The sequence below is a fragment of the Streptomyces sp. NPDC057002 genome, assembly GCF_042673825.1.
Taxonomy (GTDB): Bacteria; Actinomycetota; Actinomycetes; order Streptomycetales; family Streptomycetaceae; genus Streptomyces.
On the sequence record NZ_JBHURZ010000008.1, the window covers coordinates 1 to 57,671 of the forward strand.

The 57,671-nt window shown below is 71.0% G+C and carries 44 protein-coding genes; 14 read left to right on the forward strand and 30 right to left on the reverse strand.

Annotated elements, in window-relative coordinates:
- Positions 1-303 precede the first annotated feature (303 nt).
- From ACFT32_RS33260 to thyX, 3 genes are all read right to left on the reverse strand, one after another.
- Positions 304-1,989, reverse strand: a complete 1,686-nt coding sequence (locus ACFT32_RS33260; protein WP_382496707.1) for a ribonuclease J — start codon at positions 1,987-1,989, stop codon at positions 304-306.
- 156 nt (positions 1,990-2,145) lie between these two features.
- The gene (dapA, locus tag ACFT32_RS33265) at positions 2,146-3,045 is read right to left on the reverse strand and encodes a 4-hydroxy-tetrahydrodipicolinate synthase (RefSeq protein WP_382496709.1); all 900 of its coding nucleotides are present in this window, start codon (positions 3,043-3,045) and stop codon (positions 2,146-2,148) included.
- 211 nt (positions 3,046-3,256) lie between these two features.
- Complete coding sequence (thyX, locus tag ACFT32_RS33270) at positions 3,257-3,997, reverse strand: FAD-dependent thymidylate synthase (protein WP_382496710.1); 741 nt, start codon at positions 3,995-3,997, stop codon at positions 3,257-3,259.
- 176 nt (positions 3,998-4,173) lie between these two features.
- Here thyX and ACFT32_RS33275 point away from each other — a divergent pair, with 176 nt between their 5' ends.
- Both ACFT32_RS33275 and ACFT32_RS33280 read left to right on the forward strand, forming a co-directional pair.
- Positions 4,174-4,413: a hypothetical protein gene (locus tag ACFT32_RS33275; protein WP_382497400.1), complete on the forward strand. Its 240-nt coding sequence runs from the start codon at positions 4,174-4,176 to the stop codon at positions 4,411-4,413.
- A gap of 112 nt (positions 4,414-4,525) precedes the next feature.
- On the forward strand, positions 4,526-5,080 hold the full coding sequence (locus ACFT32_RS33280) for a PH domain-containing protein (RefSeq protein WP_382496712.1): 555 nt from the start codon (positions 4,526-4,528) through the stop codon (positions 5,078-5,080).
- A 69-nt stretch (positions 5,081-5,149) separates the two neighbouring features.
- On the opposite strand, the gene ACFT32_RS33285 is transcribed toward ACFT32_RS33280, so the two are convergent.
- The 5 genes from ACFT32_RS33285 to rpsO all read right to left on the reverse strand — a co-directional run bounded on the left by ACFT32_RS33285 (position 5,150) and on the right by rpsO (position 10,576).
- The gene (locus ACFT32_RS33285) at positions 5,150-5,605 is read right to left on the reverse strand and encodes a hypothetical protein (protein ID WP_382496714.1); all 456 of its coding nucleotides are present in this window, start codon (positions 5,603-5,605) and stop codon (positions 5,150-5,152) included.
- A 13-nt stretch (positions 5,606-5,618) separates the two neighbouring features.
- A complete protein-coding gene (dapB, locus tag ACFT32_RS33290; protein ID WP_382496716.1) occupies positions 5,619-6,371 on the reverse strand; it encodes a 4-hydroxy-tetrahydrodipicolinate reductase in 753 nt (250 codons plus the stop codon).
- A gap of 29 nt (positions 6,372-6,400) precedes the next feature.
- A complete protein-coding gene (locus ACFT32_RS33295; protein WP_382496718.1) occupies positions 6,401-7,780 on the reverse strand; it encodes a M16 family metallopeptidase in 1,380 nt (459 codons plus the stop codon).
- Entirely contained in the window at positions 7,777-9,993 is a 2,217-nt protein-coding gene (locus tag ACFT32_RS33300; RefSeq protein WP_382496720.1) for a polyribonucleotide nucleotidyltransferase, read from the reverse strand. The genes ACFT32_RS33295 and ACFT32_RS33300 overlap by 4 nt, the downstream gene beginning before the upstream one ends.
- 295 nt (positions 9,994-10,288) lie before the next feature.
- The gene (gene rpsO, locus ACFT32_RS33305) at positions 10,289-10,576 is read right to left on the reverse strand and encodes a 30S ribosomal protein S15 (RefSeq protein ID WP_003993372.1); all 288 of its coding nucleotides are present in this window, start codon (positions 10,574-10,576) and stop codon (positions 10,289-10,291) included.
- A 296-nt stretch (positions 10,577-10,872) separates the two neighbouring features.
- Here rpsO and ACFT32_RS33310 point away from each other — a divergent pair, with 296 nt between their 5' ends.
- The 7 genes from ACFT32_RS33310 to ACFT32_RS33340 all read left to right on the forward strand — a co-directional run bounded on the left by ACFT32_RS33310 (position 10,873) and on the right by ACFT32_RS33340 (position 21,480).
- The gene (locus tag ACFT32_RS33310; protein WP_382496722.1) at positions 10,873-11,169 is read left to right on the forward strand and encodes a DUF397 domain-containing protein; all 297 of its coding nucleotides are present in this window, start codon (positions 10,873-10,875) and stop codon (positions 11,167-11,169) included.
- Between the two features lie 367 nt (positions 11,170-11,536).
- Positions 11,537-15,277, forward strand: a complete 3,741-nt coding sequence (locus ACFT32_RS33315; protein WP_382496724.1) for an SCO5717 family growth-regulating ATPase — start codon at positions 11,537-11,539, stop codon at positions 15,275-15,277.
- 298 nt (positions 15,278-15,575) lie between these two features.
- A complete protein-coding gene (locus ACFT32_RS33320; RefSeq protein WP_382496726.1) occupies positions 15,576-17,426 on the forward strand; it encodes an ABC transporter substrate-binding protein in 1,851 nt (616 codons plus the stop codon).
- Positions 17,427-17,445: 19 nt separating this feature from the next.
- On the forward strand, positions 17,446-18,492 hold the full coding sequence (locus ACFT32_RS33325; protein ID WP_382496728.1) for an ABC transporter permease: 1,047 nt from the start codon (positions 17,446-17,448) through the stop codon (positions 18,490-18,492).
- On the forward strand, positions 18,489-19,403 hold the full coding sequence (locus ACFT32_RS33330) for an ABC transporter permease (RefSeq protein ID WP_382496730.1): 915 nt from the start codon (positions 18,489-18,491) through the stop codon (positions 19,401-19,403). Before ACFT32_RS33325 ends, ACFT32_RS33330 begins: the two co-directional genes overlap by 4 nt.
- The gene (locus ACFT32_RS33335) at positions 19,400-20,410 is read left to right on the forward strand and encodes an ABC transporter ATP-binding protein (protein ID WP_382496732.1); all 1,011 of its coding nucleotides are present in this window, start codon (positions 19,400-19,402) and stop codon (positions 20,408-20,410) included. The genes ACFT32_RS33330 and ACFT32_RS33335 overlap by 4 nt, the downstream gene beginning before the upstream one ends.
- Positions 20,407-21,480 (forward strand): oligopeptide/dipeptide ABC transporter ATP-binding protein, encoded by a 1,074-nt coding sequence (locus tag ACFT32_RS33340; protein ID WP_382496734.1) that lies wholly within the window; start codon positions 20,407-20,409, stop codon positions 21,478-21,480. Before ACFT32_RS33335 ends, ACFT32_RS33340 begins: the two co-directional genes overlap by 4 nt.
- On the opposite strand, the gene ACFT32_RS33345 is transcribed toward ACFT32_RS33340, so the two are convergent.
- The 9 genes from ACFT32_RS33345 to rimP all read right to left on the reverse strand — a co-directional run bounded on the left by ACFT32_RS33345 (position 21,477) and on the right by rimP (position 33,410).
- Positions 21,477-22,430, reverse strand: a complete 954-nt coding sequence (locus ACFT32_RS33345; protein ID WP_382496736.1) for a bifunctional riboflavin kinase/FAD synthetase — start codon at positions 22,428-22,430, stop codon at positions 21,477-21,479. The two genes, ACFT32_RS33340 and ACFT32_RS33345, sit on opposite strands and share 4 nt — an antisense overlap.
- A gap of 113 nt (positions 22,431-22,543) precedes the next feature.
- Entirely contained in the window at positions 22,544-26,059 is a 3,516-nt protein-coding gene (locus tag ACFT32_RS33350; protein WP_382496738.1) for a trypsin-like peptidase domain-containing protein, read from the reverse strand.
- Between the two features lie 269 nt (positions 26,060-26,328).
- Entirely contained in the window at positions 26,329-27,234 is a 906-nt protein-coding gene (truB, locus tag ACFT32_RS33355; RefSeq protein ID WP_382496740.1) for a tRNA pseudouridine(55) synthase TruB, read from the reverse strand.
- A complete protein-coding gene (rbfA, locus tag ACFT32_RS33360; protein ID WP_189728170.1) occupies positions 27,231-27,683 on the reverse strand; it encodes a 30S ribosome-binding factor RbfA in 453 nt (150 codons plus the stop codon). The genes truB and rbfA overlap by 4 nt, the downstream gene beginning before the upstream one ends.
- 45 nt (positions 27,684-27,728) lie before the next feature.
- On the reverse strand, positions 27,729-28,022 hold the full coding sequence (locus tag ACFT32_RS33365) for a DUF503 domain-containing protein (RefSeq protein WP_184598380.1): 294 nt from the start codon (positions 28,020-28,022) through the stop codon (positions 27,729-27,731).
- A gap of 232 nt (positions 28,023-28,254) precedes the next feature.
- Positions 28,255-31,350 (reverse strand): translation initiation factor IF-2, encoded by a 3,096-nt coding sequence (gene infB / locus ACFT32_RS33370; protein WP_382496742.1) that lies wholly within the window; start codon positions 31,348-31,350, stop codon positions 28,255-28,257.
- A 146-nt stretch (positions 31,351-31,496) separates the two neighbouring features.
- Positions 31,497-31,793: a YlxR family protein gene (locus tag ACFT32_RS33375; protein ID WP_382496744.1), complete on the reverse strand. Its 297-nt coding sequence runs from the start codon at positions 31,791-31,793 to the stop codon at positions 31,497-31,499.
- 115 nt (positions 31,794-31,908) lie between these two features.
- The gene (gene nusA / locus ACFT32_RS33380) at positions 31,909-32,907 is read right to left on the reverse strand and encodes a transcription termination factor NusA (RefSeq protein WP_382496746.1); all 999 of its coding nucleotides are present in this window, start codon (positions 32,905-32,907) and stop codon (positions 31,909-31,911) included.
- Positions 32,908-32,909: 2 nt separating this feature from the next.
- The gene (gene rimP, locus ACFT32_RS33385; protein WP_382496747.1) at positions 32,910-33,410 is read right to left on the reverse strand and encodes a ribosome maturation factor RimP; all 501 of its coding nucleotides are present in this window, start codon (positions 33,408-33,410) and stop codon (positions 32,910-32,912) included.
- A gap of 206 nt (positions 33,411-33,616) precedes the next feature.
- Here rimP and ACFT32_RS33390 point away from each other — a divergent pair, with 206 nt between their 5' ends.
- Genes ACFT32_RS33390 through ACFT32_RS33400 form a run of 3 tightly spaced genes read left to right on the forward strand, consistent with a single transcriptional unit; the run spans position 33,617 to position 35,552 of the window.
- Complete coding sequence (locus ACFT32_RS33390; RefSeq protein WP_382496749.1) at positions 33,617-34,144, forward strand: hypothetical protein; 528 nt, start codon at positions 33,617-33,619, stop codon at positions 34,142-34,144.
- Positions 34,141-34,605 carry a ferritin-like domain-containing protein gene (locus ACFT32_RS33395; protein ID WP_382496751.1) on the forward strand — a complete coding sequence of 155 codons (465 nt, stop codon included), beginning with the start codon at positions 34,141-34,143 and terminating at the stop codon, positions 34,603-34,605. Before ACFT32_RS33390 ends, ACFT32_RS33395 begins: the two co-directional genes overlap by 4 nt.
- Before the next feature lie 47 nt (positions 34,606-34,652).
- Positions 34,653-35,552, forward strand: a complete 900-nt coding sequence (locus ACFT32_RS33400; RefSeq protein ID WP_382496753.1) for an aminoglycoside phosphotransferase family protein — start codon at positions 34,653-34,655, stop codon at positions 35,550-35,552.
- A gap of 42 nt (positions 35,553-35,594) precedes the next feature.
- On the opposite strand, the gene ACFT32_RS33405 is transcribed toward ACFT32_RS33400, so the two are convergent.
- The 7 genes from ACFT32_RS33405 to ACFT32_RS33435 all read right to left on the reverse strand — a co-directional run bounded on the left by ACFT32_RS33405 (position 35,595) and on the right by ACFT32_RS33435 (position 45,108).
- Positions 35,595-37,295, reverse strand: coding sequence for a proline--tRNA ligase (locus ACFT32_RS33405; protein ID WP_382496755.1), 1,701 nt, complete (start codon positions 37,293-37,295; stop codon positions 35,595-35,597).
- A gap of 69 nt (positions 37,296-37,364) precedes the next feature.
- Positions 37,365-37,895, reverse strand: coding sequence for a GNAT family N-acetyltransferase (locus ACFT32_RS33410; protein ID WP_382496756.1), 531 nt, complete (start codon positions 37,893-37,895; stop codon positions 37,365-37,367).
- Positions 37,896-37,985: 90 nt separating this feature from the next.
- Positions 37,986-38,834, reverse strand: coding sequence for a GNAT family N-acetyltransferase (locus ACFT32_RS33415; RefSeq protein WP_382496758.1), 849 nt, complete (start codon positions 38,832-38,834; stop codon positions 37,986-37,988).
- A gap of 179 nt (positions 38,835-39,013) precedes the next feature.
- Complete coding sequence (gene ispG, locus ACFT32_RS33420) at positions 39,014-40,171, reverse strand: flavodoxin-dependent (E)-4-hydroxy-3-methylbut-2-enyl-diphosphate synthase (RefSeq protein WP_382496760.1); 1,158 nt, start codon at positions 40,169-40,171, stop codon at positions 39,014-39,016.
- A 168-nt stretch (positions 40,172-40,339) separates the two neighbouring features.
- Positions 40,340-41,632, reverse strand: a complete 1,293-nt coding sequence (locus tag ACFT32_RS33425; RefSeq protein ID WP_382497402.1) for a M50 family metallopeptidase — start codon at positions 41,630-41,632, stop codon at positions 40,340-40,342.
- A gap of 8 nt (positions 41,633-41,640) precedes the next feature.
- Entirely contained in the window at positions 41,641-42,822 is a 1,182-nt protein-coding gene (gene dxr / locus ACFT32_RS33430; protein ID WP_382497404.1) for a 1-deoxy-D-xylulose-5-phosphate reductoisomerase, read from the reverse strand.
- Between the two features lie 348 nt (positions 42,823-43,170).
- Entirely contained in the window at positions 43,171-45,108 is a 1,938-nt protein-coding gene (locus ACFT32_RS33435; RefSeq protein WP_382496762.1) for an acyl-CoA dehydrogenase family protein, read from the reverse strand.
- Positions 45,109-45,441: 333 nt separating this feature from the next.
- Between ACFT32_RS33435 and ACFT32_RS33440 the strand changes: the two genes are divergently transcribed.
- Positions 45,442-46,455, forward strand: coding sequence for a LacI family DNA-binding transcriptional regulator (locus ACFT32_RS33440; RefSeq protein WP_382496763.1), 1,014 nt, complete (start codon positions 45,442-45,444; stop codon positions 46,453-46,455).
- A 71-nt stretch (positions 46,456-46,526) separates the two neighbouring features.
- A complete protein-coding gene (locus ACFT32_RS33445; protein ID WP_382496765.1) occupies positions 46,527-48,569 on the forward strand; it encodes a TIM-barrel domain-containing protein in 2,043 nt (680 codons plus the stop codon).
- Positions 48,570-48,640: 71 nt separating this feature from the next.
- Here the strand turns inward: ACFT32_RS33445 and ACFT32_RS33450 are convergent, their stop codons facing one another.
- From ACFT32_RS33450 to ACFT32_RS33475, 6 genes are all read right to left on the reverse strand, one after another.
- Positions 48,641-49,354, reverse strand: a complete 714-nt coding sequence (locus tag ACFT32_RS33450; protein WP_382496766.1) for a hypothetical protein — start codon at positions 49,352-49,354, stop codon at positions 48,641-48,643.
- Positions 49,355-49,489: 135 nt separating this feature from the next.
- Positions 49,490-51,469: a beta-galactosidase gene (locus ACFT32_RS33455; protein WP_382496768.1), complete on the reverse strand. Its 1,980-nt coding sequence runs from the start codon at positions 51,467-51,469 to the stop codon at positions 49,490-49,492.
- Positions 51,469-53,670, reverse strand: a complete 2,202-nt coding sequence (locus ACFT32_RS33460) for a 1,4-beta-glucanase (RefSeq protein ID WP_382496770.1) — start codon at positions 53,668-53,670, stop codon at positions 51,469-51,471. The genes ACFT32_RS33455 and ACFT32_RS33460 overlap by 1 nt, the downstream gene beginning before the upstream one ends.
- 138 nt (positions 53,671-53,808) lie before the next feature.
- Positions 53,809-54,759 carry a carbohydrate ABC transporter permease gene (locus tag ACFT32_RS33465; protein ID WP_382496772.1) on the reverse strand — a complete coding sequence of 317 codons (951 nt, stop codon included), beginning with the start codon at positions 54,757-54,759 and terminating at the stop codon, positions 53,809-53,811.
- Entirely contained in the window at positions 54,756-55,793 is a 1,038-nt protein-coding gene (locus ACFT32_RS33470) for an ABC transporter permease (RefSeq protein WP_382496773.1), read from the reverse strand. The genes ACFT32_RS33465 and ACFT32_RS33470 overlap by 4 nt, the downstream gene beginning before the upstream one ends.
- A 26-nt stretch (positions 55,794-55,819) precedes the next feature.
- On the reverse strand, positions 55,820-57,499 hold the full coding sequence (locus ACFT32_RS33475; protein ID WP_382496775.1) for an extracellular solute-binding protein: 1,680 nt from the start codon (positions 57,497-57,499) through the stop codon (positions 55,820-55,822).
- Positions 57,500-57,671: the final 172 nt, after the last annotated feature.

The following is a 57,671-nucleotide window of genomic DNA, read 5'->3' on the forward strand; positions in this document are numbered from 1 at the left end:
CCTCTCGGGCTTTCCTCCGGGCGCTTCCCTTCGGTCTTGCGTTTCCGACTCTATCAGATCTTTCCGATCCGATTTCCTCGGTGCTTTCCAGGTTCTCGCTTCCGCGTTTCCCTTTCCGGCGGTTCCGACTTTATCAGAAGTTTCTGAGTCGGATTTCCCCTCCCTCGGCCGGAGCATGATCCCCGGCGCTGAGTTGGCCGGGTGCCCCGTCGGGAGGAGTTGTAAACCTACTGGAGCGGGGCTCCTCGATGCAAATCGAGGAGCCCCGCTCCTAGTTGGCGCCTGTTCGGGCCCGACGGTCCGTCAGACCTCCACGACCACAGGCAGGATCATCGGCCGGCGCCGGTAGTTGTCCGAGACCCACTTGCCCAGCGTGCGGCGAACGAGCTGCTGCAGCTGGTGGGGTTCGACCACACCGTCCTGGGCGGATCGTTCGAGCACCTCCGTGATCCGGGGAGCCACGTCGCCGAAGGCGGAGTCCTCGATGCCGGAACCGCGGGCCTGGATGTGCGGGCCGCCGGTGATCTTTCCGGTGGACGAGTCGATGACCACGAAGACCGAGATGATGCCCTCGTCGCCGAGGATCTTGCGGTCCTTGAGGGCCGGCTCGCCCACATCGCCGACCGAGAGGCCGTCGACGTAGACATAGCCCGCCTGGACCTTGCCGGAGATCTTCGCCTTGCCCTCGATGAGGTCGACGACCACTCCGTCCTCGGCGATGACGATGCGGTCGTGCGGGACACCGGTGAGGGCGCCCAGTTCGGCGTTGGCGCGCAGGTGGCGCCATTCGCCGTGCACCGGCATGAGGTTCTTCGGGCGGCAGATGTTGTAGAAGTACAGCAGCTCGCCCGCGGACGCGTGGCCGGAGACGTGGACCTTGGCGTTGCCCTTGTGGACCACGTTGGCGCCCCAGCGGGTGAGGCCGTTGATCACGCGGTAGACCGCGTTCTCGTTGCCGGGGATCAGGGACGACGCCAGGATCACCGTGTCGCCGTTGACGATGCGGATCTGGTGGTCGCGGTTGGCCATCCGGGACAGGGCCGCCATCGGTTCGCCCTGGGAGCCCGTGCAGACCAGGACCACCTCGCGGTCGGGAAGGTCGTCGAGCGTCTTGACGTCGACCACCAGGCCCGGCGGGACCTTCAGATAGCCCAGGTCCCTCGCGATGCCCATGTTGCGGACCATCGAGCGACCCACGAAGGCGACCCTGCGGCCGTACTCGTTGGCCGCGTCCAGGATCTGCTGGATGCGGTGGATGTGGCTGGCGAAGCTCGCCACGATGACCCGCTTGCGGGCGTTCCCGAAGACCTGGTGCAGGACGTTGGAGATGTCCCGCTCGGGCGGGACGAACCCCGGGACCTCGGCGTTCGTCGAGTCGGAGAGGAGCAGGTCGATCCCCTCCTCGCTCAGACGTGCGAACGCGTGCAAGTCCGTCAGGCGGTTGTCCAGCGGGAGCTGGTCCATCTTGAAATCGCCCGTGTGGACGACCATGCCCGCCGGGGTGCGGATGGCCACGGCCAGCGCGTCCGGGATGGAGTGGTTGACCGCGACGAACTCGCAGTCGAAGGGGCCGATGCGCTCGCGGTGCCCTTCCGCCACCTCGAGGGTGTACGGGCGGATGCGGTGCTCCTGGAGCTTGGCCTCGATGAGAGCGAGGGTCAGCTTGGAGCCGATCAGCGGGATGTCCGGCTTCTCGCGCAGGAGGAAGGGGACGGCGCCGATGTGGTCCTCGTGGCCGTGCGTGAGGACGATGCCCTCGATGTCGTCGAGGCGGTCCCTGATGGACGAGAAGTCCGGCAGGATCAGGTCGATTCCGGGCTGCTCCTCCTCGGGGAAGAGCACGCCGCAGTCGACGATCAGCAGGCGGCCGCCGTACTCGAAGACCGTCATGTTGCGGCCGATCTCACCGAGACCGCCGAGCGGGGTGACTCGCAGGCCGCCTTCGGGGAGCGGCGGGGGCGAGCCGAGTTCAGGATGCGGATGACTCAAAAGACTCTCCTCACCACGCACGCCACGTACCGGTAGGGCACGTGGCGCGCGTGACGTTCGTGCAGAAGCAGTTGTCTGTGTGGGGTGCGCGGGCACCGGTGGCCCGCTTATTCAGTTGTGAAGCACGCGCGCGGGGGTTCCGCGCGAAGTCTGGTGTCAGAGCTGTACCCCGCCGGCGGCAAGATCGATCTTGAGTTGCTCGATCTCTTCGGGCGCGCACTCGACCATGGGGGCGCGCAGCGGCCCGGCGGGCAGGCCCTTCAGGGCGAGCGCCGCCTTGGTCGTCATCACGCCCTGGGTGCGGAACATGCCCGTGTAGACGGGGAGCAGCTTCTGGTGGATCTCGGTGGCCTTCTGGACATCGCCCGAGGTGTACGCCTCGACCAGGGCGCGCAGCTCGGGGGTGACCACATGTCCGACGACGGAGACGAAGCCGACCGCGCCGACGGAGAGCAGGGGGAGGTTCAGCATGTCGTCGCCGGAGTACCAGGCGAGGCCGGAGGTGGCGATGGCCCAGCTCGCGCGGCCGAGGTCGCCCTTGGCGTCCTTGTTGGCGACGATGCGCGGGTGCTCGGCGAGGCGGACGAGCGTCTCGGTGTTGATCGGGACGCCGCTGCGGCCGGGGATGTCGTAGAGCATGACCGGCAGTCCGGCGGCGTCGGCGATGGCCGTGAAGTGCCGGTAGAGGCCCTCTTGCGGGGGCTTGTTGTAGTACGGCGTCACGACGAGCAGGCCGTGTGCGCCGGTGCGCTCCGCCGCGCGGGCGAGTTGCATGCTGTGGTGGGTGTCGTTCGTGCCGACGCCGGCCACGACGTGGGCGCGGTCGCCCACGGCCTCCAGGACCGCCCGTACGAGATCCGTTTTCTCCGCGTCGCTGGTGGTCGGGGACTCGCCGGTGGTCCCGTTGATGATCAGGCCGTCGTTGCCTGCGTCCACCAGGTGGGTGGCGAGCCGCTGCGCGCCGTCGAGGTCGAGTGCGCCGTCCGCCGTGAAGGGCGTGACCATGGCGGTGAGGACCCGCCCGAAGGGGGTCTGCGGAGTGGAGGTCGGAGCCATGGGTTACACGCTACTCGTTGCTCAGGACCGGGTCTGCCCTAGGGGCAGGCGACAAGTCGCGACAAAGGTGGAGCCCGGCACTGCCTGCTCGGGGGTTCAAGCAGTGCCGGACCCGTTCGATCAGGCTAAGTGAACTTCTGGAAATGCCGCAATACGGACACTTCGCACGGCTGAACCGTACATCTGTGCCTCGTCGGGGAAACGAGCCGCGTTACGGCGCCACGCGTCCGTTCGCATTGAAGGCGGCGTAGGTGAGCGGCATGAGCCGGGCCCACTCGGCCTCCATCTTCTCGCCCACCATCTCGATCTCACGCTGCGGGAAGGACGGGACCTTGGCCAGCTCGTGCTGGGTGCGCAGGCCGAGGAAGTGCATCAGCGAGCGGGCGTTGCAGGTGGCGTACATCGAGGAGTACAGGCCGACCGGGAGGACCGCGCGGGCGACCTCGCGGGCGACGCCGGCGGCGAGCATCTCCTGGTAGGACTCGTACGCCTGCCGGTAGGAGTCCTCCATCACACGGCCGACCAGCTCCTGCTGGGCCTGGGTGCCCTCGACGAAGACGTACTTGCCGGGACGGCCCTCCTGGACCAGCTTGCGGGACTCGTCGGGGACGTAGAAGACCGACTGGAGCTCCCGGTACCGGCCCGACTCCTCGTTGTACGACCAGCCGACGCGGTGCCGCATGAACTCGCGGAAGACGAAGATCGGGGCGCTGATGAAGAAGGTCATCGAGTTGTGCTCGAACGGGCTGCCGTGCCGGTCCCGCATCAGGTAGTTGATCAGGCCCTTGGAGCGCTCGGGGTCCTTGTCCAGCTCGTCCAGGGACTGCTCGCCGAGGGTCGAGACGCGGGCGGCGAAGAGGACGTCCGCGTCGGACGCGGTGTGCTTGACCAGCTCGACGGTGACGTCGCTGCGGTAGCTGGGCTTGGGGTCGTCGGCGGGGGTGTCGGTCACGGTTGGCAGGGCCTTCCCATCTCGTCGTGTGGCGACGTCACTCTACGGCCCGCCGAAATCAGAGCGATCGGTGGCGTGCCGCAATGAAGTCGGTGAAACAGGGCACCTCTGAGGGAGTTCTTTCGTCTCTACTGATGAAAGTGATCCGTTCCACCTCCGAAGGAGAAGCACCCCTGATGTTCGGTCGGCGTGAACCCGTACCGTTTGCCTTCGTCGCCGAGGCCGACAGGTTCCGCAGCAATATCAATCCCCCACCGCGTGAGCGGCTCTCGGTCAGCCAGCAGGCCGGGCGCTGGCTGATGGGCCTGACCATCGTGGCGGGGCTCGTGGGTTCCCTGGTCATCGGGACACCCGCGCTGACGGTCGATCGCGCGGACTCGCATCCGCAGCAGTCGCAGGCGTCCCAGAACCGCTGAGCCACCGCGGGCCGGCGCTGACTCCATCCGGCCCCCTGGCGGTGGTGGCAGTCAGAACAGATCGGTAGCCTCACCGGGCACAGCCCACGCATGGATCGAGTGAGGACCCGCCGTGCCCCTGCCCTTCCTGACGGCCGACCGCGTTTTCGACGCGGCGGACGACGTTCCGCTGCCGCACGAAGACCGTGACACCTGGCGGCGGCCGTACCGCCCCGGGCCGTGGCGGGTGGGGGCGGCGGCGCTGGCGCTGCTGCTCGCCTCGTTCGTGCTGTTCGCCGCGGTCATCATCGCGGCGACGGCCGAACCGGCCTCGGCCGGGCTGGTCTTCGCTCTGGCGCTGCTCGTCATCGCCGGGGCGCTGCGGCTGCTGCGCATGGGCGTGTGGGTGAGCGCGCGCGGGCTGCGGTACGTGGGTTTCCTCGCGACGCGTACGGCGCCCTGGGCGCAGGTCGTCTCGGTGCGCACGGTGCAGCAGCCGGTGCGCTGGCTGGGGCTCCCCCGGACCTTGCAGGGCCAGGCGCTGCTGCTCGTCCGGCGGGGACAGGCCGCGGACGGTGTGCCGGCGCTGCTGACGACGCACAACGCGGACTTCCTGGGCCGGACGGAGGCCTTCGAGCGGGCGGCTGACGCGGTCGAGGCGTGGGCCGACGAATACATCCAGCGCTGACGTCCTGGTGACATGCCGGCGGGGCCGGACCGTGCGCGGTCCGGCCCCGCCGGCATGTCAGGGTGCGGCTCAGGCGGCTTCGGGCTGCTTGCCGTCGTGCAGGGCGATCGCGCGTTGCATCGCCTTGCGGGCGCGCGGGGTGTCGCGGGCGTCGTGGTAGGCGACGGCCAGGCGGAACCAGGTGCGCCAGTCGCCCGGTGCGGCCTCCGTCTCGGCCTTGCGCCGGGCGAAGACCTCGTCGGCCGAGTCCCGGTCGATGCGCCCGCTGGGGGTGCGCTTCAGTTCGTCGACGGGCAGACCGCCCTCGGCGTCGAGTTCGGCGGCGAGCTGGTTGGCCCTGCGGACGAACTGCGTGTTCTTCCACAGGAACCACAGGCCGATGACCGGCAGGATCAGCACCGCGACACCGAACGTGACGGTGAGGGGCGTGCCGGTCTCGATGAGCAGCAGGCCGCGGCTGCCGACCAGGACGAAGTAGACGACCAGGACGGCGGCCGTGAGGGCGTAGGTGAGCTTCGCGCGCATGACGGTCAGATGCTCAGCTCAGGTCCAGGAAGTGTTCCAGGCCGAAGGTCAGGCCGGGAACACTCCCCACGCGGCGGGCGCCGAGCAGGATGCCCGGCATGAAGCTGCTGTGGTGGAGCGAGTCGTGCCGGACCGTCAGGGTCTCGCCCTCGGCGCCGAGCAGGACCTCCTGGTGGGCCAGCAGCCCGCGCAGCCGGACGGCGTGCACCGGGACTCCGTCGACGTCGGCACCGCGGGCGCCGTCCAGGGCGGTGGTCGTGGCGTCGGGGGCGGGGGCGGTGCCAGCCTCACGGCGGGCCTCGGCGATGAGCTGGGCGGTGCGCGTGGCGGTGCCGGAGGGGGCGTCCACCTTGTTCGGGTGGTGCAGCTCGACGACCTCGACGGACTCGAAGTACGGGGCGGCGAGCTGCGCGAACTTCATGGTCAGGACGGCCCCGATGGAGAAGTTCGGCGCGATGAGCACACCCGTCTCCGGTGACCGGTCCAGCCAGCCCTTCAGCTGCGCGAGGCGCTCGTCGGTCCAGCCGGTGGTGCCGACGACCGCGTGGATGCCGTGGCGTACGCAGTAGTCGAGGTTGGCCATGACCGAGTCGGGCGTGGTCAGTTCGACCACGACCTGGGCGCCGGTCTCGGCCAGCGTCTCCAGCTTGTCGCCCCGGCCCAGGGCGGCCACCAGTTCCATGTCCTCGGCGGCCTCGACGGCCCGTACGGCTTCCGAGCCGATCCGGCCCTTGGCACCGAGGACCGCCACGCGCAGCTTGCTCATCTCTTGTGCTTCCTTCACCAGGGGGTTCGTCAGGCGACAGCGTCGTGCAGGCGGGCCGCCTGTTTGTCCTTCAGCGGGCCGATGACCGACAGGGAAGGCCGCCGTCCCAGGATCTCGCGGGCGACCGAGCGGACGTCGTCCGGGGTGACCGACGTTATCCGGGCCAGCATGTCGTCGACGGACATCTGCTCGCCCCAGCACAGCTCGCTCTTGCCGATGCGGTTCATCAGCGCGCCGGTGTCCTCGAGGCCGAGGACCGTGGAGCCCTGGAGCTGGCCGATGGCGCGCCCTATCTCGTCGTCGGACAGGCCGTGCTCGGCGACCTGGTCGAGTTCGTCGCGGCAGATCTTCAGCACGTCGTGCACCTGCGAGGGCCTGCACCCGGCGTACACGCCGAACAGGCCGCAGTCGGCGAAGCCGGAGGTGTACGAGTACACGCTGTAGGCCAGGCCGCGCTTCTCGCGCACCTCCTGGAAGAGGCGGGACGACATGCCGCCGCCGAGCGCGGTGTTGAGCACGCCCATGGCCCAGCGCCGCTCGTCCGTGCGGGACAGGCCCGGCATGCCGAGCACGATGTGCGCCTGCTCGGTCTTGCGGTCGATCAGCTCCAGGCGGCCCGCGGTGCGCAGGGCGCGCCGGCCACCGCGCGGGGCGACGGGCTCGGCGCCCGGTTCCTTGAAGGCACCGGCCTTCTCGAAGGCGGCGCGGACCTGCCGTACGACCTTGGCGTGGTCGACGTTGCCCGCGCAGGCGACCACGAGGTGGGTCGGGTCGTAGTGCTTCTTGTAGAAGCGGCGGATGCGGTCGGCGGTGAGGGCGTTGACCGTGTCGACCGTGCCGAGGACCGGGCGGCCGAGGGGGTTGTCGCCGAACATCGTGTGCGCGAACAGGTCGTGCACGCAGTCGCCCGGGTCGTCCTCGGTCATGGCGATCTCTTCGAGGATGGCGCCCCGCTCGACGTCGACGTCCTCCTCGAGGATGCGGGAGCCCGTCAGCATGTCGCAGACGACGTCGATGGCGAGCGGCAGGTCGGTGTCGAGCACGCGCGCGTAGTAGCACGTGTACTCCTTCGCCGTGAACGCGTTCATCTCGCCGCCGACCGCGTCGATCGCGGCGGAGATGTCCAGGGCGGACCTGCGGTCGGTGCCCTTGAAGAGCAGGTGCTCCAGGTAGTGCGTGGCGCCGTTCAGAGCCGGGGTCTCGTCGCGGGAGCCGACGTGTGCCCAGATGCCGAAGGTCGCGGAGCGGACCGAGGGCAGGGTCTCGGTGACGATGCGCAGGCCGCCGGGCAGGGTGGTCTTGCGGACCGTGCCGATGCCGTTGGTGCCCTTGATCAAGGTTTGGGTACGGGCGACGGCCCGCGCCTCCGAGGAGATGCGGGCCGTCGCCGTCGAGCTGCTCGACGTCACTTGTCGGTGTCGTCCTTCGTCTCTGCGTCTTCTTCGCCCTCGATCACGGGGATGAGGGAGAGCTTGCCGCGGGAGTCGATCTCGGCGATCTCGACCTGGACCTTGTGGCCCACACCGAGGACGTCCTCGACGTTCTCCACGCGCTTGCCGCCGGCGAGCTTGCGGATCTGCGAGATGTGCAGCAGACCGTCCTTGCCCGGCAGCAGCGACACGAACGCGCCGAAGGTGGTCGTCTTCACGACCGTACCCAGGTAGCGCTCGCCGACCTCCGGCATGGTCGGGTTGGCGATGCCGTTGATCGTCGTGCGAGCGGCTTCGGCGGACGGTCCGTCGACCGCGCCGATGTAGATCGTGCCGTCGTCCTCGATCGTGATGTCGGCGCCGGTGTCCTCCTGGATCTGGTTGATCATCTTGCCCTTGGGGCCGATGACCTCACCGATCTTGTCCACGGGGATCTTGACGGTGATGATCCGCGGGGCGTTCGGGGACATCTCGTCAGGCGTGTCGATCGCTTCCATCATCACGTCGAGGATGTGGAGGCGGGCGTCACGGGCCTGCTTGAGGGCGGCGGCCAGGACGGAGGCCGGGATGCCGTCCAGCTTGGTGTCCAGCTGGAGGGCGGTCACGAAGTCCTTCGTGCCGGCGACCTTGAAGTCCATGTCGCCGAAGGCGTCCTCCGCACCGAGGATGTCGGTGAGGGTGACGTAGTGCGTCTCGCCCTCGATCTCCTGGGAGATCAGGCCCATGGCGATACCGGCGACCGGGGCCTTCAGGGGCACACCGGCGTTCAGCAGCGACATGGTGGAGGCGCAGACCGAGCCCATGGACGTCGAGCCGTTCGAGCTCAGCGCCTCGGAGACCTGGCGGATCGCGTAGGGGAACTCCTCACGCGTCGGCAGGACCGGCACCAGGGCGCGCTCGGCGAGGGCGCCGTGGCCGATCTCGCGGCGCTTCGGGGAGCCGACGCGGCCCGTCTCGCCGGTGGAGTACGGCGGGAAGTTGTAGTTGTGCATGTAGCGCTTGCGCGTCACCGGCGACAGCGTGTCCAGCTGCTGCTCCATGCGGAGCATGTTCAGCGTCGTGACGCCCAGGATCTGGGTCTCGCCACGCTCGAACACGGCGGAGCCGTGGACGCGCGGGATGGCCTCGACCTCGGCGGCCAGGGTGCGGATATCGGTGACACCGCGGCCGTCGATGCGCTTCTTCTCCTTGATGACACGCTCACGGACCAGGGTCTTGGTCAGCGAGCGGTACGCGGCGGAGATCTCCTTCTCGCGGCCCTCGAACTCCGGCAGGAGCTTCTCGGCGGCGAGCGCCTTGACGCGGTCCAGCTCGGACTCGCGCTCCTGCTTGCCGGCGATGGTCAGCGCGGAGGCGAGCTCCGGCTTGACGGCGGCGGTGAGCGCCTCCAGGACGTCGTCCTGGTAGTCCAGGAAGATCGGGAACTCGCCGGTCGGCTTGGCGGCCTTGGCGGCGAGGTCCGACTGGGCCTTGCAGAGCACCTTGATGAAGGGCTTCGCGGCGTCCAGACCGGCGGCGACGACCTCCTCGGTCGGCGCCTCGGAGCCGCCCTCGACCAGCTTGATGGTCTTCTCGGTGGCCTCGGCCTCGACCATCATGATCGCGACGTCGCCGTCCTCGAGGGTGCGGCCCGCGACGACCATGTCGAAGACGGCGTCCTCGAGCTCGGAGTGCGTCGGGAAGGCCACCCACTGGCCGTTGATCAGCGCGACGCGGACGCCGCCGATCGGGCCGGAGAAGGGCAGACCGGCCAGCTGCGTGGACGCGGAGGCGGCGTTGATCGCCACGACGTCGTACAGGTGGTCGGGGTTGAGCGCCATGATCGTGGCGACGACCTGGATCTCGTTGCGCAGGCCCTTCTTGAAGGAGGGGCGCAGCGGGCGGTCGATCAGGCGGCAGGTGAGGATCGCGTCCTCGGAGGGACGGCCCTCGCGGCGGAAGAAGCTGCCGGGGATCTTGCCGGCGGCGTACATCCGCTCCTCGACGTCCACCGTGAGCGGGAAGAAGTCGAGCTGGTCCTTGGGGTTCTTGGAGGCGGTGGTGGCCGACAGCACCATGGTGTCGTCGTCCAGGTACGCCACGGCGGAACCGGCGGCCTGCTTGGCCAGGCGGCCCGTCTCGAAGCGGATGGTGCGGGTGCCGAAGGCGCCATTGTCGATGACGGCCTCGGCGTAGTGGGTCTCGTTCTCCACTAGCGTTATCTCCTCGTCTTCGTCTCCTGCTGCCCGTGTGGCAGGGAGACGGTTGCGGAGAGCGCGCCGGGCTGTGCGGGCCGGTCTTCGATCGAAGCACCCGGGGCTCGCATTCCCCCGGGGGCCACTACCGAGGACCGGCGGCGGCTAGGTGCGCTTCTCCTCGTTCTGTGTCGTACGTCCTGTGTCGTACGACATGCGTTGTGCTACCACACTACAAAGCGGTGGTGACACTCCGCACGTACAGCAAAGGGAGCGGTCCCCTTTCCCCGGGAACCGCTCCCCTCACGACGTCTTACTTGGCGCCCGCCGCACCACGGCGGATGCCGAGGCGGTCGACCAGCGCACGGAAGCGCTGGATGTCCTTCTTCGCCAGGTACTGGAGAAGGCGGCGACGCTGACCCACCAGGATCAGCAGGCCACGGCGGGAGTGGTGGTCGTGCTTGTGGGTCTTGAGGTGCTCGGTCAGGTCCGAGATGCGGCGCGAGAGCATGGCGACCTGGACCTCGGGGGAGCCGGTGTCGCCCTCCTTCTGGCCGAACTCGGTGATGATCTGCTTCTTCGTAGCGGCGTCGAGCGGCACGCGTACTCCTCGTAGTCTGTGATCGCCACCGAGTGCCCCCGGTCTGTGTCTCGGGGGAGCTTCCGTTACTCGGGAGGCGGGGTCCGCTGGGCGCGGCCTCCAGGGCGGTGAGCTCCGGGGGTGCGTACACAAACGGCCGTCGACCAGGGTACCAGGCGGTCAGGGGCGTCTTTGCCCTGGTCTCCGAACCTCCCGGCCGGGACGCAGGGGGCCACTAGGGTGAGCGGGTTCGGATCGTCCGTATGTCGATGATCCGCGCTTCGGGAACGGGTACGTCGGGAAGGGGTCGCTGCGGCATGGCGGAGACGGCTGAGGAGATCAAGGCACGCAAGGAGCGGGAGCGGGACGAGCTCTACGCCCTCGACATCTCGGGGGTCGAGTGGCACAGCGCGCCGGGCACCGAGGAGCACGAGGAGCGGGTCGAGATCGCGTACCTGCCCGAGGGGGCCGTTGCCATGCGGTCCTCGCTCGATCCGGACACGGTGCTGCGCTACACGGAGGCGGAGTGGCGGGCGTTCGTGCTGGGGGCGCGGGACGGCGAGTTCGATCTGGAGCCGGGGGCGCGCGACGCAGGGCCGCAAGCCGGGCAGTAGGTCCGGCGGGTGTACGAGGGGTGAGCGACTGCCGGCTCACCCCTCGTCGCGTTCCGCGGCCGGGCCTGCGTCCCTCAAGCCGCCTGCGCGGCAAGGTGGTTCGACATTCTTCACAGGTATCGCCCTTTTTGTTCACCAAAGTGATTGCTGCGTATGTCAGTTCTGAGCACCTTCCGGGCGGGTTGTGACGCGACGGACGGGTGCTCGGGGGTGGACGGGCCTGCCGAGGTGGGGCTTGTGGTGATTAGGCTGGGACGGGGCGCGACGTCAGAACCCGTGGAGTGGGCGTCGGTGTCCCAGGGGGAAGCGGGGGAGTTTGTGGATTCGGACGACCTCGGACGACAAGCAAGGGTCGCCCCAGCACGGCATGAGGGTGCTCGACCACACCAGGAGGAACACTGTGAGCAGCGATCGGGACGGGATCCGCGGGGGCTGGGCGACACCCGGCGATGACCAGCCCGACGCGGAGTCCGCAGCAGAGGTGACGGGCGAGTTCACCATCGACTACGCGCCGCCCGCCTGGTACACGCAGAACGCCTCGGCGAGTTCGAGCTCGGGGCAGGGGGCGGGTGCGTCCGAGGACTCCAGTGCTTCCGGGGCGCCCGCGAACTCCGGGGGCTCCGGGGCGCCGAAGGGGCCGGTGCCGCCGCTGCCGGGGCTCACTCCGCCGCCGCACGCGAATGCCTCCGGCGGGACCTCGTCCCTTCCGGGGCAGAACTCCGGTTCGTCTCCGGCACCGGCACCGGCACCGGCGCCGGCACCCGGGGCGCCTTTCACGCCGCCCGCGCCGCCGCCTGCTCCGGGCGCTCCGTTCACGCCTCCCGCGCCCGCGCCGGGTACGCCCTTCACGCCGCCCGCGCCCTCCGGCGAGGGTCCTTCCGCCGTTCCCAGGCTTCCGATGAAGGGCGGCTTCGAGCCGCAGGTGTCGCAGTCTCAGGCGCGGCCCGAGACGCCCGCGGCGGATCCGGCCTCTCCTACGGCGTTGCCGAACATCCCCGTGAGTGGGTACCAGGCGCAGTGGACGCCGTCGGCTCCGCCGGAGGCCCCGGTTGCGCCTGCCACTCCGGAGCAGCCGCCGGTGGCTCCGGCCGCTGCGGAGGTTCCGGCGACTCCGGCCGCTCCGGTTGCCGAAGAGGTCGAAGAAGCCGAGGAAGTCGAGGAAATCGAGGAAATCGAGTCGGGGAACGGTGATCTGGAGAGCGGTGCCACCATGCGCTTCTCCGCCGTCGCCCTGAAGCGGGAGATCGCGGAGCGTGCCGCCGAGGCGGAGGCTGAGACTCAGCTCGAGCCGGTGGACGAGGAGCAGGTCAAGGACGGGGACGGGGACGAGGAGCAGGACTCGGGCGGTGACGTCGAGGGTTCGCCCTCCGCTGACGCCGATGAGGCCAGTGACGATGTCTCCTCCGAGCCTGCGGACGCGGTGGACGTGGCTGACGCCGAGGACGAAGACGAGGACGCGGACTCGGCTTCGGAAGATGCGGCGGCGGAGGCCGAGTCCGACGAGGCCGTGTCGCAGGATGACGAACCTCAGGACTGGGTGCCCGCGCCTCCGGCGCCGCCGACTCCCGAGCCCGACTCCGTGACCGTGGATGAGGACTCCGCCGCTCCCGAGCCCGCCGACGCGGAGCCCTCGGACGCCGTGCCTATGGACTCCGTTTCCGAGGACAGCGTTCCCGAGGACAGCGTTCCGCAGGACGCCGCCGGGCCCGATGCGTCCGACGCCCCGCCCGCCTGGACTCCCCCGGCCCCGCAGGGCGTGCCGCCGCTGCCGCCGTCGTACCAGCCGGCCGCGCCGGCGCCCGCGAACCAGTGGCCCGCACAGCCGCAGGCACAGCCCACGGATCCGAACACGCCGGCTCAGCCGCAGCCGACGGCCGCGCAGGGGCAGCCGCCCGTGCCGCCCCAGCCGTCGGTACCGGCCCAGCAGCCGCCGTTCCAGCCGCAGGCGCCGCAGCCCGCGCCTGCCGCCTGGAACCAGCAGGCCGCACCGACGCCGCCGCACCAGCCGCCCGCCCAGCCCGCACCGCGGCCCGGCGGCTACGGCTTCCCGCAGCAGGGCGGTCCGGCCCCGGCCGCGCCGAACCCGCAGGGTGGCTACGGCTTCCCTCAGCAGGGCGCCCCGGCCCCGGCGGCCCAGCAGCCCGACACCCCACCGACCCCCGCACCCAACGCGCAGGGCGGATACGGCTTCCCGCACCCGGGCGCCCCGGCCCCGGCCGCTCAGCAGCCCCCGGCCCAGCAGCCCGAGGCCCCGCCGACCCCCGCACCGAACCCGCAGGGTGGCTACGGTTTCCCGCACCCGGGCGCACCCACCCCCCAAGGCGGCTACGGCTTCCCCCACCCCGGCGCCCCGGCCCCGGCCGCTCAGCAGCCCCCGGCCCAGCAGCCGGAGGTCCCGCCTGCCCCCGCACCGAACCCCCAGGGCGGATACGGCTTCCCGCAGCAGGGCGCACCCGCCCCGGCGGCCCAGCAGCCCCCGGCCCAGCAGCCCGGCACCCCGCCGGCCCCCGCGCCCCACGCGCAGGGTGGTTATGGCTTCCCGCAGCAGGGCGGGCCGGCTCCTGCGGGGCCCGACCCGCAGGGTGGATACGGCTTCCCGCAGCAGCCCCCGGCCCAGCCTCAGCCGCAGCCCGGTGTGCCCCCGCAGGCGCAGCCGCCGTACCCCGGGCAGGCCGAGCGGCCGATGCATCCGGGGCAGCAGCCCGTGGACCCGCGGACCGGGGCCGCCTGGCCGCAGCCCATGCAGCATGACCAGCGGCAGCCGACCAACCCCGGTGCCGCCCCGCTCGGTTACACCGCCGCGGTGGAGCTGTCGTCCGACCGGCTGCTCAACAGCAAGAGGCAGAAGGCGAAGAGCAGCCGTCCGGCGGCCGGTGGCGGCCGGTTCAAGATCGGTGGCAAGAAGGAGGAGGCCGAGCGGCAGCGGAAGCTGGAGCTGATCCGCACGCCCGTGCTGTCCTGCTACCGGATCGCCGTGATCAGCCTCAAGGGCGGCGTCGGCAAGACGACCACGACCACCGCGCTCGGCTCGACGCTCGCCACCGAGCGGCAGGACAAGATCCTCGCGATCGACGCCAACCCGGACGCCGGCACCCTCGGGCGCCGTGTGCGGCGGGAGACCGGGGCCACCATCCGTGACCTGGTCCAGGCGATCCCGCACCTCAACTCGTACATGGACATCCGGCGCTTCACGTCCCAGGCTCCCTCCGGGCTGGAGATCATCGCCAACGACGTCGACCCGGCCGTGTCCACGACCTTCAACGACGAGGACTACCGGCGCGCGATCGACGTGCTGGGCAAGCAGTACCCGGTGATCCTCACCGACTCGGGTACCGGTCTGCTCTACAGCGCGATGCGCGGTGTGCTGGACCTCGCCGACCAGCTCATCATCATCTCGACCCCGTCCGTGGACGGTGCGAGCAGCGCGAGCACGACGCTGGACTGGCTGTCCGCGCACGGGTACTCCGACCTCGTCTCGCGATCCCTCACCGTCATCTCCGGTGTGCGCGAGACCGGCAAGATGATCAAGGTCGAGGACATCGTGTCGCACTTCGAGACGCGCTGCCGGGGCGTCGTCGTCGTGCCGTTCGACGAGCATCTCTCCGCCGGTGCCGAGGTCAACCTCGACATGATGCGGCCGAAGGTGCGGGAGGCGTACTTCAACCTCGCGGCGCTGATCGCCGAGGACTTCACCCGCCACCAGCAGGCGCACGGCCTGTGGACCTCCGACGGCAACCCGCCGCCGGTGGCCGCCCCGCCGCTGCCCGGCCAGCAGGTCCCCGGCCAGCCCGGCCCGTACCCGCAGCAGCCTCAGCAGCCGCAGCCCGGCCAGCCGTACCCCCAGCCCGGACAGCCGTACCCCCAGCCGGGCCAGCCGCCGGGCCAGCCGTATCCGCAGGCCGCGGGTCAGCCGCCGTACCCGCAGCCGGGTCAGCCGCCGTACCCACAGCAGCCGCAGCCCGGGCAGCCGTACGCGCAGCCCGGGCAGCCCCCGGCCGCTCCCCCGCAGCCGGGCTACGGCTACCCCCAGCAGGGCCGGCCCGGGCAGCCCGGTTACCCGGCTCAGCCCGACGGTCAGACCCCGCCGCCTCCGCCTCCGACGCAGTAGTCGCCTCACCCGATCGGCCCCTTTCGAGGGGCCGTTCGCCTTCCGGGCCCGCGCCGTTCCCACTCGGCGCGGGCTTCGGCGCGTTCAGGGGCGAAATCCGTTGCCAGCCCCTGGCCAGGAGGGCGTCAGTGGTCTCGACCAATGAGTGCGGATAGCTCGCCAATTCGTTATTTCCGCAGGCCACAAGGGGTGAACGCGCCGTTGACGGGTGGAGACGGCCGCTGATACACACACATCAAAACGTCTGACAGCTGATCAACCCGTCCTTCCCGTCCGAGCGATGACGCGAGGTCCGACCATGGGCACGAACGATCAGACACGCAGCCTCCCGCGCGGCCTCCGGCTCGTCGCCGCGGCCGGGGCGGCCGCGCTCACCCTCACCGCCGGGCTCGCGACCCCGCTCGATCCGGCGCCCCGGCAGGCCCGGGCGGCCGGCGACGGCAAGGTGCTGACCGTCGCGGTGGCGCAGAGCGTGGACTCGCTCAGCCCGTTCCTGGCGGTCCGGCTGCTCAGTACGAGCATTCACCGGCTCATGTACGAGTACCTGACCAACTACGACCCCAAGGACAACCACGCCATCCCGGGCCTGGCCACCAAGTGGGAGTCGTCGCCGGACAAGCTGACCTGGACGTACACGATCCGCTCGAACTCCAAGTGGTCGGACGGCAAACAGGCCACCGCCCAGGACGCGGCGTGGACGTTCAACAAGATGATGACCGACGACGGCGCGGCCACGGCGAACGGCAGCTACGTCGGCAACTTCAAGAAGGTGACCGCACCGAGCCCCACCGAGCTGGTCATCGAGCTGAAGAAGCCGCAGGCCACGATGACGTCCCTCGATGTGCCGATCGTGCCGAAGCACGTGTGGGAGAAGGTCTCGGACTTCTCCGAGTTCAACAACGACAAGAGCTTCCCCGTCGTCGGGAACGGGCCGTTCACGCTGACCGACTACAAGGCGGACAGCTACGTACGGCTCGAGGCCAACAAGGGGTTCTGGCGCGGGACGCCGAAGTTCGACGAGGTCGTCTTCCGCTACTACAAGGACCAGGACGCGGCGGTGTCGGCGCTGCGCAAGGGCGAGGTGTCCTTCGTCGCCGGATCGCCGTCCCTGACGCCGGCTCAGGCGGCGTCCCTGGAGGGCGCGGACGACATCCAGGTCAACGACGCCCCCGGCCGCCGCTTCTACGCCCTCGCCACCAACCCGGGCGCGAAGGCCAAGAACGGCAAGAAGTTCGGCGACGGCCACCCCTCCCTGCTGGACCAGCGGGTGCGCAACGCGCTGTTCATGGCCGTCGACCGCGAGGCCATCATCGAAAAGGTGTTCCAGGGGCATGCCGTCGAGGGCGAGGGCTACATCCCGCCGCGCTTCCCGCAGTACCACTGGAAGCCGTCCCCGGACCAGAAGCTGGCGTACGACCCGGCCGAGGCGGCCCGGCTGCTCGACCAGGCGGGTTACAAGAAGAACGGCGACGGCAAGCGCGTCGGCAAGGACGGCAAGCCCATCAGCTACCGCGTGCTGTGCCACGCCACCGACCCGAACGACAAGGCGGTCGGCAAGTACCTCCAGGAGTGGTGGGGCAAGCTCGGCATCGGCGTCCAGCTCAACTGCCTGGACAACGTGACCGACCCCTGGCTCGCCGGGAAGTACGACCTGGCGTTCGACGGCTGGTCGGTCAACCCCGACCCGGACTTCGTGATGTCCATCCACACCTGCGGTGCCCTCCCGGCGACCCCGGAGGACACGGGGGCCACCGACAACTTCATCTGCGACAAGAAGTACGACGAGCTCTACGCCCGGCAGCTCGCCGAGTACGACCCCGCCAAACGGGCGGACATCGTCCAGCAGATGGAGTCGCGACTGTACGACCTCGGGTACATGAACGTCATGGCGTATCCGAACGCGGTCGAGGCCTACCGGACGGACCAGATCAAGTCGATCACCACCATGCCGGCGAAGGCGGGGAACATCTACGGCCAGGACGGCTACTGGAGCTGGTGGTCGGCCGTCCCGGCGGACTCCGGCGGCTCGTCGGACAACGCCTTGTCGACGGGGGTCGTGGTCGCGATCGTCGCCGGTGTCGTCATCCTCGCCGGGCTCGGCGGATTCGCTGCCATGCGGCGGCGGGCCACCGCCGAGGAGCGCGAGTAGCGCGGGCGAGCGGGTACTCATGACCGCTGACGCGACACCCGCGCTGGTCGAGGAGAGGGAGCCGGCGGCAGGGCCCCGGGTACGCAAGGGCTCCGCGTACCCGCGCTACCTGGCGGGCAAGGTGGCCGGGGCGGCCGTATCGCTGCTGGCCGTGCTCGTCACCAGCTTCTTCCTCTTCCGGCTGATCCCCGGCGACCCGGTGAAGACCATGACGGGCGGCCGTCAGGTGTCGGCCGAGCAGCTGGCCGCCTATCGCAGGGAGTTCGGGCTCGACCTGCCGCTCTGGCGGCAGTTCACCGATTACTGCGGCAAGGCGCTCACCGGCGACTTCGGGACGTCGTACCAGTTCCGCTCGCCCGTCGTCGACAAGATCACCGAGGCGCTGCCGAACACCCTGCTGCTCACCGGGACCGCCTTCGTCCTGTACACCGCGCTGGGCATCTTCCTCGGCACGCGCTCGGCCTGGCGGCGCGGCACGGTCGGGGACCGGGTCAACACCGGTCTCGCGCTGACGCTGTACTCCATCCCGTCCTTCTGGCTCGGGCTGCTGCTGATCATCGTGCTGTCGGTGGGCATCGGCCCGCTCCCCGGGATGTTCCCCACCGGCGGCATGGAGTCGGGCGGCAAGGAGGGCTTCGCGTACGTCCTCGACGTGGCGCACCATCTGGTGCTGCCGGTGGTGACGCTGGTGGCGGTGGAGTACGGGCAGACGCTGCTGGTCACGCGGTCGGCGCTGCTGGACGAGATGGGCAGCGACTATCTGACGACCGCGCGGGCCAAGGGGCTGCGCGACGATCTCGTGCGGCGCCGGCACGCCGTGCCGAACGCGCTGCTGCCGACCGTGACGCTGATCTTCATCAACCTCGGCCGGACGGTGGCGGGCGTGATCCTCGTGGAGACGGTGTTCTCCTGGCCCGGGCTCGGCGGGCTGTTCTATCAGGCGCTGAGCGTGCCCGATCTGCCGCTGGTGCAGGGACTGTTCTTCGTGTTCGCCGCCGCGGTGATCGTGATGAACACCCTCGCCGACCTGGTCTATCCGCTGCTGGACCCCCGGGTGGCCCGATGACGACGACGACCGAGACGGCCCTGAGTCCGCGCGCCCTCGCCCGGCAGCGCCGCCGGGCCTCCGTCGCCCGCTTCTGGCGGCAGTACCGCGCGGAGCGGGCGGGGCTGTACGGCCTGACCGCGCTCACGCTGTGCGCGCTGCTGGCGTTGTTCGCGCCGCTGTTCGTCGGCTCGGACGTGAGCAGTGTGACCGCCGCGCCGGGGCGTCCGATGCAGAGCCCGAGTGCCGATTTCCCGCTCGGCACCGACCAGTTCGGCCGTGACCTGCTGGGCCTGGTGATCTGGGGCTCGCGGGTGTCGCTGCTGGTCGGGCTGCTCGCCGCCGTGCTGTCGGTGGCGATCGGCACGCTGATCGGGGTGACGGCCGGGCATTTCAAGGGCTGGTACGCGACGGTGATGATGCGGATCACCGACTGGTTCCTGGTCATGCCGACGCTGGTGCTGGCGATCGCCCTGGCGACCGTGATGTCCCGCTCGCTGACCACGATCGTCATCGCCATCGGCGTCACCACCTGGCCGACCACGGCCCGGCTGGTGCGCGCCCAGACGCTGGCGGTGGAGACCCGGCCGTACATCGAGCGGGCCAAGGCACTCGGTGGCGGGCACTGGCACATCATGTCCCGGCACGTCCTGCCCAACGTGATGCCGCTGGTGCTGGCCCAGACGACGCTGATCATCTCCTCTGCCATCCTCGCCGAGGCGACACTCGCCTTCCTCGGCCTGGGCGACCCCACGGTCGTGTCGTGGGGCGGGCTGCTCCAGGACGCGCGGGAGGCGGGCGCGGTCAGTGCCGGGGACTGGTGGTACCTGGTGCCGCCGGGCATCGCCATCGCCGTGGTGGCGCTGGCGTTCACGCTGTGCGGACGGGCCGTGGAGTCCGTCCTCAACCCCAGGCTGGGGGTGTCGCGTTGAGTCTGCTCGACGTCAGGGACCTGACGGTGACGTACGCGGGCGGGGCGGCCGCCGTGCGCGGCGTCGACCTGCGCCTGGACGCGGGCCAGAAGCTCGGCCTGGCCGGCGAGTCCGGCTGCGGCAAGTCCACACTGGCGCTGGCCCTGCTGCGGCTGCTGCCGACGGGCACCCGGATCACCGGCGAGGTGCTCCTCGACGGCGAGGACGTGCTGACGATGAAGTGGGGCCGGGTACGGGCGGTCCGCTGGGCCGGGGCCTCCGTCGTCTTCCAGGGCGCGATGCACTCCCTCAACGCCGTGCACCGCATCGGCGACCAGATCGCCGAGCCGATCCTGCTGCACAAGAAGGCGACACCGGCCGGGGCGAAGAAGAAGACCGGCGAGCTGCTGGAGCAGGTCGGACTGCCCGCCGCCCGCGCGGACGCCTACCCGCACGAACTGTCCGGCGGCCAGCGACAGCGCGTCATGATCGCCATGGCACTGGCCTGCGACCCCCGGCTGATCATCGCCGACGAGCCGACCACCGCGCTCGACGTGATGATCCAGGCGCAGATCCTGCGGCTCATCGAGCAGCTCGTGGCGGACCAGGACCTCGGTCTGATCATGATCAGTCACGATCTGGCGGTCCTCGCCGACACCTGCGACCGCCTCGCGGTGATGTACGCGGGCCGGGTGGTCGAGGAGGGCCCGGCCGCCGAGGTGTACGAGGACGCCCGGCACCCGTATGCCAGGGCCCTGTCGGCCGCGTTCCCGCGCATCGGCGATCCCGCGTCCCGGTTCGCGCCGCAAGGACTGGCGGGCGACCCGCCCGACCCGGCCGCGCTGCCGTCCGGCTGCACGTTCCATCCCCGGTGCCCGGTCGCGCTGGAGTCGTGCGCCGAGCAGGACCCGGTGCTGCGCGAGGCGGGGCCGGAACGCCGGGCGGCATGCGTCCTGGTCGGCGATCCGGCGAACGAAGCACGCGAGAATCCCGACGCCCTGGAGGAAGCGAGGCCCGGCACGCCATGACCATGTCCCCCACGGCATCCGACGTCACCACGGCACCCCTGCTGAGTGCCCAGGGCCTGTACGTCACCTTCCCCGGCCGGCACGGCGGGCCCCGGGCCCGCGCGGTGGACGGGGTGGACCTCGACATCCGGCCCGGCGAGATCGTCGCGCTGGTCGGCGAGTCCGGCTGCGGCAAGACGACCCTGGCCCGCTCGCTGCTGGGCCTGGTCGAGCCGACCGCGGGCCGGGTCACCTTCGACGGCCGCCCCCTGGACTACTCCGGCCGGTCCCTGAAGGCGTACCGCAAGCGCGTCCAGCTGGTCCTGCAGGACCCGAGCGGCTCGCTCAACCCACGGCACACGGTGTACGACGCGGTCGCCGAGGGGCTGCGCATCCACGGCTACGGCGGCGACGAGCGGACCGCGGTCGCCGAGGCCCTGTCCCGGGCCGGGCTACGGCCCCCGGAGCGTTTCTTCCTGCGCTATCCGCACGAGCTGTCCGGCGGGCAGCGCCAGCGGGTCGTCATCGCGGGCGCGCTCGTCCTGGAACCCGAACTCCTCGTCGCCGACGAGCCGGTGGCGTCCCTGGACGCCTCTGTGCGCGGTGAGATCCTCGCCCTGCTGCTGCGGCTGCGTACCGAGCTCGGCCTGTCCGCGCTGGTCGTCACGCACGACCTGGGCCTGGCGTGGAACATCGCCGACCGGGTCGCCGTGATGTATCTGGGCCGGATCGTGGAGACGGGCGCGGTGGAACAGGTGCTGACCGCACCCCGGCATCCGTACACCCAGGCCCTGCTGTCCGTGCTCCCGGAGGCCCCGGGCGCCCCGGTGATCCTCACCGGCGAGCCCCCTGACCCGTCACGTGTACCGAACGGCTGCCGCTTCCATGTGCGCTGCCAGATCCTCACCACCGGCGAGGCGGCCCGGGCGGGCGTGGCGGACGCATGCAGAAGTCAGGACCTGGAGGTGCTGAACGGGAGCGGAGACTCCCAGGTGGCCTGCCATTGGGCAGTTTCAACAGCGCCCCGAAGGGGCGCGGGGAACTGCGCGACCAGCCCCCACTCACCCGCGGACGGTGATCAAGCGGACTAGGCAGCCCCGTCCGCCGCCACCAACTCCCGGCACTTCTTGACGTCCTGCCCCATCTGCTCCAACAGCGCATCCAACGTCTCGAACTTGGCCTGCCCCCGCACAAAGGCCAAGAAATCAACGGCGACATGCAACCCGTACAGATCCAGTCCGATCCGGTCGATGGCATACGCCTCCACCGTCCGCTCGGTCCCCTCGAACTGCGGATTCGTACCGACGGAGATCGCGGCCGGCATCACTTCGCCCTGAGCGTGCAGCCAGCCGGCGTACACACCGTCGGCCGGGATGGCCGTGTGCGGCAGCGTCTCGACGTTGGCCGTCGGAAACCCCAGCTCGCGCCCGCGCTGGGCACCCCGGACGACGACACCCTCGACCCGGTGCGGACGGCCCAGGATCTCCCCGGCGCCCTCGACATCGCCCTCGGCGACCAACCGCCGCGTCAGCGTGGAGGAGAACGGCTCCCCGCCGCCCGCCTCACCGGTCACGTACAGGTCGACGACCTCGACCTCGAAGTCGTAGGTCTTGCCCTGCGTGGCCAGGAACTCCACGTTGCCGGCGGCCTTGTGCCCGAAGCGGAAGTTGGGGCCCTCGACGACGGCCTTGGCGTGCAGCTTGTCGACGAGCACCTTGACGACGAAGTCGGCCGGGGAGAGCTTCGAGAACTCGGTCGTGAACGGGAGGATGAGCACCGCGTCCACGCCCAGGCCGGCCATGAGCTCGGCGCGGCGGTGGTGCGGGGCGAGCAGCGGAGGGTGGCTGCCGGGCCGGACGACCTCGCTGGGGTGCGGGTCGAAGGTGACGACGACGGCGGGCACCCCCAGCTCCCGGGCGCGGTCCACGGCATGCCGGATGATCAGCTGGTGCCCGCGGTGAACTCCGTCGTAGGAGCCGATGGTGACGACGCTGCGCCCCCAGTCCTGGGGGATGTCCTCCAAGCCACGCCAGCGCTGCACTGTGCCTGCTCCTTGTCGAAAGCTCGTCGAGCCGTGTCCGTGGTTGTCCGTGGTTGCCTCGTGCGCAGGTCTAAGGGTGCCATGCCCCATGCCTCGGGCCCGCATCGGCATGGTCAGGCGGGGACGCCTACGCCCGCCAGGTTCTCGATCGTCCGGTGGGAGCTCGGCCCGACCACCGCCGCCCACTCCTCGGGCGCGTCGGCCAGCCAGCCGGCCGCGCGGGCGGCGAAGCCGGGCACGTGCCGGCCCAGGTCGACCAGGGCGCGGTCGAAGCGGCCGGCGCCCTCCGGGGTGCGCACGAGGAGCAGTCCGACGCGGTGGACGAGGTCGCGCAGGTCGTCGCCGCTGTTCCGGGCGGCGGCCTGGAGCAGCGCGTCCAGCACGTCGGTGTCGTGCTCGCGGGCCAGGAGCGCGTCGCGCAGTTCGCGGCGCAGCGGGCGGGAGGCGGGGATGCCGGGCGGGGTGAGGACGGCGGCGAGAGCGCACCGCAGCCGTACCGCCCCGCCGTCCAGCAGGCCGGTCACCAGGGGCAGCAGCACGGCCCGGGCTTCAGGGCCCCGGTCGAGCCGCTGGTCGACGTACGCGGCCACCCGCCCGGCGAGTTCCGGCCGCTGCTCCGCCGCCTCCCGGAGCAGTGCGGCCACCCGCCGGGCCAGGCCGGGCGGGGTGGCGTCGGCGAGCGCCCGCAGCGCCTCCTCCGCGTCCGGCCGCCGCAGCCGTGCCGCGAAGGCGCCGAGGACCGGCTCGGGGTGGGCCAGGAGGGCGCGGGCCGGTACGTCCTGAGGGAAGCGCGGGTCGCCCGCCGCGAAGCGCTCCAGTGCCCGCGGCAGGTACTTGGCTCGGGTGTGCGGGTCCTGGACGAGGAGGGCGAGTGCGCCGCCGTGCAGGGCGTGGCCGGCGGGGCGGGCGAGCAGGGCGAGGGCGGCGTAGCGCAGGAGGGCGCGGTCGTCTCCTGTGCTCACGTGGGGTGCGACGCGCAGTCCGTGCGCCACCGCGGCCTCCCGGCGCGCCGGCCGCTCGTCGAGCGCCCACCGGTCCACGGCCCGGCACACCGCCGACGGTTCCTCCTCGGCCAGCACGGCGAGCAGTTCGTCGGCGCGCCGGTGAGCGCGGTCGACGAGCACGTCCGTCAGCTCGTCCAGGGCCCGTCGGCGATGGGTGTGCAGCAGCGCCTGCGCGGCCGTGGCCACCGTCGCGTGCGGGGTGGCGGGCAGCGGCCGCTCGTCGTCGAACCAGTCGGCGAGCAGCGGTTGCACCCCCGTGGGGTCGGCGGTGAGCAGCCGCGCCACGGCGTCCAGGAAGCGGGGACCGGCCTCGCACGGCGGGCCGTCGGCGTGGACCAGCCGCCGCAGCAGGCCGAGGCGCACGTCCTGCCGCAGCCGCACGCCGGTCCAGAAGGCGGGCCCGACCTCCTCCGGCACGGGCCGCCGCTCCCGCCGCCAGGCCACGATCCGGTCGGCCAGCAGCCGCAGCACCTCGGCGTACGGCGTCGCGTCGGGCACCGCCGACAGGGTCCCGGCGAGCAGCCGGGCGGCCCACCAGGACCGGGGGTCGGCGTCCAGCGCGTGCACCAGGTCCGCCAGCCGGGAGGCCGGCCGACCGGTGCCCTGCTGGCGGGCGAGGAACAGCAGGGCCTGGACCACGGGTCCGATGCGATGGTGCGGGACGGGGTCGGACTGCGGTTCCCGGCCGCGGTGGACGAGGGCCCGTAGCGCCTCGTCGAGGTCGAGGTGCATGCCCTGGAGCCAGTCGGCGAGTTCCTCGTGGGCGAAGCGGTAGCCGGGTCCGGCGGGCACGAGCAGGCCCTCGGCGAGGACGGCCTGCGCCCAGCCGCTGCCGCCGCCGAGCCGCGCGGGGGCGTGCCCCGACGGGAACACCGCTCCGAACGCCTCCTCGTCCACATCCCCCGCCCCCGGCCCGAGACCACGCCGGGCGGCCTCGTGCACCTGCCCCGAGACCTTGGCGGCCAGTCGGCGTACGGCGGTACCGCGCAGTCCGTTCCCGGCGGCCAGACGCGCGGCGATGCGCAGGGACATCAGGTCCAGGTAGGCCGCGAAGACGTCGTGCCGGTCGACGACGGCGGCGGGCACGTCGGGGGCGGCGTCGAGGGCGGTCCGGATCTCGGCGAGCAGCCGGAGGGCCAGGGGATGCCGGGCGTCCGCGTCGGCGAGGGCGCCGTCCGGGATGCCGTGCCGGAGGCGGGCCTCCCGGGCCTCGTCCTCGGTGAGATCGCCGAGGCGTACACACACGGGCCGCTCCTCCGCGCCTCCCGGCCGGTGCAGTGCCTCGGCCGGGAACGGCACCCCCTCCCAGTACTCCGCCCGGCATGCCACCACCAGCCGCACTCCCGTCTCCCGCAGCCACCGCACCGTCCCGTCCGTCCACGAGGCCAGACGGCGGGCCAGGGCCGGCGGCATCTCCTCGGGGCCGTCGAGGGCGAGCAGCAGGGGGCGGCCGAGGGCACGGGCGAGGCCGGCGAGGCGCTCGGGCGTGGTGTCGCCCAGGTCGGCCGGGAAGGGGGCGCGATCGGCTGCCACCGCCAGGGCGGCCCGGGCCAGCGCCCGGCCCGCCGCGTCGGCCACCGACACGTCGTCGTCCCGCAGTTCGGAGCCGCGCAGCCACAGCGTGGGGAGCCCGCTGCGGCTCCGGCGGGCCGCGAGCGCCGCGAGTTCCGTCGTACGACCGCTGCCGGGCGGCCCGACGAGGCCGAGGACGGCGGCAGGGCCCGCCGTGAAGGCGCTGAACTCGGCCGCCACAGCCGCCCGTTCGACCGGTTCCGGGAGGCGGGCGGGGCCGTCCTGTGGCACCGATGTGCCGGTCAGCTCCAGTACCCCGGCCAGGTTGAGGTCGTCGCCGTACGCGGGGACCGTCGCCGCGTTCTCGGCGAGCAGTTCGGCGAGCGGCCCCGCCGCTCCGGAGACCCGGGGACGCAGCGGCACGGCGAATCCGACGTCGCGGTGGTCGGAGCTGAGCGCCGTACCCAGCACACCCACGACGGCACCGGTCGCGGCGTCGAGCACCGGGCCGCCGGCCGCTCCGCCGGCCGGCCGCAGCGCGTCCCGCCCTGCCGTGCCGACCGCCAGCTCCAGCGCGTCGAGGCGGTGGACACCGTTCGTGGCCGTGTAGGTCGCGGCGGCCGGGCCCAGGACACGTGCCTCGCGCCAGCCGCCGGCGGCGATCCGCACATAAGTGCCCGTCCGGGTCCCGTCCCGCACGGTGACCGGCAGCGGCGGTACCTCGAGGCCGTCGGTCCGCACGAGGGCCAGGTCAAGGGCGGGCAGCGGGGTGATCGCGTCGGCGGTCACGACACGGCGGCGGTCCCCGGCCCCGCACAGGACGAGCCGGGGCAGTCCGTCGACGGCCTCGTGGCTGGTGACGAGCGTGCCGCGGTGGTCGGCCAGGAAGCCGGTGCCACGCGGGCGGCCTGCGAGGTCGTGGATACGGACGAGGGCTTCGTCGAGGGCCCCCGCCTGCTCGGCTGCCGACGTTGCCTGATCGGCCGTTGCCTTGTCCTCTGTTGCGTGATCCGAGGTTGCCAGGTCCGCTGTTGCCTGGTCCGCTGTTCCGGCGCGGTCCTGGGGGTCTCGTGCGCTGCCGTCCGACTCCCGGGACCGGTTCCGCGACGCCATCGTCGAGCCTCCCCGCCGTACACCCGTGCCCTCGCGTTCGACGGTAGGGGCGAGATGATCAGCCGGACAGGCCGCTCGGTGAAAGCGCCCCCTTCCGCTCCCCCCGTTCACTCCGAGCGCCCGCACGGACGGGTGAACCAACGGGGACGGCTGGATACACCCTAGGGGTGGGGGAACCGAGGGGGGACCGTGGAGCGGCGGCAGTGGAGGTACCCCGTGGTCGCCGCTCCACGGGCGGACACCGGTCCCCCGGTCCCCCCGATCGCCCGTCAGCCGAAGACGGCCAGGCTCTTGGCCTTGCCCTTCTGCTCCTCGACGAGGGCGAGGAAGCGGCCCTCCGGGTCGAAGACGGCGACGGGGCCGGAGCCCGCGTACTCCTCGGGCATCTCCAGCCGTACGCCGTTGGTGAGCAGCTTGGCCCGCCGGGCGTCGACGTCCCAGCGCGGGAACGCGGCCGTCGCGGCCTCGGCGATCGGCATCACGGCCAGCTCCTGCTGGTGCTGGTCGAGCGTGCGGGCCGCGTCCAGCTTGTAGGGGCCGACGCGGGTACGGCGCAGGGCGGTGAGATGACCGCCGACGCCGAGGTCGGCGCCCAGGTCGCGGGCCAGGGCCCGGATGTACGTACCGGAGGAGCAGACGACCGACACGACCAGGTCGAGTACGGGCGTGCCGTCCTCGGCGACGGCGTCCCTGACGTCGTACACGCCGAAGGAGGAGACCGTGACGGGCCGGGCCGGGATGTCGAACTCCTCGCCCTCCCTGGCCCGCTTGTAGGACCGCACCCCGTTGATCTTGATGGCGCTGACCTTGGACGGCACCTGCATGATGTCGCCGGTCAGCTTGGCGACTCCCGCGTCGATGGCGTCGCGGGTGACCCCGGAGGCGTCGGCGGAGGAGGTGAGCTCTCCCTCGGCGTCGTCCGTGAGGGTGTTCTGCCCGAGCCGGATGGTGCCCAGGTACTCCTTCTCGGTCAGCGCGAGATGGCCGAGGAGCTTGGTCGCCTTCTCGACGCCGAGGACGAGGACGCCCGTCGCCATCGGGTCGAGGGTGCCGGCGTGCCCGACGCGTCGCGTTCTGGCGATGCCGCGCATCTTGGCGACGACGTCGTGCGAAGTGAAGCCCGACGGCTTGTCGACGATGACGAGGCCGTCGGGCGTGGTGTGCTTCTGGGTCATTCGGCGGTGTCGTCCGTCTCGTCGTCCTCGTCCGGCTTCCGGTACGGGTCGGCTTCACCGGCGTACTTCGCGCCGGCGGACGCCTCGCGCACCTTCTCGTCGGACTGACGCGCCTTGTCGAGGAGGTCCTCGATGTTCCGGGCGGTGTCGGGGAGGGCATCCATGACGAAGGTCAGGGTCGGCGTGAACTTCACACCGGCGGCCCGGCCCACCTCGGAGCGCAGGATGCCCTTGGCGCTCTCCAGGCCGGCGGCGGCCTCGTTGCGCTCCTCGTCGTCCCCGTACACGGTGTAGAAGACGGTCGCCTCCCGCAGGTCACCCGTGACCCGGGTGTCCGTGATGGTGACGTGCGAGCCGAGCCGCGGGTCCTTGATCCCGCGCTGCAGCTTCTGGGCCACCACCTCTCGGATGAGGTCCGCCAGCCTTTTAGCCCGCGCGTTGTCGGCCACTGGTCCGTCTCCCGTTCTTTCCTGTCTGGGTCGTTCTCTGGGTCGTCAGTCGTCTTCGCCGTGGAAACGCCGCCTGACGGACAGCAGTTCCACCTCGGGGCGGGCGGCGACCAGCCGTTCGCACCGGTCGAGTACCTCGCTCAGGTGCCCCGCGTCGCCGGACACCAACGCGAGGCCGACTACGGCCCTGCGATGGAGGTCCATATGGTCCACCTCGGCCGCGCTCACCGCGTACTTGCGCTGGAGCTCGGCGACGATGGGGCGGACGACGGAGCGCTTCTCCTTCAGCGACCGGACGTCGCCGAGGAGCAGGTCGAAGGACAGAGTCCCCACGTACATGTGTATCCGGATGACCCGCCGGTACGGGATCGATGGCCCTGCTGTCGGAAATGGCAGGGACATCAGGAACGGTACCGCGAACCCGCCGGTGGCTCGATCGGGTTTTGCCCACCTGCCTGCCCGACACGGTCGACCAGGAGACCCGGCCCCCGGGGCTCCGCCCCGGTCAGCGTGCCAACGGCCAGCCGGCCGACGGGGCGAACCCCGTCGGCCGGTCTGGGAACCGTGGGTGTTACACCCGCGGCTTCTCGCGCATCTCGTACGTCGCGATGACGTCGTCGACCTTGATGTCGTTGAAGTTGCCGAGGTTGATACCGCCCTCGAACCCTTCGCGGATCTCGGTGACGTCGTCCTTGAAGCGACGCAGGCCCTCGATGTTGAGGCTCTCCGCGATGACCTTGCCATCGCGGAGCAGGCGGGCCTTGGTGTTCCGCTTGACCTCGCCGGAGCGGATGAGAACACCCGCGATGTTGCCCAGCTTGGACGACTTGAAGACCTCGCGGATCTCCGCCGTACCGAGCTCGACCTCTTCGTACTCCGGCTTGAGCATGCCCTTGAGGGCCGCTTCGATCTCCTCGATCGCCTGGTAGATGACCGAGTAGTAGCGGACGTCCACGCCCTCGCGCTCCGCCATCTGCTGGGCACGTCCGGCAGCGCGGACGTTGAAGCCGATGACGATCGCGTCCGAGCCCATGGCCAGGTCGATGTCGGACTCCGTGACCGCACCGACGCCGCGGTGCAGGACCCGGATGTCGACCTCTTCGCCGACGTCCAGCTGGAGCAGGGAGGACTCGAGCGCCTCGACCGAACCAGAAGCGTCACCCTTGATGATCAGGTTCAGCTGCTGGACCTCGCCGGCCTTGAGCACCTTGTCCAGGTCCTCGAGCGAGACACGGCGCGTGCGCTTGGCGAACGCGGCGTTGCGCTCACGGGCGGCGCGCTTCTCGGCGATCTGACGGGCCGTACGGTCCTCGTCCACCACCAGGAAGTTGTCGCCCGCACCCGGGACGTTGGTGAGGCCCAGGACCTGCACCGGCGTCGACGGACCGGCCTCGGCCACGCTGTTGCCGTTGTCGTCGTGCATCGCCCGGACTCGGCCGTACGCGTCGCCGACCACCATGGTGTCGCCGACCCGCAGCGTGCCGCGCTGGACGAGGACCGTCGACACGGCACCACGGCCGCGGTCGAGACGGGACTCGATCGAGATGCCCTGCGCGTCCTGGTTCGGGTTGGCCCGCAGGTCGAGCGAGGCGTCGGCCGTGAGGACCACGGCCTCCAGCAGGGAGTCGATGTGCAGACCCTGCTTGGCGGAGATGTCGACGAACATCGTGTCGCCGCCGTACTCCTCGGCCACCAGGCCGTACTCGGTCAGCTGACCGCGCACCTTGGTCGGGTCCGCGCCCTCGACGTCGATCTTGTTGACCGCGACGACGATCGGGACCTCGGCCGCCTTGGCGTGGTTGAGCGCCTCGACCGTCTGCGGCATGACGCCGTCGTTGGCCGCGACGACCAGGATCGCGATGTCGGTCGACCTCGCACCACGGGCACGCATGGCGGTGAACGCCTCGTGACCCGGGGTGTCGATGAAGGTGATCTTGCGGTCTTCCTCGTTGACCTCGGTCGCGACCTGGTAGGCACCGATGTGCTGGGTGATGCCGCCGGCCTCGCCCGCGATGACGTTCGTCTTGCGGATGGCGTCGAGGAGCCGGGTCTTACCGTGGTCGACGTGACCCATGACGGTGACGACGGGCGGGCGGACCATCAGGTCCTCCTCGTCGCCCTCGTCCTCGCCGAACTCGATGTCGAAGGACTCGAGGAGCTCGCGGTCCTCCTCCTCCGGGCTGACGATCTGAACCGTGTAGTTCATCTCGCCGGCAAGGAGGTGGAGCGTCTCGTCGGAGACGGACTGCGTGGCCGTGACCATCTCGCCGAGGTTCATCATGACCGCGACGAGCGACGCCGGGTTGGCGTTGATCTTCTCCGCGAAGTCAGTGAGGGAGGCACCGCGCGACAGGCGAACGGTCTCGCCGTTGCCGCGAGGCAGCATCACACCGCCGACCGACGGGGCCTGCATGGCCTCGTACTCCTGGCGCCTCTGCCGCTTCGACTTACGGCCACGGCGCGCGGGACCGCCGGGACGACCGAAGGCGCCCTGCGTGCCACCACGACCGCCCGGACCACCGGGACGACCACCGAAGCCGGGACGGCCACCGCCGCCGGGACCACCCGGGCGACCGGCGAAACCGCCGCCACCGCCACCGGGACCACCCGGACGACCGGCGAAACCGCCGCCGCCACCGGGACGACCGGCGAAGCCGCCGCCGCCCGGACGACCGCCGCCGCCACCACCGGGACGACCGCCGCCACCGGGACCGCGGCCGCCGGGGCCACCGCCACCGGGACGCGGGCCGGCAGCGGGACGCTGCGGCATCATGCCGGGGTTCGGACGAGGACCGGCGGAGCCGCCGCCGGGACGCGGGCCGCCGCCCTGCGGACGCGGCATCGAGCCCGGGCTCGGACGGTTGCCGCCCGGAGCCTGCGGACGCGGACCGCCGCCCTGGGCGCCGGGCGCCTGGGGACGAGGACCGCCACCCTGGCCGCCGGGGCCGGGACGGCCACCCTGCGGACGGGGCGCCTGCGGGCGCGCCATGCCGGTGGAGCCACCGGAGGTGAAGGGGTTGTTACCCGGACGCGGACCGGCCGGACGGGAACCGCCCTGACGCGGCGCCGGAGCACCGGGACGCGGGCCACGCTCGCCACCGGGACGGCCCTGGCCGCCCTGGCCCTGGCCGGGACCGCCGGAGGGGCGGCCACCACCGGGCTTGGGGGCGCCGGGGCGCCCGCCGGCGGGCTTCGGCGCGGCCGGGGACGGAGCCGCCGCGGGCGGCGCCGTGAACTCGGGCGCTGCCGGGGCCGGACGCGGCGCGGGCTTGGGGCCCGGCGTCGGACGCGGACCCGGGGTCGGCGCGGGGGCCGACGGGGCAGCGGGGGCCGACGGCTCCTGGGCCGCGGCGGGCTTGGGTGCGGCCGGCGGCTTCGGGGCAGCCGGACGCTCACCCACTGGCTTGACGCCGTGGGAGGGGCCCCCAGCCTGCGCCGGGGAAGGCGCGGCGGGACGGGGGGCGGCCTTCTTGGGGGCTGCGGGCTTCGCGGCGGACTTGCCGTTGCCGCCACCCTGGAAGGCGTCAGTCAGTTTGCGTACGACAGGCGCTTCGATCGTCGAAGACGCCGAACGGACGAATTCACCGAGTTCCTGGAGCTTGGCCATGACGACCTTGCTCTCGACACCGAACTCCTTGGCGAGTTCGTAGACCCGGACCTTAGCCACTTCGCTCCTTTGAGGTCCGGGTTACGTCCGGACCGTCGCTAGTTCATGGGCGTACTCATCGCGTACTCATCGAGTGCTCATCGCAATCTCGACCTGCTTTCGACTCGCGAGGTACCAAGCCGCACGGTGTTCCGTGCGACACGTCTTTACCGTGTTGCCTGGTCGGCAACTGTTGTCTGCTCGACGTATCGGCGCAACGCCTTTGTGTCGAGCGGTCCCGGGGCGCGCAGTGCCCTCGTGAACGCCCGTCGGCGTACCGCCTGGTCGAGACAGATCTGGGCGGGGTGTACGTACGCACCCCGGCCGGGCAGCGTACCGCGTGGATCAGGGGCGCATGCGTCCTTGATCAACACGATCCGCAACAGATCGGCCTTGGCCGCTCGCTCCCGACACCCCACACAAGTGCGTTCAGGGCATGCGCGGACGCGCGTCCGGCCAGACACCGTTAAGTCTACCTCCCCGTACGCCCCTGACCCCTTTGGGGCAGGATTCGAACAGTTGCCGCGCATGAACCTGTCGTGATCTGAACGACCCGCGGCTTGGATCTATTCCCCGGAGCTACTCTCCGGAGCCGTTCGCCGCCGGTTCCGTGTCCGGGCGGATGTCGATCCGCCAGCCGGTCAGCCGGGCGGCGAGCCGGGCGTTCTGCCCTTCCTTGCCGATGGCGAGGGAGAGCTGGTAGTCGGGCACGGTCACCCGGGCCGACCGGGTCGCCATGTCCACGATCTCCACCTTGGAGACCCGGGCCGGGGACAGCGCGTTCGCCACCATCTCGGCCGGGTCCTCCGACCAGTCGACGATGTCGATCTTCTCGCCGTTCAGCTCGCCCATCACATTGCGCACACGGCCGCCCATGGGGCCGATGCAGGCGCCCTTGGCGTTCAGGCCGGACCGGGTGGAGCGGACGGCGATCTTCGTCCGGTGACCGGCCTCGCGGGCGATCGCGGAGATCTCCACGGACCCGTCGGCGATCTCCGGCACCTCCAGGGCGAACAGCTTCTTCACCAGATTGGGGTGCGTACGGGACAGCGTCACGGACGGGCCGCGTACGCCCTTGGCCACCCGGACGACGTACGACCGCAGGCGCATGCCGTGCTGGTAGCTCTCGCCCGGCACCTGCTCCTGCACCGGCAGGATGGCCTCGAGCTTGCCGATGTCGACGAGCACGTTCTTCGGGTCGCGGCCCTGCTGGACGACGCCGGTGACGATGTCGCCCTCGCGGCCGGCGTACTCACCGAGTGTCGCGTCGTCCTCGGCGTCGCGCAGGCGCTGCAGGATGACCTGCTTGGCCGTGGTGGCGGCGATACGGCCGAAGCCCGTGGGGGTGTCGTCGAACTCGCGGGCCTCCTGGCCCTCCTCGAGGTCGTCGGGGTCCTCCTTCGCCCACACGGTCACATGGCCGGTCTGCCGGTTGAGCTCCACGCGCGCGTGACGGCGGCTTCCCTCGGTGCGGTGGTAGGCGATGAGGAGGGCCGATTCGATCGCCTCGACCAGCAGGTCGAAGGAGATCTCCTTCTCCCGAACCAAGCCCCGCAGGGCGCTCATGTCGATGTCCACGGCTACGCCTCCTCTTCCTTCTTGTTGTCCTTGCGGCTGAACTCGACCTGGACACGCGCCCGGACGATGTCCTCGAAGGCGAGTCTGCGCGCCGTGGGCTTGCGGCCCTTGACTCCGGGGATCTCGGTGTCGACACCGTCGTCGTCGACCTTCAGGATCCGGGCGACCAGCTCGCCGTCCTCGGCCAGCTGGAACTTCACCAGGCGGTCCGTGGCGCGCACGTAGTGCCGGTGTTCCGTCAGGAGGCGTTCCGCGCCCGGGGTGCCGACCTCGAGGGTGTACTCCCCCTCGCCCATCGCGTCCGACTCGTCGAGCTTCGCCGAGAGCGCGCGGCTCACATCGGCGATCTGGTCCAGGTCGGCGCCCGTGTCCGAGTCGACGACCACGCGCAGCACCCGCTTGCGTCCGACGGAGTCCACTTCGATCTCTTCGAGGTCCAGGCCCTGAGAGCTGACGAGCGGTTCCAGTAGTTCTCGCAGCCTCTCGCTCTGGGTGGTGCTCATCCGGGTGACTCCTCGGCCGCGTGTGCTGTTGTGGGATGGGGCGCGTGTCTGGTCAAAGGGTATCCGGTCGCAGGGAGTGTTGCCGTCCACCCGGTGACGAACGGTGCCGCTGAGTGGTCCCGGGCGAAGGCCCGGGTACCGTGATCACGGGCGTGCAGCCCTGCCAGTCGCTTCTTTCTCGTACGAGCCCCCCGAGGACGTCTGAAGTGCCGTTTTCCCCATCGCCGCGCGCCCGCTCGGGGCCGCGCAGGAGGAGTCTGCTCGCCGTCGGCCCGACGGCCCTCGCCCTGGCCGGGTGCACCGCCGGCGACGAGGACTCCGGTGACCCGGGCGACGGCCCGTCGGCCGCCGACCGCAGGGCACGCGCGCGTGCGGCGCGGGACAGCGAGGAGCTGGTCGAGCGGTACGACGCGGTGATCGCGGCCCGCCCGGGGCTCGCGGAGTGGCTGCGGCCGTTGCGGGAGGAGCTCGTACGGCACGCGCGGGCGTTCGACGGCAGCCGGAAGGCGTCTCCCTCCCCTTCTGTCTCCTCCGCTCCATCGTCCCCCTCGGCCGCTCCTGTGCCGGGGAACGACCGGGACGCGCTCGCCGTGCTCGCCGCCGCGGAGCGGGAGCTCGCCGACCGGCGGGCCAAGGCACTGGTCGGTGCGCCGGGCGAGCTGGCGCGGCTGCTGGCCTCGGTGGCGGCCGCCGGGGCGGCGCACGTCTTTCTGCTGACGGAGGGTGACGCGTGAGCGACGCGAAGGACCAGGAGCTGCGGGCCCTCCAGGCGGCGCTGGCCGCCGAGCACGCGGCGGTGTACGGGTACGGAGTCGTCGGCGGGCGGATCGGCGACGGGCAGCGCATCGAGGCACGGACGGCGTACGACGCGCACCGAGCGCGCAGGGATGCGCTGGCGCGCGAGGTGAAGGACCTGGGCGGCAGGCCCGCGGCCGCGGCCGCCGGGTACGCGCTGCCGTTCCCGGTACCGGACGCCGCGGCCGCCGTGCGGCTCGCCGCCGAGTTGGAGGACCGGGTGGCCGGGGTCTACTCCGACCTGGTGCGCGCGGCGGCCGGCGGGCGCCGGGTGCTGGCCGCCGATGCGCTGCGGGAGGCCGCGGTGCGTGCGGTGCGCTGGCGCGGCGAGAGCGTAGCCTTCCCTGGGCTCGCCGAGCGGGCGGACACGGCTCCGCCCGCGGCCGCGCCCACGGCGTGACCCTTTGGGGCACGCACTGCGGACAGTACGAAGGGAACGACTCGCGCATGGTTTTCGAACCGCCGAAGCGCCTGGTCAGGGCGCTCGGTGAGACGGCACCGGACGGTGACGACTGGCTGGAGAAGCTGCCCGGGGCGGCGCAGCGGGCCGTCGCTCTACGCGAGTTGACCGTGGAGCGGGTGCAGATGCCCGGCGGGCGCAGCAGCCTGGTCGTGCTGGTGCGGACGGCCGAGGGGACACCCGCCGTGCTGAAGCTGGCGCCGGTCCGGGCCCGCCCGGAGGCGGAGCGGGCCGCGCTGGCGCACTGGGGCGGTCTGGGTGCCGTAGAGCTGGTGGAACCCTTCACGGCCGAGGGGGCGCTGCTGCTGGAGCGGCTGCATCCCGATGTGTCGGTGCGGTCGCTGCCGGAGGCGAAGGCGCTGCTGGAGGCGGCGGGGACGCTGCGGCGGCTGTGGGTGGAGCCGCCCGCCGATTTCCCCTTCGAGACCGTGGCGGAGCGGACCGGGCGGCAGGCCGAGGCGATGCGGGCGCGGGCCCAGGCCGACCCCGAGGTGGCCCCGCTCGTCGACCTGGCGCTGGCGGCGCGCGAGGAGCTGCTGGCCGCGCCGCCCGAACACCGGCTGCTGCACGGCACGTTCCGGCAGAGCAAGGTGCTCGCCGGGGAGCGGATGCCGTGGCTGGCCGTGGGCCCCGACCCGGTGGTCGGTGAGTGCGCCTTCGATCTGGCGCGGCTGGTGCGCGACCGGGTGGAGGACCTGATCGCCCAGCCGTCCGGCGCCGCGACGACCCGGCGCCGGGTGAAGCGGCTGGCCGAGTCCCTGGACGTGGAGCAGGAGCGGCTGCGCGGGTGGACGCTGTTCCGGGCCGTGGAGTCCGGGGTACGGGCGGGGCGGGTCGGGCGGCCGAGGGACGCGGAGCTGCTGCTGGAGTTCGCGAGCTGGCTGTGAGCGCCCGGAAGGAACGGGGCGCTCACAGGGCCCGGTCGTCGCTCAGGCGGTGAGCCGGGCGATGGCCTCCTCGACCGTCAGCTCCTCGCGCTCGCCGGTGCGGCGGTCCTTCAGTTCCACCACTCCGTCGGCTGCGCGCCGGCCGGCCACCAGGATCTGCGGTACGCCGATCAGCTCGGAGTCCGTGAACTTGACGCCCGGGGAGACGCCGGCGCGGTCGTCGACCAGGACGCGGACACCGGCCTTCGCCAGCTTCCCGGAGATGTCGAGGGCCAGTTCGGTCTGGAGGGCCTTGCCGGCGGCGACCACGTGGACGTCGGCCGGGGCGACCTCCTGGGGCCAGCACAGGCCCTTGTCGTCGGCGCTCTGCTCGGCGAGGGCGGCGACCGCGCGGGAGACGCCGACGCCGTAGGAGCCCATGGTGACGCGGACCGGCTTGCCGTTCTGGCCGAGGACGTCGAGCTTGAGGGCGTCGGCGTACTTGCGGCCCAGCTGGAAGATGTGGCCGATCTCGATGGCACGGTCGAGGACGAGGCCGGTGCCGCACTTCGGGCAGGGGTCGCCCTCCTGCACGACCACGACGTCGACGTACTCGCCGACCTCGAAGTCGCGGCCCGCGACGACGTTCTTCGTGTGCGTGCCGGCCTTGTTGGCGCCGGTGATCCAGGCCGTGCCGGGTGCCACGCGCGGGTCGGCGATGTAGGTGACCTTCTCCAGGCCCCGCGGTCCGACGTAGCCGCGGACCAGGTCGGGGCGGGCCGCGAAGTCCGTCTCGGTGACCAGCTCGACGGCGGCCGGGGCGAAGTGCGCCTCGACCTTGTCCATGTCGACCTCGCGGTCTCCGGGGACGCCGACGGCCACGATCTCGCCGTCGACCTTGACCAGGAGGTTCTTCAGCGTGGCGGAGGCCGGGACGCCGAGGGAGGCGGCGAGGGTCTCGATGGTCGGGGTGTCGGGGGTCGGGATGTCCTCGGCGGCCGGGAGGTCCGAGGCGTCGACGGGCTTCAACTCGTATGTGATCGCCTCGGTGTTGGCGGCGAAGTCGCAGTTCGGGCAGTCGGCGAAGGTGTCCTCGCCGGCCTCGGCCGGGGCGAGGAACTCCTCGGACTTGGAGCCGCCCATGGCGCCGGCGGTGGCGGCGCAGATGCGGTAGTCGAGGCCGAGGCGCGTGAAGATCTTCTGGTAGGCCTCGCGGTGCAGGGCGTAGGACCGGGCGAGGCCCTCGTCCTCGGTGTCGAAGGAGTAGGAGTCCTTCATCAGGAACTCGCGGCCGCGCAGGATGCCCGCGCGGGGCCGGGCCTCGTCGCGGTACTTGTTCTGGATCTGGTAGAGGATCACCGGCAGGTCCTTGTAGGAGGACGCCTGGTCCTTCACCAGCAGGGTGAAGATCTCCTCGTGGGTGGGGCCGAGGAGGTAGTCGCCGCCCCTGCGGTCCTGGAGACGGAACAGCTCGGGGCCGTACTCCTCCCAGCGGCCGGTGGCCTCGTACGGCTCACGCGGCAGGATGGCAGGGAGCAGCACCTCCTGGGCGCCGATCGCGTCCATCTCCTCGCGGACGATGCGCTCCACGTTGGACAGGACCCGCTTGCCGAGCGGCAGCCAGCTCCAGATGCCGGCGGCGGTACGGCGCACGTACCCGGCGCGGACGAGGAGCTTGTGGCTGAGGACCTCGGCGTCCGCCGGGTCGTCGCGCAACGTCTTCGCCATCAACTGGGACATGCGCTGGACCGGTACGTTCGCCATGGTTTAGCTCCTGCTGCGTGTGGGTGATGGCAGGAGGTTATCCGGGGGGTACGGGGCGGTGGAAATCGGTTAGCGGCGCAGCAGGGGCAGAGGGGCGCCCATCACGGCGTACGGCTTGGGGGCGCTGGGGAAGAGGACCTGGCGGGCCAGGTCCTGGTAGCCGAGGGAGCGGTAGAGGGCGCGGGCGGGGCTCTCGGTGTCGATCGCGGAGAGGATCGAGCGGGGTTCGGCGGCGCCGTCGGTGATGGTGGTGATCAGGGTGCGTCCGATGCCGCGGCTCTGGTGGGCGGGGTGGACGTGCAGTTCGGTGATCACGAAGGAGTCGTCGAGCCAGTGGTCGTGGTGGTTGGCTCTGAGGTAGGGCTCCACGACGGTGGACCACCAGTGGGTGCGGTCGTTGGGCATGCCGTAGACGAAACCCACTAGGTTGCCGTCGGCCTGGGCGCCGAGGGCCCTGGCCCCCGGGTAGGTCATGTGGCGGAGGACGATCTGGCGGCGGACTGCGACTTCGTCGGGGCCGAGGCCGAAGGCTAGGGCTTGGACGGCCAGGGCCTCGTCGACGTGGGCGGGGAGGTCCAGTGGGCCGATCACGAGGTCCATGGCGGGGAGCCTACAGGGGGGTTTCGGTCGTCAGCCGGGTGCGGGCCGTCTTTGGCCGGTCGCGCAGTTCCCCGCGCCCCTGGGGGCGTTTCAGAACAGCACGCTCATGAAGGCGCCGACCTCTTGGAAGCCGACCCTTTGGTACGTCCTTCTGGCCGCCGTGTTGAAGTCGTTCACGTAGAGGCTGACCACCGGGGCGACGTCGGCCAGGGCGTAGCGCAGCACGGCCGCCATGCCGGGGGCCGCCAGGCCCGTGCCCCGGTACTCGGGGGCGACCCACACGCCCTGGATCTGGCAGGCGCGGTCCGTCGCGGCGCCGATCTCCGCCTTGAAGACGACCTTGCCGTCCGCGTCGAAGCGGGCGAACGCGCGGCCGGAGCCGACGAGTTCGGCGACACGCGCCTGGTAGAGGAGGCCCCCGTCGCCGGCGAGCGGGGAGATCCCGACCTCCTCGGTGAACATCGCCACACACGCCGGCATGAGCGTTTCCATCTCGTCCTTGCGGACGCGGCGGACGTAGGGGTCCGGGGCGATACCGGCCGGCAGGCTGTCGGTGACCATGAGCGGCTGCCGGCGGCGGACGTCGCGGGCCGGGCCCCACTGGGGTTCCAGCAGCCGCCACAGGTCGGCGGTGGACCCGGCGGGCCCGACGATGGAGGAGCAGCGGCGGCCGGCCCGGCGGGCGCGGTCGGCGAAGGCGCGGACGGCGCGGGGGCCGGCGCAGATCGGGACGAGGTTGGCGCCCGCGTAGCACAGGGACGTCAGCATGCCGTCCTCGTACCAGCCCCACATCTCGCCGCCGAGCCGCCACGGGTCGAGGCCGGCGATCTGCACCCTGGACGTCACGAAGGCGTTCGCGACGGGCTCGCGGTCGAGCACGGCGAGCGCGGCGTCCAGGTCGCTCGGTTCGAGGACCCGTGAGGTGGTCTGCGTCAACAAGTGCGGGGCCCTCACACACTGGGGTCGGCTTGGTCTCCGCACTATAGCTGCGCTGCTTGGGCGGGGCGCCTCGGAGCTCGGGGCTTCTCGTCGGCGGGCGGCTGCGGGTTGTCTGTGGCTGATCGCGCAGTTCCCCGCGCCCTCAAAGACAGGGCGCGGGCCCAACCTGCGTCACATGGTCAGCCCGCGACCGCCACCGACGGTTCGCCCGAGGTCACGCCGTCCGCCTCCATCTGTTCGGCCAGCTTCATGGCCTCCTCGATGAGGGTTTCCACGATCTTGGACTCGGGGACGGTCTTGATGACCTCGCCCTTGACGAAGATCTGGCCCTTGCCGTTGCCGGAGGCGACGCCGAGGTCCGCCTCGCGGGCCTCGCCGGGGCCGTTGACGACGCAGCCCATGACGGCGACGCGGAGGGGGACCTCCATGCCGGTCAGGCCTGCCGTGACCTCTTCGGCCAGCTTGTAGACGTCGACCTGGGCGCGGCCGCAGGACGGGCAGGAGACGATCTCCAGGCCGCGCTGCCTGAGGTTCAGGGACTCCAGGATCTGGTTGCCGACCTTGACCTCCTCGACCGGCGGGGCCGACAGGGAGACGCGGATCGTGTCGCCGATGCCCTGGGAGAGCAGCGCGCCGAAGGCGACGGCCGACTTGATGGTGCCCTGGAAGGCCGGGCCGGCCTCCGTCACGCCGAGGTGCAGCGGGTAGTCGCACTGGGCCGCGAGCTGGCGGTACGCCTCGACCATCACGACCGGGTCGTTGTGCTTGACCGAGATCTTGATGTCGCGGAAGTCGTGCTCCTCGAAGAGGGAGGCCTCCCACAGGGCGGACTCGGCCAGCGCCTCAGGGGTCGCCTTGCCGTACTTCTGCAGCAGACGGCGGTCCAGCGAGCCCGCGTTGACGCCGATCCGGATCGGGGTGCCGTGGTCCTTGGCGGCCCGCGCGATCTCCTTGACCTTGTCGTCGAACTGCTTGATGTTGCCCGGGTTGACGCGGACGGCGGCGCAGCCCGCCTCGATCGCTGCGAAGACGTACTTCGGCTGGAAGTGGATGTCGGCGATGACCGGGATCTGCGACTTGCGCGCGATGGTCGCCAGGGCGTCGGCGTCGTCCTGCGTCGGGCAGGCGACGCGGACGATCTGACAGCCGGAGGCGGTCAGCTCGGCGATCTGCTGGAGGGTGGAGCCGATGTCGGACGTACGCGTCGTGGTCATCGACTGCACCGAGACGGGGGCGTCTCCGCCGACCGCCACGGCGCCGACCTGGATCTGGCGGCTCTTCCGGCGCTCGGCGAGCCTGGTCGGTACGGACGGCATGCCGAGAGAAATCGCAGTCATCTGCTGTGCAACCCCAAGTCGTGGATCAAGGTCCGGTCCCGTGAGCAGCGGGCTCCGAGCTTCGAGATTACGGCACATGCCTTGGCGCGAGCACATCCCGCCCGCACAGCCACTCAATGGGAGGCGGCCCGGCACAAACTGTGCCGGGCCGCCTCGAACCGCGTATGACTAGGAGATTCTCACCGGGTTAACGACGTCCGCGATCAGGACGAGGATCGTGAAGCAGATGAAGATCCCCGCGACCACGTAGGCGACCGGCATGAGCTTCGCCACGTCGAAGGGGCCCGGGTCCGGCCGGCGCAGCACCTTGGCGGTGTTGCGGCGCAGCGCCTCCCAGAGCGCGCCCGCGACATGGCCGCCGTCGAGCGGCAGCAGCGGGAGCATGTTGAACAGGAACAGGGAGAGGTTGAAGCCGGCGACCAGCATGAGGGCCATGGCCAGTTGCTGGGTCGGCGGGATGTCCAGGGTGAAGATCTCGCCGCCGACGCGGGCCGCGCCGACCACGCCCATCGGGGAGTCGGCCTCACGGGGCGCGCCGTCGAAGGCCGCGTTCCACAGCGCCGGGATCTTGCCGGGGAGGGCGGCGAGGGAGTCGACGGCGTCGCCGATCCGGTCTCCCATCCAGCTCACGGACTCGCCGAAGTCCTGCTTGACCACGCCGGTGGCCGCGCTGAAGCCGAGGAAGCCGGCCTGGACGTACTGGCCCTCGACGATCTGCCCGCTCGAGTCCTTCTTGGCGACCTGGTTGGTGGCGATCTTCGCCTGCAGGGTGACGTCCTGGCCCTTGCGGTCGACGACGATCGGCACCTCCTGGCCGGGGGTGGCGCGGATGAGGTCGGACAGCTTGTTCCAGTCTTCGGTGCGCACGCCGTTGAAGGAGACGATCTTGTCGCCCGCCTTCAGGCCGGCGGCGGCGGCCGGGCTGGCCGGGTCGCCCTTCTCGCACTTGTCGCGGTTCTCGCTCTGGGCGATGACGCACTGGGAGACGGAGCTGACGGTGTTCGTCTGCTGGGTGATGCCGAAGCCCATCAGGATGGCGAGGAACAGCGCCACCGCGAGGACCAGGTTCATGAAGGGGCCCGCGAACATCACGATCACGCGCTTCCAGGGCTTGCGCGTGTAGAACAGGCGGTTCTCGTCGCCGGGCCTGAGCTCCTCGTAGGCGGCGGTGCGGGCGTCCTCGATCATGCCGCGCCAGGGGGAGGTGGAGCGCGCCGTCAGCCGGCCGTCGGGGCCGGGCGGGAACATGCCGATCATGCGGATGTAGCCGCCGAACGGGATGGCCTTGATCCCGTACTCGGTCTCGCCCTTCTTGCGGGACCAGATGGTCGGGCCGAAGCCGACCATGTACTGCGGCACGCGGATGCCGAACAGCTTGGCGGTCGACAGGTGCCCCAGCTCGTGCCACGCGATCGAGAACAGCAGGCCGACCACGAACAGAACTATGCCGAGGATGAACATCAGGGTCGTCATGCACGGGCCTCCGCCGTCTGTGCCGCCAGTTCCCGGGCCCGGGTCCGCGCCCAGGTCTCCGCTTCGAGGACGTCCGACACGGTGAGCGAGGTTCCCGTACGCGGGGTGCCGTGCTCCTCGACGACCCGGGTGACGGTCTCCATGATGCCGTTGAAGGGCAGCCCGCCCTGGCGGAACGCCTCCACGCACTCCTCGTTGGCCGCATTGAACACCGCGGGGGCGGTGCCCGCGAGCTCGCCGACGTGCCGGGCGAGGTTCACCGAGGGGAAGGCCTCGTTGTCGAGCGGGAAGAACTCCCAGGTCGAGGCCTTGCTCCAGTCGAAGGTGGGGGCGGCGTCGGGGACGCGCTCGGGCCAGCCGATGCCGATGGCGATGGGCCCGCGCATGTCGGGCGGGGTCGCCTGGGCCAGTGTCGATCCATCCGTGAACTCAACCATCGAGTGGACATACGACTGCGGATGCACGACGACCTCAATGCGGTCGAAGGGAATGTCGTAGAGGAGGTGCGCCTCGATGACCTCCAGGCCCTTGTTGACGAGGGTCGCGGAGTTGATCGTGATGACCGGGCCCATCGCCCAGGTGGGGTGTGCGAGGGCGTCCTCGACGGTGACGTTCGCCAGCTGTTCCTTGGTGCGGCCGCGGAAGGGGCCTCCGGAGGCCGTGACGACCAGCTTGCGGACGTCGGCGCGGGTGCCGGCGGCCAGGGCCTGGAAGAGGGCCGCGTGCTCGGAGTCGACCGGGATGATCTGGCCGGGCTTGGCGAGGGCCTTGACCAGCGGGCCGCCCACGATGAGCGACTCCTTGTTGGCCAGCGCGAGGGTGCGGCCCGCCTCCAGGGCGGCCAGGGTCGGGGCGAGGCCGATGGAGCCGGTGATGCCGTTGAGGACGGTGTGGCAGTCGGCTGCCGCCAGGCGGGTGGCCGCGTCCGGGCCGGCGAGGATCTCGGGGAGCGGCTCGCCCGTGCCGTACTGCGCGGAGAGCGCCTCGCGCAGGGCCGGTACGACGTCCTCGCGCGCGACCGCGACCGTGGGCACCCGCAGCCGGTACGCCTGCTCGGCGAGAAGGGCGACCCGGCCGCCGTTGGCGGACAGGCCGGTGACCCGGAAGCGGTCGGGGTTGCGCAGCACGAGGTCGATGGCCTGGGTGCCGATGGACCCGGTGGAGCCGAGGATCACCACGTCCTTCGGGCCGTCGCCCGCGACAGGGTCGTAGACGAGGTGCGGGTCGGCCAGGGCACGGGGCGCAAGCCCCGTCGTCCGCCCGGAGGGCGGGCCCTGCGGCGTCAGGTCCGTGCTCTCGGCGTGCCGGGCGTCGTCCCCTGTACTGGACGTACCGGGGGTGGCGCCCGGCGCGGCGAGAGTGCGTGCATGGCGTCGCGGGGCAGACGGGGCTTGCGGCCCGTGCCCTGAGGGGGCTGGACTGTCGCTCATTCCTCCATTGTTGCCGTAAGGGCGGCGGGTGAGGACAGCGCATCCCCCTCCCAGGGGCGCGCGCCACAACAGCTCGCGCCCCTGGGAGGGCCGGGTTTACCGGATCGGGCGGTGCAGGTTCTCCCGCTGGGAGGCTCCCGGGGTCGCGTCCGCGATCCAGGGGCCGTCGCCCGACGGGTCGACGATGCCCTGCTCCAGCCACTCGTACGTGCCGGACAGCACGCCCTTGGCGACCTTGCGGTCGAGGTCGTCGGTGTTGGTCCACAGGCGGTTGAAGAGCTCCTCGACGCGGATCCTGGCCTGGCGGCAGAAGACGTCGGCGAGCTGGTAGGCCTCACGGCCGTGGTCGCCCTGGCCGCGCAGGAGTTCGGCGCGTACGCAGGCCGCGCTCATGGCGAACAGTTCGGCGCCGATGTCGACGATCCGGCCGAGGAAGCCCTGCTTGGACTCCATCCGGCCCTGCCAGCGGGACATGGCGTAGAAGGTGGAACGGGCGAGTTTGCGGGACGTGCGCTCGACATAGCGCAGATGCCCGGAGAGGTCCACGCCGTGTTTGAAGTCGCCGTAGGACATGGGGAGCTGGCCCGGACCCGCGACGAGCTTGGGGAGCCACTTGGCGTAGAAGGCGCCCGCGTTGGCGCCGGCCTTCGCCTTGTCGCCCAGGGACTTCTCCGGGTCGATGAGGTCGCCGGCGACCGAGAGGTGGGCGTCGACGGCCTCGCGGGCGATCAGCAGGTGCATGATCTCCGTGGAGCCCTCGAAGATGCGGTTGATGCGCAGGTCGCGCAGGAGCTGTTCGGCGGGGACGCCGCGCTCGCCGCGGGCCCGGAGGGACTCGGCCGTCTCGAAGCCGCGTCCGCCGCGGATCTGGACGAGTTCGTCGGCCATCGTCCAGGCCATCTCGGAGGCGTACAGCTTGGCGAGGGCGCCTTCGATGCGGATGTCGTTGCGGTCCTCGTCGGCCATCTGCGAGGCCAGGTCCGTCACGGCCTCCAGGGCGAAGGTGGTGGCCGCGATGAAGGAGATCTTGGAGCCGACCGCCTCGTGGTGCGCGACGGGCTTGCCCCACTGCTCGCGGACCGCCGACCACTCCCGGGCGATCTTCAGGCACCACTTGCCGGCCGCGACACAGGAGGCCGGCAGGGAGAGCCGCCCGGTGTTGAGCGTGGTCAGGGCGATCTTCAGGCCCTGGCCCTCCTCGCCGACGCGGTTGGCGGCGGGGACCCGGACCTGGTGGAAGCGGGTGACGCCGTTCTCGATGCCGCGCAGGCCCATGAAGGCGTTGCGGTTCTCCACGGTGACGCCCGGCGAGTTCGTCTCCACGACGAAGGCGGTGATGCCGCCCTTGTGGCCCTCGCTCCTCGGCACCCGGGCCATGACGACCAGCAGGTCGGCGACGACGCCGTTGGTGGTCCACAGCTTCACGCCGTCGAGGACGTAGTCGTCGCCCTCGGGCACCGCGGTGGTGGCGAGGCGGGCCGGGTCGGAGCCGACGTCGGGTTCGGTGAGCAGGAAGGCGCTGATGTCGGTGCGGGCGCAGCGCGGCAGGAAGCGTTCGCGCTGCTCCTGCGTGCCGAACAGCTTCAGGGGCTGCGGCACGCCGATCGACTGGTGCGCGGAGAGCAGCACGCCGATCGCGGGGCTGGCGGAGCCGGCCAGGGTGAGGGCCTTGTTGTAGTACACCTGCGTGAGGCCGAGCCCGCCGTACTTGGTGTCGATCTTCATGCCGAAGGCGCCGAGCTCCTTCAGGCCGTCGATCACCTCGTCGGGGATCCTGGCGTCGCGCTCGATGACGGCCGGGTCCACCTTCGTCTCGACGAAGTCGCGGAGCTTGGCGAGGAACTCCTCGCCGCGCTGGGCCGCCTCGTCGCCGGGGAGCGGGTGGGGGTGGATGAGGTCGAGCCGGAAGCGGCCGAGGAACAGCTCCTTGGCGAAGCTGGGCTTGCGCCAGTGCTGTTCCCGGGCGGCCTCCGCCACCTCGCGGGCCTCCCGCTCGGTGACGGCGGGACGGGAAGAGGGAGTGGAAGCGGACATGAGGGGCACCTCGCCGCAACTAGGGTAATTGAGGACTGTACGTTACCGACCAGTGCTACTGGATCGTTGGTACCCGAAACCGGACGCTCCCACCAGTCCTCGCGCGTCCGTTCAGCCGAAGGCCCGGCTCTGCCGCACGCCTGAGGGCGGTGGTGCGCCGGAGCGCCTTCCGGGAGACTGCCCCCCTCCCCACACCCGCCCCGGAAATCGGTATCGAAGCGCTTCGACAACCTATGGACACGTACTCCTGCTGGAGCTACTGTCGAACCACCCTCACCCACCCATATCAGCAATGCGCATTGTCGAAGCGCTTCACAAAGCTTGGAGAGCTGGATGGTCACCCTCGCCGAGGTCGCCCAGCACGCCGGAGTCTCGGCGAGCACGGTGAGCTATGTCCTCAGCGGCAAGCGGTCCATCTCCGTCAGCACCCGGCAGCGGGTCGAGCGGAGCATCCGCGAGCTCGGGTACCACCCGAACGCCGGGGCCCGCGCCCTGGCCAGCAGCAAGTCGAACATCATCGCGCTGATGATCCCGCTGCGCACGGACATGTACGTGCCCGTGATGATGGAGATCGCCATCGCGGTGGCGACCTCCGCCCGCACGCACGGGTACGACGTGCTGCTGCTCACCGGTGAGGAGGGCCCCGACGCGGTGCGCCGCGTCGCCGGGAGCGGGCTCGCCGACGGAATGATCCTGATGGACGTCGAGCTCGACGACGAGCGGCTGCCGTTGCTGCGCGCGACGGACCAGCCGTCCGTGCTCATCGGTCTGCCCGCCGACACCTCCGGTCTGACCTGCGTCGATCTGGACTTCCGGGCGACGGGCGCCCTGTGTGTGGAGCACCTGGCGAAGCAGGGGCACCAGGACATCGCCGTCATCGGCGAGGCCCCGGCCGTCTACGAGCGGCACACGGGCTTCGCCGAACGCACCCTCGACGGGCTCAGGTCGCGTTCCCGGGAGCTGGGAGTGCGGCTGCTGCACCGGCCGTGCGAGGGCGGTTACGACGCGATGGCCGTGACCCTCGCCCGGATCCTCGACGAGCGCCCGGACACCTCCGGGATCATCGTGCAGAACGAGTCGGCGGTCGAGCCGCTGCTCGCCCTGCTGCGGCAGCAGGGCCGGGCCGTGCCGGAGGACGTGTCGGTGGTCGCGATCTGCCCCGACCAGGTCGCGACACAGGCATCCGTGCGGCTCACCTCGGTCGCCATCCCCGCGCAGGAGATGGGCCGGCACGCGGTGGAACACCTGGTCGCCAAGCTGGAAGGGCGCGGCAGCGACGAGGTCGTGCTGATCGCGCCCGAGCTGACGGTACGGACGAGCACGGGGCCGGCGCCGGCCCGGCCGTAGTCACTCCCCGCCCTTGAACAGCGCCCCTTCCAGGGCACCCCCATGTCTGCTTCCGCACAGGAGCCCGCCTCGTGAATCAGCCTGCTGAAACCCAGCCCCAGGTGAGCCTGGCGCAGTCCTCCCCCACCGTCGGTACGTTCCGCGAGCGGGACGGCGCGCTGGAGTGGAGCGGCCGCCAGGAGACCGTACGGATCGAGCCGTGGGGTCCGGACGCGGTCCGGGTGCGTGCCCGGCTGGGCGGCCCGGTCCTCGAGGGGCTCCCTGGCGCCCTGCTCGACGAGGCTCCCGCGACGCCGTCCACGGTGAAGATCGAGGACGGCCGGGGACAGCTGACGGTCGGCGCGCTCACCGTCGAGGTGAACGCCGAGGGCCTGGTCCGCTTCCTGCGGACGGAGGACTCCGCCGAGCTGCTCGCCGAGGACCGCGCGCACTTCTGGTGGCCCGGCTCCCGCCTCTACACGGCCGTGGGCAACGGCCACCACCGTCTGGAGCAGCGCTTCGCCGCCTACGACGACGAGAAGCTGTTCGGCCTCGGCCAGCACCAGCACGGGCGGCTCGACCAGAAGGGCCTGGTGCTGGACCTGGTCCAGCGCAACGCCGAGGTCGGTATCCCGGTGCTCACCTCCAGCCGGGGCTACACGCTGCTGTGGAACAACCCGGCGATCGGCCGTGTGGAGCTGGCGCACAACGGCACCCGATGGGTCGCCGACTCGGCACGGCAGATCGACTACTGGATCACGGCGGGCGACCCGTCCGGCGCCCAGAGCCGCTACAGCGCGGTGACCGGCCGGACGCCGATGCTGCCGGAGTGGGCGGCGGGCTTCTGGCAGTGCAAGCTGCGCTACCGCACGCAGGACGAACTCATGGCGGTGGCGAGGGAGTACAAGCGGCGCGGACTGCCCGTCTCCGCGATCGTCTGCGACTTCTTCCACTGGACGCACCTCGGCGACTGGAAGTTCGACCCTAAGGAGTGGCCGGACCCGGGGGCGATGGTGCGCGAGCTGGACGAGCTCGGCATCAAGCTCGTGGTGAGCGTCTGGCCGTCGGTGTCGCCGCTGAGCGAGAACCACGCGGTCATGGAGCAGCGCGGGTACTTCATCGGCACCCAGTACGGCCCGATGGCGCACGCCGACTGGCCCGACAAGGAGGTCGCCTCCACGGTCCAGGTGGCCTTCTACGACGCCACCAACCCGGACGCCCGGGAGTTCGTGTGGTCGAAGGTGAAGGAGAACTACCTCGACCCGTACGGCATCACGGCGTTCTGGCTGGACGCCTGCGAGCCGGAGCTGAAGCCGGGCTTCCAGGAGAACCTGCGCTACTGGGCGGGCCCGGGCCTGGAGGTCGGCAACGCCTACCCGGCCGAGAACGCCCGGACCTTCCACGAGGGCCTGCTCGCGACCGGCGAGGAGGAGATCGTCACCCTCAACCGCTCGGCGTGGGCGGGCAGTCAGCGCTACGGCGCCGCCCTGTGGTCGGGTGACATCGGCACGGACTTCCCGACCCTGCGCCGCCAGATCGCGGCCGGCCTCAACACGGCCCTGTCGGGCATCCCGTGGTGGAACACCGACATCGGCGGCTTCCACGGGGGCGACCCCGACGATCCGGCGTACCGGGAGGTGATGGTGCGCTGGTTCCAGTTCGGCGCGCTGTCCCCGCTGATGCGGCTGCACGGCTTCCGCGACCCGGGCATGCCGCTGGGCCCGGAGATGACGGGCGGCCCGAACGAGGTGTGGTCGTACGGCGAGGAGGCCGGGGCCGTCCTGGAGAAGTACCTGCGGCTGCGTGAGCGTCTGAAGCCGTATGTGCTGGACGTGATGCGCGCGGCCCACGAGGAGGGGCTGCCCGTCATGCGGCCGCTGTTCCTGGAGTTCCCCGACGACCAGGCCGCCTGGTCGGTGGACGACTCCTACCTCTTCGGCCCGGATCTGCTGGTCGCCCCGGTGCTGACCGCCGGCGCCACCGCCCGTACGGCGTATCTGCCGGCGGGGGCCGTCTGGACGGACGCGTGGACGGGCGATACGTACGAGGGCGGCCGGGCCGTGACGGTCGACGCCCCGCTGGACCGCATCCCGCTCTTTCTGCGGGACGGGGCACGGCTGCCGGTAGCGGAGTAGCCGTGTCGCGAGGGGTGGGAGCCGGGGCCGACCGCCCTTGACGGTGGTCGGCCCCGGCCCCCGGTCCGGCGTCAGCTGCTGCTGACGGTCATGCTGTTGGTGCGGAAGTCCAGGCCGCCGGACGACGAGGTGATCTCGTAGCCGAACTGGACGTCACCGATGGTCTCGTTGCCCATCCAGCCCTTGGTGTCCTTGATCCACTTCAGGATCGGCAGGATGTTCACCGTGCCGGAGCTGGAGTTGGAGGTGCGGATGAACGAGAACACCTCGTTGGCGCCGTTGGTGCCCTTGAAGACGTTCCAGGAGTGGCCGCCGAGGCTGACGCTGCCCTGCGAGGTGCCGATCGGGCCGACGGCTCCGGTCTTGTTGACCCAGAGCATGATCTCGTAGTCGTGGTCGGTGTCCCAGATGTCGTACGACGTGTTGTACGCGCCGGACGACGGGACGCTGACGTTGTAGCTGCTGGAGAGCGAACCCAGCGAGGTGATGGACTTGTTGATCGCCTTCGTCTGGTTCGGGTAGGACTTGATGCCACCGGTGTTGGGGTGGTTGGCGTTGACGCCCCAGTTGGTGCCGGAGTTGGCCCAGATGCACTGGGCGCCGGCGCCGCCGCCCCAGATGTTGTTGTAGAGCGTGTAGCCGTTCAGGTTCGTGTTGCCCCACTGGTCGCAGGAGTTCCAGACGGCGGCCGAGGCGGGGGCGGAGGCCAGGGCGACGGTCGCGCCGAGGGCCAGGGCCGGGGCGAGCAGGGCCTTGCTGACCCTGCTCAAGGTGCGTGATGCCATGGTGTCCCTTCCATGGGGTGGGGGGATGAGGGAACTACCACGACCTCAAGGTGAGGACGTGGTCTTCTCCGGCGACCAGGTGGAGGGATTCTGTGCCGGTGGAAGTCCGCAGTTCGAGGACGGGGGCGGAGGCGGTCATGGCCGGAGCACCGCCGCCTCGTAGCGGGCGAGGGTGACCCGGTCGGTGACGGCCGTGCCGGTCAGCAGGTCGTGGTGGGTGCCGGGGACCTCGACGGTCACCGGCTCGCGGCCGTGGTTGAGCACGAACAGCAGCTCGCCCCGGCGCACGGCCTCGACCTGCCCGGGAAGGCCGTCGAGCACGGGCCGGACGCCCGCGCCGTCGGCGATCCGGGCCAGCAGGTCGCGCAGCGACTCCGGCTCCGGGAGGGTGGAGAGGTACCAGGCGCGGTCCTTGCGCAGCACGGCGGGCATGCCGTCCAGTTCGCCGCCCTTGTAGAGGGTGGTGTGGTCGGGCTCGGCGGGCTCGATCTCCTCGGACCACAGCGTGCCCAGGAAGTCCTCGCAGGCGACGGTCTCCCCCTCGTCCAGCGGCCACCACTCGTGCAGCGTGCGGATGCCGAACAGCTCCCGCAGCCGGGCGTCCATGCCGCCGGGGCGCACCCGGTCGTCCTCGTCGGCGACGCCGGTCAGGAAGCCGCAGACGAGGGTGCCGCCGCCGCGGGCGTAGGCGAGGAGGTTGCCGATCGCCGCGTCGGTGAGCGCGTACAGCTGGGGCACGACGACCATCGAGTACGGCGTCAGATCGTGCTCGGGGTGGGCGAAGTCGGTGGTGAGGTGGGCCTGCCAGAGGGCCTTGTGCCAGGCGCGCAGCACGTCCGGGTAGTCCACCCGGGAGGACAGGCGTCCGTCCTGGGCGCCTGCCCACCAGGCGTTCCAGTCGTGCAGGACGGCGACGTTCGCGGTGATGTGCCGGCCGGTCACCTCGGGGGCGATCCTCGCCAGGTCCGCTCCGAGCCGCTTGACCTCCTGGTATGTACGGCCCTCCTCCCCGGCGTGGCTGACCATGCCGGAGTGGAACTTCTCCGCGCCCTGCCGGGACTGCCGCCACTGGAAGTAGCAGACGGCGTCGGCGCCCCGGGCCACGGCCTGGAGTGACCACAGCCGGTTGAGGCCCCGGGGCTTCGGGTGGTTCACACCCCGCCAGTTGACCGGCCCGGCCGCCTGTTCCATGAGCATCCACGGCCCGCGCGCCTGGGAACGGGTCATGTCCTGCACCAGGGCCCCGTTCTGGGCGCCGAGGGGATCGCGCGGGTCGGGATAGAGGTCGACGGAGACGACGTCCTCCTCCCCCGCCCAGCGCCAGGCGTCCTGGCCGAACCACAGCGGCATGAAGTTGCTGGTGACCGGAAGGTGCGGGGTGTGGCGCCGGACGATGTCGCGCTCGGCGACGTAACACTCCAGGAGCATGTCGGAGGTGAAACGCCGGAAGTCCAGGACCTGGCCGGGATTGCGCATGTAGTGGGGCAGACGGGGCGGCAGTATGCCGTCCCAGGTGTCGTAGCCCTGGCTCCAGAAGGCGGTGCCCCAGGCCTCGTTGAGGGCGTCGAGCGTGCCGTACTTCTCGCGCAGCCAGCGCCGGAAGGAGGCGGCGGCCTGGTCGCCGTAGTCGAAGGTGCAGTACTCGTTGTTGATGTGCCACATCGTCAGAGCCGGGTGGCCGCCGTAGCGGGCGGCCAGACCCTCGGTGATCGCGGCGGCGTAGCGCCGGTAGGTGGCGCTGGAGTGCGAGAAGTGCTGGCGGCCGCCCCACCACTCGGTGCGGCCGTCCTCGGTGACGGGCAGGGTGTCGGGGTGCAGCCGGCCCATCCAGGGCGGGGGCGAGGAGGTGGGGGTGGCGAGGACGACCCCGATGCCGTTCTCGTGCATGAGGTCCATCAGCGTGTCCAGCCAGCCGAACTCCCGTGCCCCGGGCGCCGGTTCCAGCTTCGACCAGGAGAACACGCCGAGGGTGACGGAGTTGACGCCGGCGCCCTTCATCAGCCGGACGTCCTCGTGCCAGGTCTCCTGAGGCCACTGCTCCGGGTTGTAGTCGCCGCCGAAGAGGAGCCGGCCCCGGGTGGCGTCGCTCAGGGCAGGCCCTTGTCGCTCGGACATCAGGCGGGCTCCCCGTACTGCACGCCGCGTCCGTTGGTGGCGATGTAGACCCGGCCGTGGATGCGCGGGTCGCCGGCGATGGTCGCGCCGATCCAGCCCCACTGGTGCCAGTCGTCGTTGATCCGGGTCCAGGTCTTCGCCTCGTCGTCGGAGCGGTGGACGGCGGTGATGCTCTCGGTGGAGCCGACCAGGTAGAGGGCCGGGTAGGAGGCGCCCTCGGCGGCCTTGCCGAAGCCGAGGGTGTACGAGGCCCAGCAGGTGGCGACCTTGGTGAAGGTGGCGCCGCCGTCGGTGGAGCGGTACAGCCCGTTCCACTTCAGGCTCAGCCAGAGGTCGCCCGAGCGGCCCGGCGCCACGGCCAGCTGGAACTCGCTGTCGCCCGAGGTCAGGCCGGTGGCCCGCGCGGTGAAGGTCCTGCCGCCGTCGGTGCTGGCGTGGAGCGTCCCGGTCGTGGTGTCGAAGGCGTAGAAGCGCGTCGCGTCGACCGGGTCCGCGACCGGGACGGCGCCCTTCGGGAAGGAGGCGACCTCGAACCAGGTGACGCCGTTGTCCGCCGAGCGGAATCCCGGATGGGCCGTGCCGAAGGACCACAGCAGCACGCTGCCGTCGGCGTTGGTGGCGATCGGCCCCGGCGCCGACTTGGCCATGGGCGGCTGGGCCTTGAAGGGTGCCCAGGTCTTGCCGCCGTCGTTCGACCAGGCGCCGTTGCCGTTGTCTCCCCATCCCGCTCGCACGACGTACGACGACTTGGCCGCGGCCAGCGCGAGTCCCGTCGCCGTGCCGAACACCGGGTTGGACGCCATGCCGCGGGAGGGGGAGGCGGTGAGCCGCTCGTGGTACATCACGCCGATGTCCCCGGACCCGCTGATCAGATGCGCCTCTCCGGCCGGAGGGGAGATCAGCTGGCGTATGGACGCCTCCTCGAGGCCCCGGATCCGCGGGGCCCAGTGCTTGAGGTCGCGGGTGCCGTAGAGGGTCGCGCCGGTGCCGTAGACGATGTGCTCGGAGTCGTACGGGTCGACGGCGAGGGCCTGGATCCACCAGCCGAACTTGGGCTTGCCGGCGCCCCACTCGAGGTACGGCGTCTCGGACACGTCCAGGACGGCCTTGTCCTTCAGGGACTTCCAGGTGCGGCCGCCGTCGGTGGTCCGGTACAGGGTGTCGACCAGCGCCCAGCGGTTGTTGGTGGAGACGACGACGGTGCCGGGCCTGCGGGCGTCGACGGCGGCACCGCCGTACCCGAAGGAGTCGGTCCCCCCGTCCTCCGTCGCCCCGCCGGGCTTCACCGGCGTGACCTCGCTCCACTTCCCGTCCGTCGTCCGCAGCTTGTGCACGCTTCCGTCGGACTGGCCGTTGGGGCCGGGGGCGTTGGCGTACGTCACGTACAGCTCGCGGGTGTGCCGGTCGTACGCCGCCCGGATCGGCACCCTGGCGGCGATGCCGGCCGGCTGCTTCGGGACGGCCTCCCAGGTCGTGCCGTCGGACGTGCGGTACAGGTTGGGCTTTCCGGCCGTGCCGTCGGAATCGCCCCAGCCGGCGTAGACCGTACGGCCCGCCGCGACCAGGAGGGTGACGCCCTGGCCGGTGGCGCTCGGCGTGGCCGGGAAGCTCACGGCCTTCCAGGTGGCGCCCCGGTCGGTCGACTTGAGCAGTCCGTCGTGCCGGGTGCCGAGCCACAGGGTGTCGCTGTCGCGCGGGTCGACGAGCAGCCGCTCCCCGCCCCCACGCCCGTCCTCGTTCGCCCCCAGCTTCACGGTGAGGTCGGTGCGCTGCCAGGTGGCCCCACGGTCCTCCGATCGCAGCACGGCCCCGTTGCCGGCCCAGGACTGCGCGTACGTACCGAGGGCGAGATACAGCCGGTTCGGGTGTGCCGGGTCGACGGCCATGGCCTCCACGCCGAGCAGGTTCCAGTCGTCCCAGCCGATGTGGTCGGTCAGCGGGACCCACCGGTCGGTCCGGTCGTCCCAGCGGTAGGCGCCCCCGATGTCGGTACGGGCGTAGGCGAGTCCCCGGACCGAGGGGTGGAACAGCACACCGGTGACGAACCCGGTGCCGCCCTGGACCGCATTGCGCCAGCGGTACCCGGTCCCCGCCGGAGCGGCGGCCCGCGCGCTGCCCTGGGCGACCGGAAGGGCGGCGACAGCGGCGGTGGCGGCGGTCCCGGCGAGCACAGACCGTCTGCTGAGGTGGAATGTGGGCATGACGTACCTCGGTCCTTACACGACAGGGAGGGGTGGATGCCCCTTCTCGGGGGCGCGGGGAACTGCGCGAACAACCACGACGCAGCCGCAGACAACGAACAACCGACAGCCCTACGGCGAGAATTCACTCAAGGGGCGTCACCCCTTGACGGCCCCCGTGAGCATGCCCTTCTTGAAATGCTTCTGGACGAACGGCGAGATCACAGCGACCGGCAGCAACGCCATCACCATCACGGCCATCTGAATCGCCAGCCCGGAAATCTGCCCGGTCTTGATCGCCTGACTCACCCCCACCGGCGCCTCCTGCTTCTGCACCAGCTGGATCATGACGTTCTGCAACGGCATCATGTCCTGGTCGCTCAGATAGATCGACGCGTTGAACCAGGCACTCCAGTAACCGACCGCGTAGAACAACGTGATCACCGCGATGACGGCCCGGGACAGCGGCATCACGATCTGCCAGAGAATCCGCCAGTCCCCCGCCCCGTCGATCCGCGCGCTGTCGACGAGTTCCGGCGAGATCCCCATGAAGAACCCGCGCAGCACCAGAATGTTGAACACGCTCACCGCACTCGGCAGGATCAGCGCGAGATAGGTGTCGGTCAGCCCGAGCGACTGCACCAGCAGATACGTCGGAATGAGCCCGGCTCCGAAGAACATCGTCGCGAGCAGCGTCATCAGCAGCCAGCGGTGCCCGAGCGAGCCACTGCGGGACAGGCCGTAGGCGGCCAGCACCGACACCGTCATGGAGAACACCGTGCCGACCAGCGTGACGCACACGCTGACGATCGCGGCCCGGGTCACCTGCCCGCCGCTCAGCAACTCCTGGTAGGCGATGAAGGTGATGCCCTTCGGGATCAGCACCAGTCCGCCGGCCTCCGTGATCGTCTGCTTCGAGGAGAGGCTGGTGACGATGACGATCCACAGCGGGAACAGGACGGCGAGACAGGCACCGGCCAGGACGATGCCCTTGCCCGCGATCCCGGCCTTGTTGGGCGCGTCGTCCCAGACGGGCCGCGGCGGAGCCTGCCACCAGCGGGGTTCACGCGCCGCCTCCTCGACGGCGGCCTTGTCCATGACGGCGGTCACTTCTTGTACACCCCCTGCTCGCCCATGAAGTGGGCCACCTTGTTCGCGGCCAGGACGAGCGCCACGCTCACCAGGCCCTTGACGAGGCCCGCGGCTGCCGCGTAGCTGAAGTCCTGGTTGCGGACGCCGTTCCACCACACATAGGTGTCGAGGACCTCCGACGCGCCCGGTCCCACCGCGTCGCGTTGCAGCAGGATCTGCTCGAAGCCGACGGTGAGCGCGTCACCGACCCGCAGCACCAGCAGCAGGGCGATCACGGGCCGCAGCGCGGGCAGCGTGACGTGCCACATACGGCGCCAGCGCCCGGCCCCGTCCATGGCCGCCGCCTCGTAGAGGTCGGGGCTCACGGAGGCGAGCGCGGCGAGGAAGACGATGATGCCCCAGCCCGCGTCCTTCCAGACGCCCTCCGCCGTCACCAGGAACTTGAAGATCCCCGGGTCGGTCATGAGGTCGAAGCCCTCGTAGCCGTGCTCGCGCAGGGTTTGCGCGATGATGCCGGCCCCGCCGAAGATCTGCTGGAAGACGGTGATGACCAGCACCCAGGAGAAGAAGTGCGGCAGGTACAGGATCGCCTGCGACACCGCCCGCACCCGGGGCCTGATCACGCTGTTGATGAGCAGCGCGAGCACGATCGGGATCGGGAAGAACAGCACCAGCTGGAGGACGAACAGCACGAGCGTGTTCTGCACGGCGTCCCAGAACGCCGAGTCCGCGAAGATCCGCTCGAACTGCTCAAGACCCACCCAGGGGCTCTCCAGCATCGCGACGAAACCGTTGTCGCTGACGTAGGGGTCGTACTCCTGGAAGGCGACGACATTGCCCAGGATCGGTATGTAGTTGAAGACCAGGACCAGCGCGATGGCGGGCAGGGTCATCAGGATCAGGGTGCGGTCCCGGCGGAACCGCAGGCGGAGGCTCAGTCTGCCGGAGGGTTTCTTCCCCGGCCGGCCCCCGGCGGGGGCGTCCGCCGCGCGGGGGTCCGCCTCGTTCGTCTTCGCCTCGGCCCTGCTGCGAGGCACCGTGCTGTGGGACACGGCCTACTCCTTGCCTCAGCGCCCGGTCACTGCGCGGAACCGTTGGTGTCGTGCAGCTTCTGGTACCAGTCCCGCAGCTTGTCGCCGCCCTGCTTCTTCCATTCGGCGACGGCCTGCTGCACATCGCTGATCTTCTTGCGGCCGCGGACGACGTCGTCCTCCAGCTGCTCGAAGTCGTTGGAGAGGTTGGTGTAGCGGGCGGGCTCGGTGATCTGCATGCCCCAGAAGGTGGACTTCTTGGTGAAGGCGCCCATCCGCTGCTGCCACTCGACCTGCTCCTTCGCGATGTCCGGGAGATCCGGGTGCGCGATGGTCGGGGCGGGGCTGGCGAGCATCACATAGGCGTTGATGACCTCCTGGTTGCCCTTGTCGTTCTTGGTGGGCACCCCGTCCTTGACGGTGTAGTGCGTGCCCTCCACCCCGTAGTTGGTGAGCATGTACTCCTTGGTGCCGTACGGGGCGGCGGTGACGTTCGCCGCGGCCAGGATGTCCTCGACGACGGCCTTGGACGCCTTCTTGTTGACGAAGGCGAAGATGCCGGCGGGCGAGCCGGCCCAGAGCGTGGGGTCGCCGCCGTCGGCGCCGAAGATGTCCATGCCGGAGATGCGGAAGTCGGTGTTCTGGCCCGCCTGCTCGGCCATCTTGCCCCACCAGTCCGAGATGTTCTGGTTGTAGATCAGGACCTGGCCGGAGGAGAAGCGGTCGCCCGCCGTGCCCTGGTTGGCCGCCTTGGCGTCGGGGTGGACCACGCCGGCCGAGTAGAGCTTGCGTGTCCACTCCAGGGCCTCGAGGTACTCCTCGGTCTCGACGCGGTAGACCAGCTTGCCGTCCGTCAGGTTCCAGCCGAGCGGCTTCTCGCTGCCGGAGAGCACACCGAAGACGTTGAAGGCGGTCCACTTCATGTCGTCGCAGGCCCACACCTTGGCCTTGGGCCGGGTGATCTCCTTGGCGAGGGCGAGGAACTCGTCCGCGGACGTGGGGAGGTCCCAGCCCTCCTTGTCGAAGACGTCCTTGCGGTAGAGGGGCACGATGCCGACGACGGAGGGGGCCGGCTGGGGCAGGCCGCGCAGCTGGCCGCCGAAGATGGAGTACTGCCAGGCGCCGCTCGGGACGGCGGCGAGGTTCGGGTACTTCTTGACCGCGTCCCCGGACAGGTAGGGGCCGAGGTCGGCGAACTTGCTGATGATGGCGCTGGGTATCTTGCCGCCCATGTTCCAGCTGGGGATGACCACGACGTCCGGCAGGTCGCTGGAGGCGAGCACCGCTCCCAGCTTCTCGTCGTAGGTGTTGCCGTCCTGGTTCTGCCAGGAGATGTCGACACCGATCAGATCGTTCATCGCCTTGTAGTAGGGGTTGTCGCCCTTCGGCGGCGTGCCCCAGAACGGCGACATGATCTTGATGGCACTGCCCTTGCCCAGCTTCTTCGGCACCGCCGTCTTGAGGTCGGACAGGGCGAGCTTGCTCGTGAAGCCCATGGCCGAGCCGTTCTTGGACGGGATGTCCGGGCTCACCACGTTGCTGGCGACGTACGCGGGCAGCAGCTTCTTCGCAGACTTCCCCGACGTGGTGCCGTCCCGCGAGCCACTGTCCGAACCGCCGCAGGCGGCGAGCAACGGCATCCCGCCGGCCACGGCCGCGGTCGCGACCGCCGTGGAGGCGAGGAAGGATCTCCGGCTCGGTCCGGAGGAGGCGGCGTTCGGCGTCATTGCGTCAACCCTTCATGGCACACCAGGACACCCGGCGGAGAGCCGTCGGCTGCGGTGTCTCGAGTGGAACTGGCTGAGCCGAAGCGAGCTGTCGACCTGCCCGGGGCTTCTGTAGTCGAAGCGCTTCGATGTTGTGTGAGGTTAAGTGAACACACCAGGGTGCACAAGGGTC

Bases quoted from the DNA above. Each gene is read 5' to 3' on its own strand.
- ACFT32_RS33325 (WP_382496728.1), top strand. From the start codon at position 17,446: ATGACCGCTGACGCGACACCCGCGCTGGTCGAGGAGAGGGAGCCGGCG.
- dapA (WP_382496709.1), bottom strand. From the start codon at position 3,045: ATGGCTCCGACCTCCACTCCGCAGACCCCCTTCGGGCGGGTCCTCACC.
- ACFT32_RS33450 (WP_382496766.1), bottom strand. From the start codon at position 49,354: ATGGCATCACGCACCTTGAGCAGGGTCAGCAAGGCCCTGCTCGCCCCG.
- ACFT32_RS33275 (WP_382497400.1), top strand. From the start codon at position 4,174: ATGTTCGGTCGGCGTGAACCCGTACCGTTTGCCTTCGTCGCCGAGGCC.
- ACFT32_RS33320 (WP_382496726.1), top strand. From the start codon at position 15,576: ATGGGCACGAACGATCAGACACGCAGCCTCCCGCGCGGCCTCCGGCTC.
- ACFT32_RS33285 (WP_382496714.1), bottom strand. From the start codon at position 5,605: ATGCGCGCGAAGCTCACCTACGCCCTCACGGCCGCCGTCCTGGTCGTC.
- ACFT32_RS33435 (WP_382496762.1), bottom strand. From the start codon at position 45,108: ATGTCCGCTTCCACTCCCTCTTCCCGTCCCGCCGTCACCGAGCGGGAG.
- ACFT32_RS33425 (WP_382497402.1), bottom strand. From the start codon at position 41,632: ATGTTCATCCTCGGCATAGTTCTGTTCGTGGTCGGCCTGCTGTTCTCG.
- ispG (WP_382496760.1), bottom strand. From the start codon at position 40,171: ATGACTGCGATTTCTCTCGGCATGCCGTCCGTACCGACCAGGCTCGCC.
- truB (WP_382496740.1), bottom strand. From the start codon at position 27,234: ATGACCCAGAAGCACACCACGCCCGACGGCCTCGTCATCGTCGACAAG.
- rimP (WP_382496747.1), bottom strand. From the start codon at position 33,410: ATGAGCACCACCCAGAGCGAGAGGCTGCGAGAACTACTGGAACCGCTC.
- dapB (WP_382496716.1), bottom strand. From the start codon at position 6,371: ATGAGCAAGCTGCGCGTGGCGGTCCTCGGTGCCAAGGGCCGGATCGGC.
- ACFT32_RS33330 (WP_382496730.1), top strand. From the start codon at position 18,489: ATGACGACGACGACCGAGACGGCCCTGAGTCCGCGCGCCCTCGCCCGG.
- ACFT32_RS33365 (WP_184598380.1), bottom strand. From the start codon at position 28,022: ATGTACGTGGGGACTCTGTCCTTCGACCTGCTCCTCGGCGACGTCCGG.
- ACFT32_RS33410 (WP_382496756.1), bottom strand. From the start codon at position 37,895: ATGGACCTCGTGATCGGCCCACTGGACCTCCCCGCCCACGTCGACGAG.
- ACFT32_RS33315 (WP_382496724.1), top strand. From the start codon at position 11,537: ATGAGGGTGCTCGACCACACCAGGAGGAACACTGTGAGCAGCGATCGG.
- ACFT32_RS33440 (WP_382496763.1), top strand. From the start codon at position 45,442: ATGGTCACCCTCGCCGAGGTCGCCCAGCACGCCGGAGTCTCGGCGAGC.
- ACFT32_RS33405 (WP_382496755.1), bottom strand. From the start codon at position 37,295: ATGGCGAACGTACCGGTCCAGCGCATGTCCCAGTTGATGGCGAAGACG.
- ACFT32_RS33400 (WP_382496753.1), top strand. From the start codon at position 34,653: ATGGTTTTCGAACCGCCGAAGCGCCTGGTCAGGGCGCTCGGTGAGACG.
- ACFT32_RS33455 (WP_382496768.1), bottom strand. From the start codon at position 51,469: ATGTCCGAGCGACAAGGGCCTGCCCTGAGCGACGCCACCCGGGGCCGG.
- ACFT32_RS33460 (WP_382496770.1), bottom strand. From the start codon at position 53,670: ATGCCCACATTCCACCTCAGCAGACGGTCTGTGCTCGCCGGGACCGCC.
- ACFT32_RS33310 (WP_382496722.1), top strand. From the start codon at position 10,873: ATGGCGGAGACGGCTGAGGAGATCAAGGCACGCAAGGAGCGGGAGCGG.
- ACFT32_RS33350 (WP_382496738.1), bottom strand. From the start codon at position 26,059: ATGGCGTCGCGGAACCGGTCCCGGGAGTCGGACGGCAGCGCACGAGAC.
- ACFT32_RS33340 (WP_382496734.1), top strand. From the start codon at position 20,407: ATGACCATGTCCCCCACGGCATCCGACGTCACCACGGCACCCCTGCTG.
- ACFT32_RS33475 (WP_382496775.1), bottom strand. From the start codon at position 57,499: ATGACGCCGAACGCCGCCTCCTCCGGACCGAGCCGGAGATCCTTCCTC.